We start from the raw sequence: 55,736 nt of genomic DNA, 5'->3' as shown, positions 1-55,736 counted from the left end.
GCAGAAGGTGCACCAGTGGAAAGGTCGACTGCAAATGCTGCTGATAAAAGCGTGAGAAAGTGCGGAGCGTAGGCGTATTCGGTTCGCGAAACTGATCGGCATAGGTAATCAGTACGACATCCTGTTCGTCCCAGTGCGCTTTACGTGGCAATTTTGTGGTATCGCGAGCGTCTGCAATCAGGACGAGCAGGCGTTCACGTAAAGCCTGTGGAAAGGCATCGGCATAAATCGCATCGAGTAAAGCAGTGATTTTTTCCATTTTAAGGGGCTGCCACAGCGGGTGTCGTTATTATCACGGGCGTCTTTTTAGCGTAGCGTCAGGGTGAGGATTTTCAACTTAATCGCACGCGCAGCCAGCGAAAGGGCGCAACGGCTTGCTGGCAGACAAAGCCTGGCGGAGGGCTAAGAACAGCGTAAAGGGGAAGAGAGGGTGAAGCGTCGCCTCCTTCCGCACCGGGAAAGAGGCGACGTAACCGCCGTTAACTAGCGCTTCTTACCGAAGGCCGCAGCCAGGGCATCACCCATGGCGCTGTTACCTGCTGGCTGACTGGCGGGACGCGCCCGGCCTTTGTTCGCTGCGGGACGTCTTTCCTCACGTGCCGTGCTGCTCTTACCACTGCGGGCATGGCCTTCACCCGGCTGCTCGTCAAGACGCATAGTAAGCGCGATACGTTTACGCTGCAGATCCACTTCCATGACTTTGACTTTGACGATGTCGCCCGCCTTCACGACCTGATGCGGATCGTCCACAAACTTATCGGACAGGGAAGAGATATGGACCAGCCCGTCCTGATGAACGCCAATATCCACGAAAGCACCGAAGTTAGTGACGTTAGTGACCGCACCTTCCAGCACCATGCCCGGCATCAGGTCGTTCAGGGTTTCCACGCCTTCCGCGAACTGCGCGGTTTTAAACTCAGGACGGGGATCGCGGCCGGGTTTTTCCAGCTCTTTCATGATGTCAGTCACGGTCGGCAAGCCGAAACGCGCATCGGTAAAGTCCACAGCGTTCAGATTCCGCAGGCTGGCCGGATTGCCCATCAAATCGGTCAGGGCCTGTTCCGTGGCCGCCAGAATGCGCTCGACGACCGGATAGGCTTCGGGGTGAACCGTAGACGCATCCAGCGGGTTATCGCCGTGATTGATACGCAGGAAGCCTGCGCATTGCTCAAAGGCTTTCGGCCCCAGGCGGCTCACCTTGAGTAACTGCTGACGATTCTGAAAACGCCCGTTTTCGTCACGCCAGCCGACGATATTTTGCGCCATCATGCGCGTCAGACCTGCTACGCGCGTCAGCAGCGGTACGGAAGCGGTGTTCAGATCAACGCCGACGGCATTCACGCAGTCTTCCACGACCGCATCCAGCTTTTTCGCCAGCTGACTCTGGCTGACGTCATGCTGATACTGGCCTACACCGATGGATTTCGGGTCGATTTTCACCAGCTCGGCAAGCGGATCCTGTAAGCGGCGGGCAATGGAAACCGCCCCGCGCAGGGAGACATCCAGATCCGGGAACTCCTGCGCCGCTAACTCTGACGCGGAGTAGACCGATGCGCCCGCTTCGCTGACAATCACTTTTTGCGCCGTGACCTGCGGGAACTGCTTTTGCAGATCAAGGAAGAAACGTTCGGTTTCACGTGAGGCGGTACCGTTTCCGATTGCCACCAGTTCGACCTGGTGCTTCACGCACAGCGCCGCCACGGCCGCCGCCGCTTTTGCGGCCTGGCCAGTATGGGGATAAACGGTATCGGTGGCGACCAGCTTGCCGGTGGCGTCAACGACGGCAACTTTCACGCCGGTACGCAGGCCCGGATCCAGGCCCATAGTGGCACGCATGCCCGCAGGTGCCGCCATCAACAGATCGTGCAGGTTGCGTGCAAAGACGTTGATGGCCTCATCTTCGGCCCGCTCGCGAACCGTGCCCATCAGCTCAGTTTCCAGATGCAGCATCACCTTGATGCGCCAGGTCCAGCTGACCACAGCCTTGCGCCAGCTGTCGGCGGGCGCGTTATTCAGTCTCAGGTTCAGGTGTTCGGCAATCAGGGTTTCGCCATGACTTTCGCGCGGTGGCTCATCAAATTGCGGATCGGCATTCAGCGACAGCTGCAGCACGCCTTCGTTACGTCCGCGCAGCATCGCCAGTGCACGGTGAGACGGTACGGTATGCAGCGGCTCATGGTGGTCGAAATAGTCGCGGAATTTCGCGCCCTCTTCCTCTTTACCTTCCACCACTTTCGATACCAGATGGGCATTCTTCCACAAATAGTGGCGTACTTTAGCCAGCAGCGCGGCATCTTCAGCAAAGCGCTCCATCAGGATATAGCGCGCGCCATCAAGGGCTGCGCGCACATCGGCGACACCGTTATCGGCATTCACATAACCTGCAGCCAGCTGCTCCGGATCGTGCGAGGGATCCTGCCACAATGTCTCGGCCAACGGCTCCAGACCGGCTTCGATGGCGATTTGCCCACGGGTGCGGCGTTTGGGTTTGTAGGGCAGGTAAAGATCTTCGAGTTCTGTTTTGCTGAGCGTTGTATTGATGGCCTGAGCCAGGTCGTCGGTGAGTTTTCCTTGTTCCTCAATGGATTTCAGGATGGCCTGCCTGCGTTCAGCGAGTTCACGCAGGTAGCCGAGGCGGGTTTCCAGCTGGCGGAGTTGCGTATCATCCAGACCGCCCGTCACCTCTTTACGATAACGTGCAATGAATGGCACGGTATTCCCTTCATCCAACAGGCGGACGGCGGCGTCAACTTGCTCGGGGCGCGCCTGGAGCTCACTTGCAATTAGCTGGCTAAGAACATTCATCATCGGACTATTATGCTTTCTGGGTTGAGAAATAGCCGATAGTTATACGGATTGATGGGCGAAAATGCCAGAGAATGGGCCTGCTTTCAGCGATATTCTGAATCAGGCTTCAATATAGCTAATTTCATTAACATACCAGGCGGCCGGCCCGGCTGGCGTCTCGACAATGGCCATATCACCGACCGCTTTTTTTAACAGCGCGCGGGCCATCGGCGAGTCAATCGAGATGTAATCCTTACGGCCAAAAATTTCATCGTAGCCCACGATACGAAAGCGTTTCACTTCACCGTCGTCATTCTCGACTTCCACCCAGGCACCAAAAAATACTTTGCCGTCCTGTTGGGGCGAATAATCCACAATACGCAGTTGCTCAAGACTTTTGCTGAGATAGCGGACGCGGCGGTCAATCTCGCGCAAACGCTTCTTATTGTACTGGTAATCGGCATTTTCACTCCGATCGCCCAGGCTGGCAGCCCAGGTCACTTTTTTGGTGACCTCGGGTCGCTCTTCCCGCCACAGATAATCAAGTTCAGCTTTTAAGGTGTTAAAACCTTCACGGGTAATCAGTCGCGTTCTCATGTACTGCAGCCGGTCAAATCAAAAGAGCTTCAGTGTAAAGCAAATCCGGTGTGGCGAAAAAGGGGGCGAGAAAAGGGTTTTTAACAGGCTAAAAACCCTTTTACTGCGCTTCACGCTCAGGGAAGCACAATGAGGCGAGGAGGCTGACTTATTTACCCGCTTTGGTCGACGTCGTGGTTGAGGTGCTGCTGCTGTTACCATCACCGCCGCCACCGCCTGCGGTCGCCAGCGCTACGCCCAACAGCGCGCCAATGGCACCAATACCGATGGCATTGGAGTTGCCCTGAGCGGTTGTGGTGGCCTGTGCACCGGCGGCTTCACCGGCTGCAGGGGCGGCATAACTTTGGCTGATGCTGGACAAGGCCAGTACGCTCAGCAGTAAGATCGTTTTTTTCATGTTTTCCCCGTAAAGCGACAGATTGGCGTTGCTTTAGTCTGGGTGATATCAGGCAGTACGCAAAGTGAGCTTTACTGATTGATTTATTGGACTTTAGCTGCAAGTGGACTCATTAAAAGCGGATCTCATACTAATCCGAGAACGGTCGCGTATTATCCTGTTTTTTTGCGGAAGAATATGCTGTTATCAGAGTCATAAACCGCAGCTTGCCGGAGAAGCGGGCAATAACAGATTCGATTTAAGTCAAATTTTCTGGCAACCCGTTGTTTTTGTTAGCGCGATTATCACTGGTACGGTGTTAAAACCAGTAAATAGCGGAATTTTAGCCAATATTTCAGATTTGCCGTATTCTGTCCCACGGAGGACGAAACGGAACGGCTTCTCCGTCAGCAGAACGTGAATTTAAATATAAGCTGCTGTTTAATATGCTTTGTAACAATTTTGACTAGAATATAAACCATTAAACACTGTCGCTGTGCCACATGTTTTTTTAACAATATTGGCTCAGGCAATCGCGCCTTTGGGAGTTAAAAATGCAAGAAAACTACAAGATCCTGGTCGTCGATGACGATATGCGTTTACGCGCTCTGCTTGAACGCTACCTTACCGAACAAGGTTTTCAGGTGCGCAGTGTCGCCAACGCCGAGCAGATGGATCGTCTGTTAACCCGCGAATCCTTCCATTTGATGGTGCTGGATCTGATGCTGCCTGGCGAAGATGGGCTGTCGATTTGCCGTCGTCTGCGTAGCCAGAGCAACCCCATGCCTATCATCATGGTCACAGCTAAGGGTGAAGAAGTGGACCGTATCGTGGGGCTGGAAATCGGTGCGGACGACTATATTCCCAAGCCATTCAACCCGCGTGAACTGCTGGCGCGCATTCGTGCCGTGCTGCGTCGTCAGGCCAATGAGCTGCCCGGTGCGCCTTCGCAGGAAGAAGCGGTCATCGCGTTTGGTAAGTTCAAGCTCAATCTGGGCACGCGGGAAATGTTCCGTGAAGATGAACCTATGCCGTTAACCAGCGGCGAATTCGCCGTGCTTAAGGCGCTGGTGAGTCACCCACGTGAGCCGCTGTCGCGCGATAAACTGATGAACCTGGCCCGCGGTCGTGAGTACAGCGCTATGGAGCGTTCCATTGACGTTCAGATCTCTCGCCTGCGCCGCATGGTGGAAGAAGATCCGGCTCACCCACGCTACATCCAGACCGTTTGGGGCCTGGGTTACGTCTTTGTACCGGACGGCAGTAAAGCATGAGGCGGTTGCGCTTCTCGCCACGAAGTTCGTTTGCCCGCACCTTGTTGTTGATCGTTACCTTGCTGTTTGTCAGCCTGGTAACGACCTACCTGGTGGTGCTGAACTTCGCCATTCTTCCCAGCCTGCAACAGTTCAATAAGGTTCTGGCGTATGAAGTCCGTATGCTGATGACGGACCGTCTACAACTGGAAGATGGCACGCAGCTGGAAGTGCCACCCGCGTTTCGCCGCGAAATCTATCGTGAACTGGGTATTTCGCTCTATACCAATGCGGCGGCAGAGGAGAGCGGACTGCGCTGGGCACAGCACTATAAGTTCCTCAGCGATCAGATGGGGCAGCAGCTTGGTGGTCCGACCGATGTGCGCGTCGAGGTTAATAAAAACTCCCCGGTTGTCTGGTTAAAGACCTGGCTGTCGCCCGATATCTGGGTGCGCGTGCCGCTGACTGAAATTCACCAGGGTGATTTCTCGCCGCTGTTCCGCTATACCCTGGCGATAATGTTGCTGGCGATCGGCGGAGCCTGGCTATTTATCCGCATACAAAACCGCCCGCTGGTGGACCTGGAACACGCCGCACTGCAGGTCGGCAAAGGCATTATCCCGCCGCCACTGCGTGAGTATGGCGCGTCAGAAGTGCGCTCGGTCACGCGCGCGTTCAACCAGATGGCGGCAGGGGTTAAACAGCTCGCTGACGACAGAACGTTGCTCATGGCGGGCGTCAGCCACGATTTACGTACGCCGTTGACCCGTATTCGCCTCGCCACAGAGATGATGAACGAGCAGGATGGCTATCTGGCCGAATCGATCAATAAAGACATCGAAGAGTGCAATGCCATCATCGAGCAGTTCATTGACTACCTGCGCACCGGTCAGGAAATGCAGACCGAACTGGCCGACCTGAACAGCGTTTTGGGTGAAGTGGTGGCCGCAGAAAGCGGTTACGAGCGTGAAATCGAAAATGCGGTGATGGCGGAAGAGTTGATGCTGGAGATTAATCCCCTTTCCATTAAACGTGCGCTGGCTAACCTGGTGGTGAACGCAGCACGTTATGGAAATGGCTGGATCAAGGTCAGCAGCGGTCGGGAACTGCATCGCGCCTGGTTCCAGGTTGAAGACGATGGCCCGGGTATTAAACCCGATCAACTGGCCCATCTGTTCCAGCCCTTTGTGCGCGGTGACAGTGCGCGTAGCACCAGCGGTACCGGTCTGGGACTGGCTATCGTGCAGCGTATTATCGATGCACATCAGGGTTCGCTGGAAATTGGCGACAGTGAGCGGGGAGGATTACGCATCCGTGCCTGGCTGCCGTTAGCAGAAACCCCGGAAGCGGTTCAAAACAGCGGCAATCTTTCGCTGAGCTAAAACAACGGCGCGGCGGTTCAGGCCGCGCCGTGGCGATTAGCGCTGTGGACCGGCTTTAACCAACGCGGCACCTGCCGCATTATCGGTATACTTCTCAAAGTTAGTGATAAAACGCTGGGCCAAATCATCCGCCGCAGCGTGCCACTTCGCTTCACTTTCCCAGCTACGACGTGGATCCAGGGTGTCTTCATCCAGATCGCCCAGGGTTTTAGGGACCTGAAGGTTGAATACCGGCAGCGTTTCCGTTGGCGCATCATCCAGCTCACCGGCCAGAATCGCGTTGATAATGGCGCGGGTATTTTTCAGCGAAATGCGTTTTCCACTGCCGTTCCAGCCGGTGTTAACCAGATAAGCCTGCGCACCGGCCGCTTCCATGCGTTTCACCAGCACTTCTGCATACTGCGTGGGGTGCAGTGTCAGGAAGGCGGCACCAAAGCAGGCTGAGAATGTTGGCGTGGGGGCGGTCACACCGCGTTCCGTGCCGGCAAGCTTGGCGGTGAATCCCGACAGGAAATGGTACTGCGTCTGCTCTGGCGTTAAACGGGAGACCGGAGGCAGTACGCCAAAGGCATCGGCGGTCAGGAAAATTACCTTCTTCGCATGACCTGCTTTGGAAACCGGCTGCACGATATTATCGATGTGATGAATCGGATAGGAGACGCGGGTGTTTTCGGTTTTGCTGTCATCCGCAAAATCGATACTGCCGTCTTCACGCACCACCACGTTTTCCAGCAGCGCATTGCGGCGAATGGCGCGGTAGATTTCGGGCTCGGCCTGCTCAGAAAGATTAATCGTTTTGGCGTAGCAGCCGCCTTCAAAGTTAAACACGCCGTCATCGTCCCAGCCGTGTTCATCATCGCCAATAAGCTGGCGATCCGGATCGGTAGACAATGTGGTTTTACCCGTGCCGGACAGACCAAAGAACACCGCCACGTCACCGGCTTTACCCACGTTGGCCGAGCAGTGCATTGACGCAATGCCTTTCAGTGGGAGCAGGTAGTTCATGATTGCGAACAGCCCTTTTTTCATCTCCCCGCCATACCAGGTGCCGCCAATCAGCTGCATCCTTTCCGTCAGGTTAAAGGCCACGAAGTTCTCAGAATGCAGTCCCTGCGCCTGCCAGTCCGGATTGGTGCATTTTGCGCCGTTCATGACCACAAAATCCGGCGTGAAGTTATCCAGTTCGGCAGCGCTGGGCTGGATAAACATGTTTTTCACAAAGTGTGCCTGCCAGGCCACTTCGGTAATAAAGCGTACGCTCAGGCGTGAGTCAGGATTGGCACCGCAGAAGGCATCCACAATAAACAGACGCTTACCTGAAAGCTGCTGCGTCACGCATTTTTTCAGCGCTTGCCAGGTTTCCTGCGACAGAGGCTGGTTATCGTTTTTTCCGGTGCCTTGATCGTTCCACCACAGCGTATCGCGCGTGGTGTCATCGCGGACGATGTACTTATCCTTAGGCGAGCGCCCGGTAAACACCCCGGTATCGACTGCGATTGCGCCGCTTTGCGTCAGGGTGCCACGCTCAAAACCTTCGAGCTCCGGGCGCATCTCTTCCTGAAATAACGTGTCGTAATCAGGGTTGTGAACCACCTCAGTGGTATCGGTGATGCCCAGATCGGCAAGGGCTTTCGAGGTCAGGCCGTTAACGCGCATTTTACTGCTCCTTAAATCGGTGTCTGTTCTGTACGGGCAAAAAGAGTTTGGGATCGTGTCGGTCAAAGGCCGCCCGGTCAGGCGAGGAGACAGATCGCGCGCAGTGTACTCTACTGAGTCTGAGGGGGAAGGTATGTTCTTTTAAAAATGCGACTCAGGGCGCGTTAAGGTCGTGTTTCGAACGTTTTTAAGATGTTAAGAAAGTAAAAAAAGATAATTTATCAAGTAAATTAAGGGCATAGCAAAGCAGAGGTGAGGGCGGCAGAACCGCCCTGGTCGGATCAGTGAAGACGGTTGCTGTTTTCCACGGAGTTGCTGCGGATACCGGCAATATCGACAGCATCGAAAACATAATGCGATCCGCAATAGTCGCAATGCATATCGATTTTGCCGTCTTCGGCAATAATCTCATCGACTTCTTCCTGCGGCAGCGTTTTCAGGACCTCGCCGCAACGTTCGCGCGAGCAGGTACATTTGTAGATCACCGGCTGGGGATCGTAAACGGTCACTTCTTCCTGATGGTACAGTCGCCAGAGCACATCAGTTGCCGGCAGGTCGATCAATTCTTCTGTTTTAATCGTCTCTGTCAACGTAGCGAGATGGTCGAAATCCTCTTTATCCGTGTCCTGCGCGGGCAGAACCTGTAACAGAATCCCGGCGGCGCCTGCATCGCTGGTGCGGATAAACAGTCGGGTTGGCAGCTGTTCTGAACGCATGAAGTAATCTTCCAGGCATTCGCTCAGCGTGTCACCTTCCAGACCGACCACGCCCTGATAGCGCTCACCTTTTTCTGGCGTAATCGTAATCACCAGATAGCCATTGCCTACCATGCTCTTAAGCGTGCTGTCGTCAGGGATCTCGCCTTTCATTCGCGCGACACCGCGTAATTCCTGCTGATTATTCCCATTGATCACGGCCAGCGTCAGCGGACCATCGCCCTGCAACTGCACGGTGATCTCACCATCAAATTTCAGCGTCGCGGTAAGCAGGCTGGTTGCCACCAGTAACTCACCCAGCAGGGTTTGCACAGCGGGTGGATAATCGTGGTTTTTAATGGTTTCACGCCAGGTGTTTGAAACGTTGACCAGTTCGCCGCGAACAGCAGCATTTTCAAACAGATAACGGCGCAGTTGATCGTTTACAGACATAATTTTTCTCTCTTTGGGCGGGCGGTGAGCGGCATCAAGGCCTGTCTTACTCATCACCCGATAACTTAAATTTCATCAAATCGCGGCGCTCTTTTTTGTCAGGCCGGCGATCGGGATGGGGCATAGTCAGCGCATTCATTTTGCGCGCCAGCGCCATTTTTTCGCGCTTCTCAATGCTGGCGTCCGTTTCACGATAAAGCTGCTGCGCTTCACTGGCCGGACGCCGTTGTTCGCTGATCCCGGTAATTACGACGGTACGTTCATCATTGCCCTGGCGCAGGGTTAGCTCCGCATCACGTTCAACCAGCTTACTTGGTTTGCTGCGCTGACCATTGTAATGAACCTTACCGCCTTCAATCATCTCGCGCGCAATGGAACGGGTTTTATAGAACCGCGCCGCCCAAAGCCATTTATCAAGACGAACACCGTCTTCAGATTTTTCTTTCATAGCTGCTCCCAGGCCTGGATCACTGTGCGGTAATGGCTTATTGCATAGTGACGCTGAAAGGGTTGTTCGGGACGACCGGAATCAGGATTACGGATGCCTAAACACCAGCCGATTCCCCAGGATTTAGCGACATCAAGAAGGATTTCGTTGTCATCAATGAACAATGTTCGTGATGCATCAAAGCCCGTGTGTTGCGCGACCGCCTGCCACAAACGTTGATCTTCTTTCGGATAGCCAAAGGTATGGGTGGAAAGTAATAAATCAAGGTGTGGTGCTAAACCTATTTGTCGTCGTTTAACGTCCAGATTCCAGGGATGCGCATTGGTCAGCAGAATAGTGCGCTTACCTGTGCGCCGCAGCATCTGCAGAAAAGGCAGCGTATCGGGCCGTAAGCGGACGCGATGACGGTGTGCCCAGAGCATCGCGTGGATATCCAGTTGCAGGGCCTCTGACCAGTAGTCCAGACAATACCAGTTTAGCGTATGGGACACGGCCTGATATTTTTCTTCCATCAACTGCCGCGCGTGTTCGACAGGGATGCCCCGATGCGCGCTCAGCGCATCCGGCACCTGCTCCCGCCAAAAGACGCGGTCAAACGCCAGATCCAGTAACGTGCCGTCCATATCCAACAGCACGGTATCAATATCAGAACCGTTACACATCATGGCGGATTTACCCATTGCCTTTTCGCGCCACAGGGTAGCACAGTTGCAGGCCGGTCAGAATACGGAGCGCACGCCCTGTATAGTGCTGAGGGAAGGGTTAAAGCACGTGTCGTAGTATTGCTGAATCGCGAGCATACGCTGACGATTCAGATGCATACGACGCAGCGCCAGCAGGCCGTTAGTCAGGCCACAGGCCAGGAGCACGATTAACAGCAAGGCGGCACCGAGATAGCGCCATTTTGCCATCGCATCAGGTTCATTATGCAGGGCGATATGGCGCGTGCCGTTGGCATCTGTGTAGATGTTCGTGATGATGCCCGTCGCGCTGAACGGCGTGTGCAACAGCAGTGAGGACAGACGTTGCAGCTCCTGCCATTGTGAGGCCGCATCCAGATCAAACAAGGGAACCGCGGGCTGAGGCTGGTTGACTAACTGGTGCCCTTCGTCGCTGACAATCACAAACCCGCCCGGCGGTGGGCTGTTGAGATTTTCTGTGGCACGACGCGTTTCACGATAAAAGAAGGTCGACGTCGCGGTGTGCACCAGATTTTCCAGCGCTTCCGCGCTGACAGGGCGCAGCAGGACATTCATCCCGTTAAGTTGACCGGAATCGGCGCGGCTGACTAATGTGTCCCAGTCTTTGGCATTGCCCAAATTCACCAACGCGTTTTTAAGCCGAACACAGTCCTGTGCCTGGCTGCACAGCGCCTGCGTTTTCAATACCAGATCGGAAAAGTCATCCAGCAAAATCATGCCTGATTTCTGAATCGCAGACGCTAACTGCGGATTCAGTTTGGGGTCCGTATTGGTTTCGGGATGCAGCTGTTTTGTGGTGGTTTCCAGAAGCGCGGAGGCTTTCTCAATAATATCTGAGTGAGGCAGTGGCAGAGGCGTAGCGTTATTCCAGTAGATCTGCGAGCAGTCGAACGGCATGTAGATATAAGTGCGATTGCTTTGATAATTGCCCGGCACGGCACACATGCCGGTCCCGGTAACCTTCAGGCTATCACCCACTTTCAAATCTTCACGACTCAGTTGATTGACGCTACTGACATCAAGGCTGTCAGTACCTTTTACCCATGCAAGGCTGAGCTTGATGGGCATACTGAGCGGTATCCAGGTGAGTAAGAAGGCCAGAACAATAAAAGCACCGCAGGCCAGAACGACATTTTTCCGCCAGCGCTGAAGCGGAAAGTTTTTTACCTCGTCCTGCAAAGAAAGAAAACGGCCCTGACGCACCACCTGACGGTTAAGATAAATTTCGACGTCTGTAACCTGCCCCAGGTCGTGTGCGACGTAAGGCTGCCAGTGCGCAGGATAAATCAGGTCGATAATCCCCAGCGTGATGTTGCTCTGCTCTTGATTGGACTCGCCAAATAAGCCCCAGCGTTTTGGCGCGCCGCGCAGGCAGTGGATCTCACGCAGACCATTTTCACCGGGAATCCGGTACATTAACCACAGACTTGCGGCGACCATCGCGCTGGCAATTACCACCAGCCAGATCATCAGACTTGTGGGTAATAACAAACCAATAAAAAACATCATCAACGCAAACGAGATGATAACGGCCTCGCGCGTGCCATCCGGGCGGGACAGTCGATACTCTTCCAGGGTTTCTTTGCGCACCCGAACTAACTCAACGTTTTCGCTTTCGGCCTTACGGATAGAGGCATTTGTGGATGCCGGACGTATCAGATTAGGCAGTGACTGCTGATCAATCGCGTAATCCACCAGCGAGTGGCCGTTTAACGAAATGATGAGTGGGATCGATTGCGTACGGATCAACTCAACGTAATTTTCATCGGTGATGTACTGTTCCCACAGCGGCGGCAAATGGACTTCAACTTCATCCAGATAGTAGCGCCACTTATGCGGATCGTCGGTGGAAAGCCCATAGCGGGTAATCGCGCGGGTAACCGGATAAACATTGTTGCTCTGGGCGGTCAGCACCAGCTTTTCGTGCCGACGACGGGATTCACCAGGGCTGAGAATACGGGGTTGTTTTTCCAGGGCGGCAAGATACTGCTCTACGGCTCTGCGCTCTCTTTCAGTCAGTTTACGGCAGGGCGGGCTGATGAATGGCAACGGTTTCGCCAACGGCGGCCTGCGCCGCATAGCGTACCAAAATCCAATACCTGCCAGAATTGAACAGGTTAGCACTAAGGCCAATATAATAATTATTGTGCTCATGCTTTGCTCAATTCAGCCAAAATACTGCCTTCACTTTAGACTTACGTCCCCAGACGCGCCCCTGATTTCAGGCGATTGATGGGAGGTTAAACAACTCTGACAAGTTTAACAACAAACAAAATTGTACTGTAAATCATTTGATTAGGCGTTATTACAGCACACAGTGCCAGAATAGTAACTATCATGCACATAGTATTGTATCGGCATTGTCTGAATTTTGAAGGCAGATATTGACTAACGCAAATTTTTTGTGCCCGAAATAGAGCCGTTATTGCATAGAGAAAACGTGGGCTGCGTAACCGGATGACGTCATTGAGTCGCACAATGCTCCACGGTTAGGTATGCTAATTCGCTACGGAGTGCTGGCGCAGCAAGTTTGAGGCTGATATGAAAAAGTCGTTAAAAAAACCTGACATCCTCAATGTAGAAACCGTAGCACGTTCACGGTTGTTTACTGTCGAAGCGGTCGACCTGGCCTTCAGCAATGGCGCCCGGCGCATTTATGAACGCATGAAACCGTCGGAACGCGAGGCAGTCATGATTGTGCCCATCATTGATGATCATCTGATTCTGATCGAAGAGTATGCCGTGGGCCTGGAAAGCTATGAACTGGGCTTTCCAAAAGGCTTAATCGATCCGGGTGAAACGGTCAATCAGGCGGCCGACCGTGAACTGAAAGAGGAAGCGGGATTCGGGGCTGGCCAGTTGACTTTGCTGGGTAAACTGACGATGGCACCGTCCTATTTTTCCAGCAAGATGAACATCGTGGTTGCAGAAGGGCTTTACCAGGAGAAGCTGGAAGGGGATGAGCCTGAGCCGCTGGTGGTCCACCGTTGGCCGTTAAGCAACATGCTGGCGTTACTGCAGGAGCCTGATTTCCGCGAAGCGCGCAACGTCAGTGCGTTGTTTATGGTGCGTGAGTGGCTGGTGAAGCAGGGCCGTCTGCATTACTGATTGAGCACCAGATTTCCGGGCGGTAAAAAGCGGAGAGGCGGCCAGGCCGCCTCTCACGTTTATCAGAACAGTTCGTGACTTTCGCCATTGTCCATGATGGTCGTGCCTGCATCATGAACCGAATATTCGGTTGGCTGTGTTCCGTTGATAAAGTACTCCTGACGTGTGTTTCCTCCGCCATTGGCCAGCTTGCCCGTACTGCGGTCAATGGTCACGGTAACAATGCCCTCAGGCGGCGTTAACGGCTGAACAGGTACACCTTCAAGGGCCACTTTCATAAAGTCATCCCATGCAGGCTGTGCACTCTTCGCCCCGCCTTCATAGCCCGAAATCTGATCGGGAATGGCACCAGAAAGCGTACTGCGACCCAGATCGCGACGCGCATCATCGAAGCCGATCCACACCGAGGTCACCACGCCCGGGCCGTAACCCGAGAACCAGGCATCTTTGGAGCTGTTAGTCGTCCCTGTTTTCCCGCCGATATCATTACGTTTCAGGTCGCGTCCGGCACGCCAGCCGGTCCCCATCCAGCCTGGCTCACCAAAAATATTACTGTTCAGCGCGCTTTTGATCAGGAAGGACAGCGGTGTGTTAATCACGTGCGGCGCATACTGCTGCTCGCCACCCTGCTGAGGCTGGGCGGGCACTTGCTCCAGCTCAGGCTGCGGCACGGCTTGATTTTGCTGTGGGGCGGACGGGGCAACGTTCTCAACGCTTTCCGCATTCAGCGCCAGCGCTTTTTTGGTTTCACCGTAGATCACCGGTAAGTTGCACTGCGGACAGGCAATTCTGGGTTTCTCTTCGAAAACGGTCTGTCCCTGTTCATTTTCGATCTTACTGATGAAATAAGGATCGATCAGGAAGCCGCCGTTAGCCATGACCGAATAGCCCCGCACGACCTGCAGCGGTGTGAACGACGCGGCACCCAGGGCCAGCGATTCGGTATGCACAATATTCTGTGCCGGGAAGCCAAAACGCTGGAGATACTCTGCGGCGTAATCCACGCCCATTGCACGCATGGCACGAACCATAACAACGTTTTTAGACTGCCCCAGGCCCTGACGCAGACGAATCGGACCATCGTAAGTGGGCGGAGAGTTCTTTGGACGCCAGTCCGCACCGGCACCGGCATCCCAGCGAGAAATCGGTACGTCGTTCAGAATGGAGGCCAGCGTTAACCCGCGATCCATCGCCGCGGTATACAGGAACGGCTTGATGTTTGAACCCACCTGGCGCAGCGCCTGAGTCGCGCGGTTAAACATGCTCTGGTTGAAGTCAAAGCCCCCGACCAGTGCGCGAACCGCACCGTTATTAGGGTCCAGTGAAACCAGGGCCGAGTTCACATCCGGTACCTGGCCCAGCCACCATGTATCGCCGACCTGGCGTACCCAGATCTGCTGGCCCGGCTGAAGCACCTGTGCAATGCTTTTGGGTGTCGGTCCCTGCACTGTGTCCGATTTAAAGGCACGCGCCCAGCGCACGCCCGCCATCGTCAGTGACACATTGCTGCCATCCTTCATCATGACGGTGGCTTCGTCACTCTGGACATGCGTTACGACGGCCGGATGAAGCGGCCCGTACAGAGGCAGATTTTTTAATGCTTTAACAATCTGCGTTTGCCCCCAGGCTGGCTCGCCGACTTTCCACAGCACGCTGGTAGGGCCACGATAGCCGTGACGCATATCGTAGGCGATGACGTTGTTCTGCACGGCTTCCTGCGCGGATTCCTGCAGACGGCGCGTCACGGTGGTGTAAACCTTGTAACCATCGGTATACGCATTATCGCCATAGCGTTTCACCATTTCCTGGCGCACCATCTCGGTCAGATAGGGCGCGGAGAAGACGATTTTCGGGCCATGATAGCTGGCGACCAGCGGCGCATTACGTGCTTCATCATATTGCTGCTGGGTGATGTATTTCTGGTCCAGCATACGAGCCAGCACCACATTGCGCCGGGCGACAGCACGACTGTGGGAATACAGCGGGTTAAAGGTTGACGGGGCTTTCGGCAGCCCGGCGATGGTCGCCATTTCACTCAACGACAGCTCGCCAACGGGTTTGCCAAAATACACCTGCGAGGCTGCGCCAACGCCATAAGCCCGGTAGCCGAGATAGATTTTATTCAGGTAAAGCTCAAGAATTTCGTCTTTATTCAGCAACTGCTCAATGCGAATCGCCAGAAAGGCTTCCTTTACCTTACGCATCAGGGAGCGTTCCGGACTGAGGAAAAAGTTACGCGCCAGTTGCTGTGTGATGGTACTGGCCCCCTGGGACGCATGGCCTGAAACCAGCGCGACGCTGGCGGCACGGAAAATCCCGATGGGATCCACACCGTGATGCTCATAGAAGCGGCTGTCTTCCGTCGCAATAAACGCATGGACCATGTCAGGTGGAACCTGCTGCAGGCTAAGCGGAATACGGCGCATTTCACCATACTGGGCGATAAGATCGCCGTCGGCGCTGTAAACCTGCATAGGGGTTTGCAAACGCACATCTTTCAGTGTGTTAACGTCGGGTAACTGGGGCTCTATATATTTGTACAAACCATAAATCGAGCCAGCTCCCAGCAAGGTGCAACACACTGCAAGGATTAATAAATACTTTACGAACTTCACCTGAGATTTCCCATCTGTTGTCGTTTGGGCAGTTTATAAGCAACCGCGCAGTAGTATAAAGGCAAGCCAGACGCTTTGATATGTCCATTTTTCCGGACGATAAGGAGATCGCGCGCATGGCTTTTCACACCTGGCAAATTGGACTGGATATTCAGAACCGGCAGTGCTGTGCCCTTGCCATCCTGCGTCGTCGCCGGGGTTGGCAATTATGCCACTGGTGGCAGCAACGGCTGCCGCAAGATACGTTAAGAAACGGTGTGCTGCAATCTTCCCCTGCATTGCTGTCTGTATTAAGCCAGTGGCGTAAGGTGTTACCACGGCGCTATACGTTACGGGTCTGTCTTCCCGCGCACCTGGCACTACAGCAACCGCTTTCTCTGCCTGATCCGCCCTTAAAAGAACCCGCACTGGGCCGCTTTGTCCGGGCATCCGCTCAGCGTCTTTTCCCGGTGGACGCCAGTGAACTGGCCCTGGATTACCGTGTCGATACCAACCTGGAACGGCTATGCGTCACGGCTGCACGGCGGGATGTCGTTACGCAGTGGCGGACACCGCTGGAGCAGGCCGGCCTTAAATGCTCTGTGTTTGAACTGGCGACGAACGCACTCAACATCGTCGCAGAACAGGCGCAACTGGCTGCGGGAAGTGTAGTGGTTTTACGCCAGGATGCACGTTACCTGTGGAGCGATGGCGTCAACGCCGCACTTTTTGCCGGAGAGGGCGGTTTTGACGCGCTACGTGAGCAGGCTTTTCCCCACGCGACGTCGCTTTATTATTGTGATGCCGATAACGCATTGCCGCCGGCTGACACGGTGCCGTTCTCTCCCCTGCAAACATTTCGCTATCAGCAGCCACCTTTGCCCGCGCATCCGGGGGCCTTCGTCCTGGCCGCCGGGCTGGCGTTGCGGAAAGAGGATTGCTGATGGTCGCTGTGAACCTTCTTCCCTGGCGGCACTGGCGCTGGCAGCGTCAACGGCGTCAGAGCTTACGTATGCTGGCTGTCACATCAGGACTGGTCGTGCTGCTGGTGGCAGGGCCTTGCTGGCGGGATCATAAGGCGCTCAGACGGGTTCAGCGTCAGCATGTCGGCCTCAGTCATGCCCTTAAGGCCGCTGAACAGCAGGTGGTGCAGCAACAGCGACTGCTGAAACAACTGGATGAGGCGCAGCAGCGCCGCCACTGGCTGCACCAGCAGAGCAGGCAGTTTCACGTCTGGCAGCAACTCTGGCTTGCGTTGCCTGCTTTGCTGCCTGACGGGCTGTGGTTAACGCGACTGGATAAACGGGAAACGTCGTTACAACTGGAGGGCAAAGCGCAGCATATGCAGGAGATTCGCGCCTTTCGTCAGCGCTTAAGCGATGTGGCGCTGTTTTCACAGATCAAACAAGGCAATGTGCAACGCCAGCCCGAAGGGGAGTATCGCTTCGTCTTGCATATTCGCCTTAAGGAGGCGACTAGTGAGTAGCCTTACCGGGCACTGGATGCGGTTAGCTCCACCGCTGCGTTATGGCAGCCTGTTGGCGGGCGCGGTCTGCCTGCTGTGTGTGGCCTGGTGGACCGTGCTACAGCCGCAAAAACGGGTGCTGGCTGATGCCAGGCATCAATGCGTGCAGCAGCAGGCGCACCTGCAACAGCTGCAGCGACAGTTTGCCCGCTATCCCGCCCTTGCTGTTTTACAGGCACAACTTCAGCAGATTCAGATGGAAAAGCCAGCCGCGTCATCGACGCTGGAGGCGATCATCGCAGAACGGGGTGCAGCGCTTGAGCAGTGGCTGCCCGATGAACAGCCTCGAGCCCTCACTTTCCATCTGCAATGGGCCCAGTTTCCGCCGTTGTTTTCTGCGCTTTCAACGTCTGCAACGGCGTTTCCTGATCGCTTTCAGTTAACCGCTCATTCTGACTATCTGGTGGCGCAACTCTGGCTGGACGCTGATGAAACCCATTAGTGTTGTTCTGCTGTTACTCAGCTGTGGCGCTGGCGTTGCGCAGACACGGGATCCGTTTCGTCCTCTTCCTGGCGCGGCCTGCCTGGCGGAGGTTGAACCTCTCAGCGAATGGCGTTTGCAGGGCATCATTGGTCGTGCTCCCCGGTTTCAGGGCTGGCTACTGACGCCACAGGGCAAATCCGTCCACGTCTTGAGCGACCAGCCTTTTCCGTTGTTCCCCTGGCAAACCCTCCGGTTTACTTCCCGTTCGCTTCAGCTATTTATTCCGGGCAGTTGCCCGGCCCAACGTTTCACGTTTCATCTCAAAGGACGCCTGCATGATAAGGATAGCGATTCTGACCCTCCTGCTGTTTTGCCAGATCCCCGCTCACGCCAGCCCTGATGAGGGCCTGAGTCTCGCGTTTGATGATGCGCCGATTGAGCGCATTTTACAGGCGCTGGCTGATCACCAGCAGATCAACCTGATGATCTCCCCTGAGGTTAACGGAACGCTGTCACTGCGGCTGGACAACGTCTCCTGGCAACAGGCACTGTCGCTGGTCGCGCGGATGGCGCAACTGACTGTGCTCGAAGAAGATAACGTTCTGCTGGTTTATCCCGAGCGTTGGCAGCAGCAGCGGCGCGAAGCAGAAAAGGTACAACAGGCGGAAGCGCGTCAGCAGCGTCCTTTAATGCAGCGCAGGATCAACCTGCTCTATGCCAGTGCCAGTGAGGTGCACCGCAGCCTGCAAGGGGAACGCCAGTCGCTTATGACATCGCGCGGGAGCGCCTCTGTGGACACGCGCACCAACAGCCTGTTGCTACGCGACATTGAACCGGCGCTGCAAGACACGGAGCGCTGGATTCAGGCGCTGGATGTGCCGCTGGAACAGGTTGAGCTGGCGGCCCATATCGTGACGATTAGTGAAGAGAATCTGCATGAGCTGGGCGTCAACTGGCGACTGTCTGAGGATAGTGAAAGCCTCAGCCGGGCTTTACATCACCCGCTTCTGGCTATTCCCCTGGGGCTGACCTCGCCCGCTGTTTCGCTGGGCGTCACGTTGTCGCGGACAGGCGGCAGAGTGCTGGATCTGGAGCTCAGTGCGCTGGAGCAGGAAAACCAGGTTGAAATCATCGCCAGCCCGCGGCTTTTTACGTCGCATCAGCAAACCGCGTCGATTAAACAGGGCACCGAAATCCCTTATGAAGTCTCAGCCGGTAACAGCGGCGCAACCAGTATCGAATTCAAAGAAGCGGTGCTGGGCATGGAAGTCACGCCCACCGTTTTAGGCAATGGCCGCATTCAGTTGAAAATACGTATCAGCCAGAACGTGCCGGGGCGCGTGGTTCAGACCAGCGCCTCGCAGGTGCTGTCGATTGATAAGCAGGAAATGGAAACGCAGGTGACGGTTAACGACGGGCAAACACTGGCCCTGGGCGGTATTTTCCATCAGCAGCGCACTCAGGGACAAACGCAGGTGCCGTTACTTGGCCGTCTGCCTGTCGTGGGGGGATTATTCCGCCAGCAGGCTGAAGAACATAAAAAACGCGAGCTGGTGATCTTCATGACGCCGCGATTGGTCAGGGAAGCAGCGCTTACGGCACGATAAAACGGAAAATGTGCCCTTAAAGTTTAACTGCGTTGACGCAGGACAGGAATTAGCTTACAAGGTTTAGCGATTTTTAACACGTTGTAAGCGTCTGAGTTGGAAGAACCCGGCAAGCAGATGAGCGAATTCCTCTGTACGCAGTCATGTCACAACGCTTTACTGACGCCTTACAGTTTCGCGAACAACAGGCCAATTCAGAAATGGATGTGCTGTAAGCAATATAATCGGTTGCCAAACAGCCTTGAGTGTTGAGATAATTTTTCGTCTGACTCTTGCTAACGCTCATGAGGTCTCAGTTCCTGTCCCGCCAGTAAAATGCTGAAAGCGGGGTATCATTAACGAATTCTTAGTAATACCGACAAAATGGCAGAGAAACGCAATATCTTTCTGGTTGGGCCGATGGGTGCCGGCAAAAGCACTATTGGCCGTCAGTTGGCTCAGCAACTCAATATGGAGTTCTTCGATTCCGATCAGGAAATTGAGCGACGCACCGGAGCGGATGTGGGCTGGGTTTTTGACGTTGAAGGCGAAGCTGGCTTCCGCGATCGTGAAGAAAAAATCATCAATGAACTGACCGAGAAGCAGGGCATCGTCCTGGCGACCGGCGGTGGCTCCGTAAAATCCCGGGAAACACGTAATCGTCTCTCCGCCCGCGGCGTCGTGGTTTATCTTGAAACCACTATTGAGAAACAACTGGCACGTACGCAGCGTGACAAAAAACGCCCCTTACTGCAGGTCGAGTCGCCACCGCGTGAAGTACTTGAAGCGCTGGCCGCTGAACGCAACCCGCTGTATGAAGAGATCGCCGATGTTACCATCCGCACTGACGATCAAAGTGCAAAAGTGGTGGCGAATCAGATTATCCACATGTTGGAAAAAAGTTGATCCAACGTTTGAAAGCTCTTTGACAGGTATCGAGCATCATGGAGAAGATCACCGTTTCATTGGGGGAACGCAGTTACCCCATCACTATCGCCGCCGGACTGTTTAATGATCCGGCTTCTTTTTGGCCGTTAAAAGCGGGTGATAATGCCATGCTGGTCACGAACGAGACGCTGGCACCGCTTTACCTGGATAAGGTCACGGCGCGGCTAAAGGCGGCGGGAGTGAAGACGGATCAGGTGATTTTGCCCGACGGTGAGCAGCACAAAACGCTGGCGGTGATGGATCAGGTTTTTACCGCCCTCCTGCAAAAGCCCCACGGGCGCGATACCACGCTGGTGGCGCTGGGTGGGGGCGTGATTGGCGATCTTACCGGTTTTGCTGCGGCAAGCTATCAACGTGGTGTGCGGTTCATTCAGGTGCCGACCACGCTGCTGTCTCAGGTTGACTCGTCGGTTGGCGGAAAAACGGCGGTTAACCATCCTCTTGGCAAAAACATGATAGGTGCGTTTTACCAGCCCGCTTCGGTCGTGATTGATACGGAATGTCTCCGGTCACTGCCTCCGCGTGAGCTGGCGTCCGGTCTGGCTGAAGTGATTAAATACGGCATCATTCTGGACGGTGAATTCTTTCACTGGCTTGAGCAAAATCTTGACCGCCTTCTGGCGCTGGATGAAGCCGCGCTGGCCTGGTGCATCCGTCGTTGCTGTGAGCTGAAAGCCGAGGTTGTCGCCGCGGATGAGCGTGAAAACGGTCAGCGCGCATTACTGAATCTGGGTCATACTTTTGGCCATGCCATTGAAGCGCATATGGGCTATGGCAACTGGTTGCATGGTGAAGCGATTGCCGCTGGTATGGTAATGGCGGCGCGAACCGCGCAACGTCTTGGTCAGTTCAGCGAGCAGGATTGCGAACGCGTTATCGCGTTACTGCAGCGCGCCGGTTTGCCGGTACACGGCCCGGTTGAGATGCAGGCCGAAGACTATTTGCCCCATATGATGCGCGATAAAAAAGTGCTGGCGGGCGAATTACGTCTGATACTGCCTTTGGCGATAGGCCGCGCTGAAGTGCGTGGTGGCGTGGCTCATGATATGGTGATGGCGGCAATTAATGACTGCCAGAAATCTTGATATTCAGCAGGTAAGTGGTGACGCGACGCGCGGGTGCGCAGTGCGAACGGCCGCTTTACGGAGGAGGCAAAATGGATGAGTTCAAACCGGATGATGAGTTAAAACCTGACGCCAGTGACCGTCGTCCCTCGCGCCCACGTAAATCGTCCTCTGCGACGAAAGCTCCGGTCTCGCGCCAGCACGTCATGATGGGCGTCGGTATCCTTGTGTTGCTGCTGCTCGTGCTGGGCATTGGCTCAGCGCTCAACGGCGCTGACGACAGCAAATCCGCGTCGTCCTCTACTGACAAAGGCACCGCCACCAGCGGGGCCGCAGGATCGGGCAACGGAAAAAATATTGATCTCAGCGGCTCCACCGCCATGAGCGGCGGTCAGAACGCCACGGGAACAGCACAGCCTTCCACCGGCACTCCGAATGCAGCAGGAGCGGAACCGGCAGCGGGGGCGACAAATGCGCCACGTGATATTTCCATGCCACCGGTTGCATCCACACCCACGCAGGCAGCCCCGGTTGAAACCCCGGCTAATCAGCAACGCATTACATTACCCGGCGACCTGAACAGCGCATTGACCAACCAGCAACAGCAGGTGGATGGCGCCGCACAGGGTGCAGAAGGCAGCAGTTCTCTGCCGACCGCACCCGCTACGGTGAGTGGGAAAGCAGGTGCAGCGGCGAGTCTTCCCGCTACAGGTCGTCAAAACGCCGCGCAGGCACCCGTCACGCCGCGTCATACGCGTGAGCCTGCCAGAACGGCGTCTAAACCCGCAGCCAGCGAGCATAAAACCCACACAACGCCAGCGCACTCCTCCGTGAATAACGCGCCGGCAAAAGCGGCGGGCAGTAGCGCTACGGCCAGCAAATCAGTACCGGGCGGCAACTACACGTTGCAGTTGAGCGGCGCATCTAAAGCGGAAAGCCTGAATGCCTGGGCGAAGAAGCAAAACCTGAGTGCGTACCATGTGTATAAAACCACGCGCAATGGTCAACCCTGGTATGTGCTGGTCAGTGGTTCTTACGCCACGCCGGCCGACGCAAAGCGTGCCGTTGCGACATTGCCTGCAGAGGTACGTGCACAGAATCCCTGGGTGAAACCGGTCAGTCAGGTCAGGAAAGAAGCCAGTCAATAAGTGATGTGGGGCCTGCCCATGCGGGCCCTGTTTTAAGCGCAGATCTGCTGTCGGTTCAACCACAGCCTCACAATAAGATGTAATTACCACGACAGCATGAAAAAAAATCGCGCTTTTTTGAAATGGGCGGGGGGAAAATTTCCCTTAGTCGAAGAGATCCACCGTCATTTGCCGCAAGGTGATTGCCTGATCGAACCCTTCGTTGGCGCGGGCTCCGTGTTTCTTAACACCGATTTTGATCGCTATCATCTGGCCGACATCAACAACGATCTCATCAATCTCTACAATATTGTCAAAACGCGCACGGCGGATTTTATTCGCGATGCGCGTTTACTGTTTACCAGCGAAACAAACAGCGAAATCCGTTATTACCAACTGCGCACGGAGTTTAACCTCAGTCATGACGCTTATCAGCGTGCGCTGCTGTTCCTCTATCTGAATCGCCACTGCTACAACGGCCTGTGCCGCTACAATCTGCGTGGTGAGTTCAATGTGCCGTTTGGGCGCTATCGTAAACCTTACTTCCCGGAAGCCGAGCTGCTCTGGTTTGCCGAACGGGCGCAAAAGGCGACGTTTGTCTGTGAATCCTACGATGTTACCCTGAACAATGCCCAAAAAGGCTCTGTGGTATATTGTGATCCGCCGTACGCGCCGCTGTCCGCAACGGCTAACTTCACGGCTTACCACACCAACAGTTTTAGCCTGCATGAGCAGCAGCATCTGGCGCAACTGGCCGCAAAGCTGGCGTCTGAGAGTCAAATTCCGGTCCTGATTTCTAACCATGATACGGAACTGACGCGTTGCTGGTATCAGGATGCCGTGTTACATGTGGTCAAAGTCCGGCGTTCTATTAGCCGAAGCATAACCGGTCGCACCAAGGTCGACGAACTGCTGGCACTCTATAGCTAGTCTGTTTCGTCCGCGACCAGGGTACTACGCCAGCCATCATGCTGGCGCACAACAGTGGAGAATCGGATGAAACAATATTTGCTGGCCCCTTCCATCCTTTCGGCAGACTTTGCTCGCCTGGGTGAAGACACCGCGAAGGCACTGGCGGCCGGAGGCGACGTGGTTCACTTCGACGTAATGGACAACCACTACGTGCCGAATCTGACAATGGGACCGATGGTGTTGAAAGCGCTGCGTGACTATGGCATCACAGCCCCGATCGATGTGCATCTCATGGTGAAGCCAGTGGACGCGTTAATCCCCGAGTTTGCCAAGGCTGGCGCGACCTACATCACGTTCCACCCCGAAGCGAGCGAGCACGTTGACCGCACGCTGCAGTTAATCAAAGAGCACGGTTGCAAAGCAGGCCTGGTCTTTAATCCTGCCACTCCGCTCAGCTACCTCGACTATGTGATGGATAAACTGGACATCATTTTGCTGATGTCGGTGAACCCCGGCTTTGGTGGTCAGTCATTTATCCCCGGCACGCTCGACAAGCTTCGTGAAGCGCGTAAGCGGATTGATCAGAGCGGCTACAGCATTCGCCTTGAAGTCGACGGTGGTGTGAAGATTGATAACATTGCGCAAATCGCGGCAGCGGGTGCAGATATGTTCGTTGCCGGTTCGGCCATCTTTGGCCATCCGGATTACAAGAAAGTGATCGACGACATGCGGAACGAGCTGGAGAAAGCGAATGGCTCATTTCACTGATATTCGTGGGCTGGCCTTTGACCTGGATGGTACGCTGGTCGACAGCGCGCCGGGGCTGGCGGATGCGATCGATTTGACGCTGGCAGACCTGGCGTTGCCTGCTGCTGGCGTGGCGCGCGTATCAACGTGGATTGGGAATGGTGCCGACGTTATGATGTGCCGTGCGCTGACCTGGGCGCTCGGGCGCGAGCCACACCCGGACGAGCAGCGTGATGCGCGTGTGCTGTTTGACAAACATTATGCCAGCACGGTGGAGGCGGGCAGTACCCTGTTTCCTCAGGTCAAAGAGACGCTGACACGGTTACAGGCCACAGGCATGCCGATGGCGATTGTGACCAATAAGCCGACGCCGTTTGTCGCGCCGCTGCTGCAATCGCTGGGAATCGACCAGGCGTTTTCGTTGATCATTGGTGGCGATGATGTGGTGGTTAAAAAACCGCATCCTGCCGCGATTTTTCTGGTGTTGGGTAAATGGGGGCTGCTGCCCTCACAACTGCTGTTTGTCGGGGATTCACGCAATGATATTCTGGCCGCGCAGTCTGCCGGCGTACCCAATGTCGGCATGACGTTTGGCTATAACTATGGTGAACCCATTGCCAGCAGCCAGCCCGATCTGACCCTTGACTCTTTTGACGAACTTTTGCCCGCTATCGGGCTGTAATTTATCAGGACATAAGCATGAGCAAACCCATCGTTTTCAGCGGCGCACAGCCGTCCGGCGAACTGACCATTGGCAACTATATGGGTGCGCTGCGTCAGTGGGTGCAGATGCAGGACGATTTCCACTGCATTTACTGTATCGTCGATCTGCACGCCATCACCGTGCGTCAGGATCCGGTTGCACTGCGTAAAGCCACCTTAGATACGCTGGCGCTCTATCTGGCCTGCGGCATCGATCCCGAGAAGAGCACCATCTTTGTTCAGTCGCATGTGCCGGAGCACACGCAACTCAGCTGGATTCTGAACTGCTACACCTATTTCGGTGAGCTGAGCCGCATGACCCAGTTCAAAGACAAATCCTCACGCTATGAAGAAAACATCAACGCGGGTTTGTTCAGTTATCCGGTGCTGATGGCTGCCGACATTCTGCTTTACCAGACCGCGCAGGTACCGGTGGGTGAAGATCAGAAACAGCATCTTGAGCTGAGCCGTGATATTGCGAGCCGGTTCAATGCGTTGTATGGCGATATCTTCAAGGTGCCGGAGCCATTCATTCCAAAATCAGGCGCACGCGTGATGTCGCTGCTGGAACCGACGAAAAAGATGTCTAAGTCGGATGATAACCGCAACAATGTGATCGGCCTGCTTGAAGATCCCAAATCGGTGGTTAAAAAGATTAAGCGTGCGATGACCGACTCTGAAGAGCCGCCGGTTATCCGTTATGACATTAAAGAGAAAGCGGGCGTCTCGAATCTGCTGGACATCCTGTCAGGCGTAACCGGTACGCCGGTGACCGCGCTGGAGCAGGCGTTCGAAGGCAAAATGTACGGGCACCTGAAAGGCGCGGTCGCAGAAGCCGTATCGGGCATGCTGACAGACCTGCAGGAACGTTATCATCGCTTCCGCAACGACGAGGCGTTGCTGGAAAAGGTGATGCGTGACGGTGCACAGAAAGCCCGTGCCCAGGCGCAGGAAACCCTGAAAAAAGTCTATGAAGCGGTCGGATTTGTTTCTCAACCCTGATCGGTAACGTTGTAAGTCAAACGGCGAGCGAAGGCTCGCCGTTTTGATTTTCCCCCCGGCGTAATGGGCGGCGCAGGCTGACCACGCTGCCGACAAAGGAAAATGACGGCCAGGTACCACGCGCAAACGGAGCGGAACGTGTGCCAACCCTTCTTGCGTTTCGCTTTCGGTAATCATGTCATCTTATTCGTCCCCGACCTTTTGCTCCCGCGCCTGACCTGTCCGCAGAGGCAGGGCGCCGGTTCGGCCTCGTACGCGCTAAGTGATTTAAATAACGAATAAAGTCATCTGGAGCAGGGCAGAGAGATCGTGTTAGCTTTACTTCGCAGCGCTTAACGCATGAGGAGCCCGGAATGACAACAGCACCACTTCGCTGGATAAACAATCTGCGTTTGCCCACCCGGGAAGGGCTGTGGCAGATAGAGATCGTGGAAGGAAAAATCGCCCGCATCACGGCGCAGCCTCAGCAGCTGTCAGCCGAGGGCGCAGCACTCGATGCGGAAGGCGGCCTGGCGTACGCGCCTTTTATTGAGCCTCATATTCACCTGGATACCACCCAAACGGCGGGTGAACCGGCCTGGAATCAGTCCGGCACGCTGTTTGAAGGTATTGAGCGCTGGGCAGAGCGGAAAGCCTTATTAAGTCATGAGGATGTAAAACGGCGCGCGATGCAAACGCTGAAATGGCAGATCGCGAATGGCATACAGTTTGTGCGCACGCATGTGGATGTGTCCGATCCGACGTTAACCGCCCTCAAGGCTATGCTGGAACTGAAAGCGGAGATGGCACCCTGGATCACGATTCAAATCGTGGCGTTCCCGCAGGAAGGCATTCTGTCTTACCCTAATGGCGAAGCGCTACTTGAAGAAGCGCTGCGACTCGGCGCGGATGTCGTCGGCGCGATTCCCCATTTTGAGTTCACGCGGGAGTACGGCGTGGAATCCCTGCATAAAGCGTTCGCGCTGGCCAACCGTTACGACAGGCTAGTGGACGTGCACTGTGACGAAATTGACGATGAGCAGTCACGCTTCGTCGAAACCGTTGCCGCGCTGGCACACCGTGACGGGATGGGTGCGCGCGTCACGGCAAGCCATACCACAGCGATGCACTCGTATAACGGGGCTTATACTTCTCGTCTGTTTCGCTTACTGAAGCTCTCCGGCATCAACTTTGTTGCCAATCCCCTGGTGAATATTCACCTACAGGGTCGCTTTGACAGCTATCCCAAACGCCGCGGCATTACCCGGGTGAAAGAGCTGCTGGAGGCGGAGATTAACGTCTGTTTTGGCCATGACGACGTGTTCGATCCCTGGTATCCGCTGGGTACAGGCAATATGCTTCAGGTGCTGCATATGGGATTACATGTGTGTCAGCTGATGGGGTACGAGCAAATTAATGCCGGGCTCGATCTGATTACACGCAACAGTGCCAACACGCTGAATTTAGCAGAGTACGGTATTCAGCGCGGCCATGAAGCCAGTTTTATCATTCTGCCCGCAGAAAACGGTTTTGATGCGGTCAGGCGGCAGGTGCCGGTGCGTTATTCGCTTCGGCGTGGAAAGGTCATCGCGGCGACGCAGCCCGCAGAGAGCAAAATCTGTCTGGAAACGTGGGAAGCGGTGACCTTCAGGCGTTGAAGCAAAGGGCGGCGCGTTGCCGCCGCCCTGAGAGGATTAATGCGTGATATGACCGTGCGAGCGGTGTTTGGTCACCAGGCCCAGCAACGCACACATGATAAACACCACGGCGTACAGGCCATTTGCCGTTAGCAGCGCGCTGTGCACGCCGCTGTTTTTCACAATGGGTGACGTAACGACGAAGGTCAGCATGGTACCCACGGTGCCACAGGTCAGAATAAAGTTAACCAGCTTGGGAGACGCGACTTTGGTTTGTAGAGAGCCGAGCGTAATGATGGTGGTATAGATCGCGCTTGAGCTGAAGCCCAGCGTCAGAATAATCCACCGCAACATGCTTGTATCCTGGCTGCTTACGAACCAGTACATCAGCACCGTGGCCAGTCCTGCCAGTACCATCAGAATACGTTGCAGATCGAAGAAGCGCAGCAGGAAGCTGAATACCCACATGCCGACCATATAAGCGGTCCAGAAGCTTCCTACCAGTTGACCGGCATCATCAATATTCATGCCCATCACTTTGGTGGCATATTCAGGCACCCAGGAAATAAAGCCGAGCTGGCCAAGAATGTAGCATAAGGCGGCAATCGCCAGTAACAGTACGCCCAGTCCCCATTTTTCTTTTTCAACCGTTGGGCTGTTCTCTGGCTTACGCAGAACCGGAAACTCCACGAATAACGTCATGATAAAAATACCGACGTAAATGACGCCAATGCAGACGTAAACCCAGTACCACGGCAGATGACGTGCCAGTAAAATGCCGGCCAGAATCGGGAAAATGGTGCCAGCCATACTAAAGAAGGAGTCCGTGAACAGCAGGCGTGAACCCCGTTGGCGGCCTTCGTACATGTGGGTAATCAGGAACGTCCCAATCGACATGGTGATACCACTGACGACGCCCAGTACGAACATGCACAGCGAAAATACCGACAGATCCCGGCTGGTCATCAGTCCGATAACGGCTAATACCATCAGCACAAAGCCAAAAATCAACTGGCGCTTGAGCGGCACAATGACCATCAACCAGGCATTAAGGAAAACGGCAGCCAGGATGCCACTGTTCAGGAAAGTGAAGGTGTTACCCATACTGTCGATGGGAATCTGGAAATCTTTCGCGATATCACCCATTACCATACCGGTGACAATCACCAGGGCACCGGTGAGCGCATAGGAAAGAAAGCTAATCCAGGTAAGGCCGATACGATTACGATTTGTCATGTTCTGAACCTGTTGGGAAGCGGGAGCGTTGAAGCGGCAGAAATTGTAAACGGAACCGTGATCTTAATAAACTAAGAGTGAAAACTGTTGTCATTCATTTCATCAATACTGTGATTTTAGTCACGAAGCGGAAGCAATCTTTTTCAGGCGTTTTTGGGTGCGTTTAGCGTAAATATAGGTAAAACGCTGGCTCTTGTATTACATGCTCTTTACAATCAATATCGTTTTTGAGCTAGCTCTCCAAAGTAAGGAATTACTCATGTTTAAACGTACTTTGACAGCGGCAGTTGCCCTGTTAGCGCTCTCTTCTGTTTCTGCCTCAGCTTTAGCGGCCAAAGGTGATACGCATGTCCTGCTGACCACTTCTGCCGGTAACATCGAACTCGAACTGAATAATCAAAAAGCACCGATCTCCGTTAAAAACTTCGTTGATTACGTTAACAGTGGTTTTTACAACAACACGATTTTTCACCGCGTTATCCCGGGTTTTATGATTCAGGGCGGTGGCTTTACCAATGAAATGCAGCAAAAACAAACCAATGCGCCGATCAAAAATGAAGCGGATAATGGTCTGCGCAACCTGCGCGGCACCATCTCCATGGCGCGCACCTCCGACAAAGACAGCGCCACCAGCCAGTTCTTTCTGAACGTCGCTGACAACGCCTTTCTGGATCATGGTCAGCGCGATTTTGGCTACGCCGTCTTTGGTAAGATCGTGAAGGGCCAGGACGTCGTGGACAAAATCTCTCAGGTGCCAACCAAAGATGTCGGGCCTTACCAGAATGTTCCCGTCAAGCCGGTGGTCATTTTGTCGGCAAAAGTCCTGCCCTGATTGTCTTGATTGCCATCCCGTTTCCGGCAAAGGGAAAATTTGCTCTTATACTTAGGGCAAACCTGAGCAGGAGGCGGTATGGCAAATACACTCACAGACAAACAGAAGGCAGCGCTCTGGCGACAGCGGCGGAATGCCAGCTATCGGGCAAGCTGTCGGCTTGAAGGCTTTACCCTGACGGAACCGGAGGTTAAGGGTGAAGAGGCGGAAGCCCGTCTGGCCTCATTAAGGAGGCAATATGGCTGCTAATACTGCCGTCACGCAGGATCCCTACCTGTGGCAAAACGACACGGTCCTCAAAAATCGTCTCGATATTCATGATGAGGCACAGTTACGTAAAGCGGAACTGAGCTTTAGCGCCGCCCGGCTTGCCACGCTTGAACTGGGCCCACCCAAAATCGGCCTGCCTTACCTGTGTCACATTCACCGTACGCTGTTTCAGGATGTCTACAGTTGGGCCGGCGAACTCCGCACGCTGGACATCTGGCGCGACGAAACCCCTTTTTGTCACTTCGAATATATCGAAAAAGAGGGTAATGCACTCATGGCCGCGCTAGAAGAAGAGAACGGCCTGGCCGATCTGCCTTTAGCTGAGTTTGCGAAACGCGTCGCCTGGTATTATTGCGAAATCAATATGCTTCATCCTTTTCGCGAAGGTAATGGCCGGGCGCAGCGTATTTTCTTTGAGCAACTGGCCCTGCATGCAGGTTACCTGCTGGAATGGGAAAAACTGAATCCGGAAGAGTGGGTCAGCGCCAGTCAGGCCGGTGCGGCAGGGGATTTACAACCGCTGGAAGACGTCTTTGCCAGCATCGTCAGCGAAGCGCATCCTGTCTGAACCCCGTTCCCGCCAGGGAGGCGAGCGCGTCTCCCTGCGCCTGGTAGTCTGTTTTCCTCACATCACACTCACGTCACACCGCATGATAAGATACGGCTCTGGTCCTCATTCCGGATGCCGGGCCTTGTACGTATCCTTCTGATCTGCCTGAAATCATAACCATGCTGCTGCTTATTGATAATTACGATTCTTTCACCTGGAACCTGTACCAGTATTTTTGCCAACTGGGCGCGAACGTTCAGGTGGTAAGAAATGATGCCATCACTCTGGATGAAATGACGGCGTTGCCGTTAACCCACCTGGTGATTTCACCCGGCCCCTGTACGCCCGATCAGAGCGGGATCTCATTACAGGCCATTCGCCACTTCGCCGGTCGCCTGCCGGTGCTGGGCGTTTGTCTGGGGCATCAGGCCATCGCCCAGGTGTTCGGTGCGCAGGTTGTGCGTGCGCGCGAAGTCATGCACGGTAAGACGTCTGCTGTTCAGCATAACGGCTGTGGTGTATTTCGCGGTCTGAATCAACCGCTGACCGTAACGCGTTATCACTCGCTGATTGTGAAAGCCGATACGCTGCCTGATGAATTTGACGTCACCGCATGGAGTTTACGTGACGGTCAGCCCGACGAAATTATGGGCATCCGCCATAAAACGCTGGCACTGGAAGGCGTGCAGTTTCATCCTGAAAGTATCCTCAGCGAACAGGGACATCAACTGCTCGCTAATTTCCTGCAACAGTAAAGTTGTGTTTGCCTTTAAGTGATTTTTTATGCATATTTCATGATTATTATTTCATCATGAATCAACTCATCAGTTTGCGAGGTTGTCAATGGCAGCGGAAAACATTGCGGTAACACGGGAAACGTTCGATCAGGTTATTTTGCCTGTTTATGCACCTGCGCAGTTTGTACCGGTAAAAGGCAAAGGAAGCCGGGTGTGGGATCAGCAGGGTAAAGAGTATATCGACTTCTCGGGTGGGATTGCCGTCACCGCGCTGGGCCATTGTCACCCGGCGCTGATTGAAACTCTGAAGAAACAGGGCGAAACCCTGTGGCACACCAGCAATGTGTTCACCAATGAACCGGCTTTGCGCCTGGCCAGCAAACTGATTAACGCCACCTTCGCGGACAGAGTGTTTTTTGCCAACTCCGGCGCAGAAGCCAACGAGGCCGCGTTTAAGCTGGCGCGTTATTATGCCTGTAAACGTCATAGCCCGTTTAAAAGCAAAATTATTGCCTTCCATAATGCCTTTCATGGCCGGACGCTGTTTACGGTCACGGTAGGCGGCCAGCCAAAATATTCCGACGGTTTTGGCCCAAAACCCGCTGACATTGTGCATGTGCCATTCAACGATTTGGCGGCAGTGAAAGCCGTTATCGACGACCACACCTGTGCGATTGTCGTTGAGCCCATTCAGGGTGAAGGTGGCGTCATGCCGGCCACGCCAGAATTTATGCAGGGGCTGCGTGAGCTCTGCGATAAACATCAGGCGTTGCTGGTGCTGGATGAAGTTCAGAGCGGTATGGGGCGCAGCGGTAAGCTGTTTGCTTATGAGCACTACGGCGTCACGCCAGACATTCTGACTTCGGCGAAAGCGCTGGGCGGTGGTTTTCCTGTCAGCGCGATGCTGACCACTGAGGAGGTGGCGTCAACGATGGCTCCTGGCGTGCATGGCACCACCTATGGTGGCAATCCGCTGGCCTGTGCGATTGCTGAAACCGCGCTGGATCTGATCAATACGCCAGACGTGCTGAACGGCGTGGAATCCCGTCGCCAGCAGTTTGTCGAGGCACTCAAGGCGATTGATGCCCGTTACGATCTGTTTAGCGATATTCGCGGCAAAGGCTTACTGATCGGCGCGGCTCTGAAGCCGCAACATGCCGGAAAATCACGCGATATCCTCAATGCCGCCGCGGCTGAAGGCGTTATGGTGCTGGTGGCTGGTACGGATGTGATGCGTTTTGCCCCTTCACTGATTATTGAACCCGCCGATATTGAAGAAGGCATGGCGCGCTTTGCCAAAGCGGTCGGGAAAGTCCTGGCTGCCTGAGTTATTTTCGACCCAGACTGCGAATCAGCCAGCGACCATGATGCGGTCGCTGGTTCCACGCCAGCGATGAGATCGTGTGCATCACCTTAAGATGATCCAGAATGCGCCTGATGTGCTGCTCCAGTACTGTGACCGGTCCCTCGTTGATGTCTTCAATCCCCTGTAACAGATCGGTTTGCGAACTTTCGCCGTCATATTCAAGCCGCTGCTGGCAACGCTGCAGCGCAATTTCACACCATTGCAGATAGTGCTCCGCCAGCGTAGGCGGCAGCATGGTATGTTCGCGTGCCAGAATCGTCATGGCGTTGATGTGCTCAACGATAAACTGGCTGTGCGTGACCCATAAACGCATATCCTGTAAATAGCGTGCGTTAAACCCCGGCTCCTGCATCGCCTGATTTAGTGAGTTAAAGACTGCATTGTGGGCCTGATTAACGTTAACGCGCTGATAGGCGAGTACCTCGGGAGACTGTTCCGGACCAAGCAACATGCGTAACGCGTCCTGGAAAGCCTCAAGCACATCATGTGCGTTCTGTCGTAGCAGGGCACTTTGCCATTGCGGCCAAAGCCATAACGTTCCGCCAAACGCAATCAGGCAGCCCATCAGGGTATCCAGCAGGCGCGGCAGTAAGAATTGTGCGCCGTTAAGTGACAGAAGTTGCAGGGTATATACCGCGGTGACCGTGAACCCCACCATCGACCAGCCGTAAAACTGGCGGGTAAAGCGATAGCTGATAAAGGTAATCACCAGCATGATGCTCAACACCAGCGGTTCAGGGACATCCAGCCGCAGCGAGGCTGCCGCAATCACCAGCCCGGCAAAGGTGCCCAGCGCACGGTGCTGAATACGCACCCGTGTGGCGCTGTAGTTACTCTGGCTGACAAACATAATGGTCATCAGAATCCAGTAGGGTTTGGGAATCGAAAAGAACAGCGCCAGCCCGCTACCCAGCATCAGCATCACAGAAAAACGTCCGGCCGTGCGCAGGGCAGATGAGCGCAGCGAGAGATAGCTTCTGAGTGCGGGCAGAAGCGGTAAACGGCGCTGGCGATCCGCCATCAAATCACGCTGATAAAGGGGCTTTTGTGTACGCAGTACCCGTGCGATGCGGCTGAAGTGATAAAGGCAAAAATTTCCTACCGGATTGTCCGGGTGCTGACGGGCGATTTTTTCCAGTGCCCCCAGCTGCTTGTCCATATCAAAGCGACTGGACAGTTGGTGGTACAGGATGTTGTCTGCCAGCTCACGTAAACGGGCGGAAATGGTTTTCGCATTCCAGCGAATCACGGCCTCAGCATGGCTTTGTTCTACCAGTTTTTGCACTTCTTCTGGCTGATGCAGGCTGACAGAAATGTGTTCCTGTAAATCCAGTGCGACCTGAAAAGCGCGGGTCAGTCGCTTATGACTGTGATCGCGGCTGGCGGACAGCATATGCATCTGCTGATAACAGGTGTTGATGAGGTCGATTGCTTTTTGCTGCCGCGCCAGCAACGGTGGTAGCGCCTTCTCCGGATCGGTAAGTTGCGTCAACAAGGTGTACTTGGCGTCACAATAGTTCGCCAGTTCGCGGTAAATCAGACTCAGGCTTTCACGCATTGGCTGCTCTTTCCACAGCCAAAACCAGAACCAGTTAAACAGGCCATACCACAGCGTACCGCCGATGTAGAGCAGGGGCGGTACGTAAATGGGCATGCGGCCAATCAGGCTGGTGGTAAATATCGCTGCGATCAGTGTGGCAGGGAGTAACCGTGCGTGCAGTGGGCTGATTTCACCTGTCACGCCCAGCAGCAAAGGCAGGGCGAAAAGAATAAGCGGTAAGGGCACGTCTTTAAACAGAAGCCACTGCATCAGTAAGCTACCCAGGGCAAACAGGCTGCCGCCGACAATCAGGCGTTTAAAGAAGCGTTTGTGGGGTGTATCCAGACCGGCAATATTGCAGCAGGCAGGCACCAATGAGAACAGCAATCCTTTTTGCAGATCGCCAAACAGCCAGCCGAGCGCGACGGGGAGACACAACACCAGTGTCTGGCGCAGGGCATAGTTAACTTCAGGGTGATAAATTATTCTTCGCCACATCGGCTCAACGCAAATAATTCACGGCATAACGTTGCCATTATGCCGTGAAGAATAAAGCTTAGCGCGTGCCGTAAACAACAATTGTTTTGCCGTGTGCGGAGATCAGATTCTGGTCTTCCAGCATCTTCAAAATACGTCCCACGGTTTCACGTGAACATCCCACGATTTGGCCAATTTCCTGACGCGTAATTTTAATTTGCATGCCGTCAGGATGCGTCATGGCGTCCGGCTGTTTCGCCAGGTTGAGCAACGTCTGCGCAATGCGACCGGTGACATCAAGGAACGCGAGGTTGCCCACTTTTTCCGATGTGACCTGCAGACGGCGCGCCATTTGCGAGGAGAGGCGCATGAGGATGTCCGGATTCACCTGAATCAGCTGACGGAATTTTTTGTAGGAAATCTCTGCCACTTCGCACGCGGTTTTCGCACGTACCCAGGCGCTGCGCTCCTGACCTTCTTCGAACAGGCCAAGCTCACCAATAAAGTCGCCCTGATTCAGATAGGACAGAATCATCTCCTTGCCTTCTTCATCCTTAATCAGTACCGCAACGGAACCTTTAACGATGTAGTAAAGCGTTTCCGCCTTTTCACCTTGATGAATGAGCGTACTTTTGGATGGATACTTGTGAATATGGCAATGGGACAGGAACCATTCAAGTGTAGGGTCTGTTTGCGGTTTGCCGAGAACCATTCGCTATTATCCTCTGTTGTAATCGTGCCCAAAATACAGGGCTCTGTTTCCCTGCCAGGCGATGTAAGCGTTAAGCGTCTTTCCATTCAGGAAATTATTCGGGCTGCATTCGGCGCAGTGCGCATCATTCTTCCCGGCTTCGTCTTCGGATGACGAAAAATATTTTCAGCTCTGTTTGTAGCACAGCTTACGTCGACTGTCTTGTGTTGTCTCGCTTCAGCAAGATGGCGTTTTCTCTGGATTGCTGTTTCCCAGGCAAAAGCGTACGCTGAGCCAAAACAGGGTATTCTGAGGTCAAAATTATGCAGGCACGCGTCAAATGGGTTGAAGGGTTAACATTCCTGGGGGAATCATCGTCCGGCCATCAGGTACTGATGGATGGCAATTCTGGCGACAAAGCGCCGAGCCCCATGGAGATGGTGCTGATGGCGGCAGGGGGATGCAGCGCCATTGACGTTGTGTCAATTTTGCAAAAAGGCCGCAACGATGTGGTTGATTGCGAAGTGAAACTATCGTCTGAACGTCGGGAAGAAGCCCCCCGCATCTTTACCCATATCAATCTGCATTTTATCGTCAGCGGCAACGCACTTTCGGATAAAGCCGTGGCACGCGCTGTCGATCTGTCAGCGGAAAAATATTGCTCTGTCGCCATCATGTTAGGCAAAGGCGTCAACATTACCCACAGCTACGAAGTGATCGCGCTGTAATCTCACAGAGGCCAGGCTGGCCTCTGTGGTTATTCAATCCGTTTCCCTTCCATGAGCCGTTTTACTAACGGCGCCATAATTAACTCCATCGCCAGTCCCATTTTGCCGCCGGGTACCACCAACGTGTTGATATTGGAAATAAACGATCCCTGCAGCATGGCCAGCAGATAGGGAAAATCAATGTCTTCCAGCCCCTGAAAGTGGATAACCACAAAGCTTTCATCCAGCGAAGGGATGGTGCGCGCGGCAAAGGGATTAGAGGTATCCACCGTGGGGACGCGCTGAAAGTTAATATGGGTTCGTGAAAACTGCGGCGTAATGAAATTGATGTAATCTTCCATGGAACGCACTACCGAATCCATCACCGCTTCGCGTGAATGGCCACGCTCGCTGGTATCGCGCACCAGTTTCTGAATCCACTCCAGGTTGACGATGGGCACGACGCCGACCAGCAAATCGACTTTTTCCGCCACATTGTGTTGTGCAGTCACCACGCCGCCGTGCAAGCCTTCATAAAACAGCACATCCGTATCCGGTGGTAACGGTTGCCAGGGCGTGAAGGTGCCGGGAACCTGATTCCAGGGAACGGCTTCATCATAGGTGTGCAGATACTTACGCGACTGGCCCTTACCGTGTTCGCCGTATTCGATGAACGTTTGCTCCAGCAGGCCAAAATCATTCGCCTCCGGGCCAAAGTAGCTGATATGTCGCCCCAGATCGCGCGCTTTTCGGATAGCCATGTCCATTTCGGGTCGGGTAAAGCGGTGAAAACTGTCCCCTTCCAGTTCGGCAGCGTGCAAACCGAGTTGCTGAAAAATTTTACGGAACGCCAGGCTGGTGGTGGTGGTTCCCGCACCGCTGGAGCCCGTTACCGCGATAATCGGATGGCGTGCAGACATAGTTGAAGTCTCTGTGACGTCGGGCGATGAGCATTGTTAGCACGATTTTCCGTTCGTTGCATCAGCCACGAAACTCGCTTTTGCGCATGATGTTGACCGACTCGTGCAGTTCCGACCATACCAGAACGACCTCGCCGTGCTCCAGCTGACGACGCACATCGGCGACTTTTTCCGTCAGGCTGAGCTCCTGCTCGCCGTAATCCGTGCCTTCACGCAAAACAAACGCTTCGATAAGATTTTCAAGGGTTTCGGGGGAAACCTGTTCCCAGGGAATAATCACAGAATCAGTTATCCAGATAAGAGGAAATCCACTGTGGCACGCGCTGCTCCAGCCACAACCGAGGCTGACGCAGGGTGCCACTGACGAAACCAACATGCCCACCCTGCTGTGTCAGCTGATAGGTAATAGTGGCAGATAATTGCGCAGGCTGCGGGATCACCTCATCGCTCATGAAAGGGTCATCTTTTGCATGGATGATGAGCAGCGGTTTTGTCACGAACTTAAGTCGCGGCATAGCGCTGGCGCGACGGTAATAATCCGTGGCGTCGGCAAAACCATGCGCCCGGGCCGTGATCGCGTCGTCAAAGTCCCGCAGACGGCGCAGGGCGTTAAGCTGAATGAGGTTCACCGGCAACGTGTCGGGCCAGGCCCGCAGTTTACGCTGGGCATTCTTTTTTAACTGGCTTAACAGGTAACGCTGATAAACCTGTGAAAAGCCGCGCTCAAGTCGGGCGCTGCAGGGTTCCAGCATCAGGGGCGCAGACACAATCACGCCCGCGTCAATCAGGGCTTCATCACCTTGCTGGCCTAACAGGCAACCGAGCATATTCCCGCCCAGCGAGAAGCCGACAGCAGTTGTGGGCACCCGGCCCCAGCGCGTCGTCAGCCAGTGCAGGAAAAAACGCGCATCCTCGGTTTCACCGGAGTGGTATATCCGGTTCAGACGGTTCGGCTCACCGCTGCAGCCGCGAAAATGCATTACTACCGCCAGCCAGCCACGCTGTTTGCACTGCAGCATCAGGCCATGAATATAGGGACTGTGGAAACTTCCCTCCAGGCCATGAAACAGCACCACGCGCGGTTTATGCCGGGCAAACTGAGGATCTTCACTCCAGGCCAAATCAACAAAGTCACCGTCAGGTAAATCCAGCCGCTGCCAGTGTGGCGTTAACCTTTTCGTCCGCCGTATCAACCGCGGCAGAATGGTTTGCAGGTGCGGGTTGCCCAGACCGGGCAGGGGAATGAACGCCGCGTCGTCAGGGCCCGAAAATTTCATGTTGTAAAGGCTTGTCTGTTCCATATCACACTGTTAGCTTCGATAAGTTTTCACTAAGGGAGGAGAACCCGGGTTAATGGAACTCAGTCTGTTTTTATCATTATTAGGCTTTCTTTGGGTCGCGGCGATTACACCCGGACCTAATAATATGTTACTCACCGCCTCGGGGGCCAATTTTGGTTTTTTGCGCACCCTCCCGTTGATGATCGGCATTATGATCGGCATGCAGCTAATGCTGCTGCTGGTAGCGTTTGGCGTGGGTGGATTGATACTGCTTTATCCCTCCCTGCATCTCATCCTGAAAATTGCCGGTAGCCTTTACCTGCTGTGGCTGGCCTGGAAGATTGCCACCGCAGCCTATGAGAAGCTGGAAACCGATGCGGCGCCTGTCGCACCTATGCCGTTCTGGCAGGGAGGCTTATTACAACTGATTAACCCCAAAGCCTGGCTCATGGCGCTGGGTGCCGTCGCCAGTTTTAGTCTGGCCGGTGCGGGCTATCGCCATTCTGTCCTGTTAATCAGTCTTGGCATGGTTATGGTCAATCTGGTTGCAGGCGTTATCTGGATGGGCTTTGGTGCGATGATCGGCCGTATTTTACGTAGTCCCCGCGCCTGGAAACGCTTTAACCTGAGCATGGGGCTGTTAACGGCGGCCTGCGTATTGCTGATCTGGCACTGAGCTTAGCTGGATGCGCGCTCCAGGCGCGTCCAGGGCAACACTTCGCGAACAACCGGCGCGTGCGGCTGGCGAATTTTTTTCAGCAACAGCTGCACGCTGCGCGCGCCCAGTTGATACATGGGCTGTTCGATGGTGGTTAACGGTGGATTCAGGCTGCTGGTAAAGGGAATGCCGTCAAACCCCACGACGGCAAGGTCTTCCGGGACACGCAGGCCCGCCTCCAGCGCTGCATGCACCACGCCAACCGCCAGCACATCAGACACGGCAAATACCGCATCCGGCGGCTCCGCTAAACGCAACAATTCCTGCAATGCCCGACTGCCTTCTTCGCAGGTAATGCCTTCGGTATAGACGACATTCGTCCAGTCTGACCCCGATTGCGCAACGCCCTCTCGATAGCCTTGTTCGCGATATTGAGAATAGAGATAACGCATATCGCCATTCACCAGTGCAATGCGCTTACGGCCCCGGCCGGCCAGATAATGAACGGTATCACGTGCGGCGTCCAGATGATCGATAGAGACGGACGAGGCCGCAATCTCGGGATCAAACTCACAACACTGAATCCAGGGCGCATCACCGATAATATCGATCAGGCTTTGCAGCCCGGCGGCGGCATCCATCGTAATCACGCCGTCCACCACCTTGCCGGTCAGTAAGGTCAGGTAGGCCGACTCACGTTTAAACTGTGAGGCCGAATTGCACAGCAGAATATGGTAGCCGTGCATTTCTGCTTCAGCTTCGATGCCCTGAACAACTCGGGAGCAAAAAGGGTTCGTGATATCGGAGATCAGGACCAGCAGCATATGACTCTGCGAGGTTCGCAACTGACGCGCCAGCAGGTTTGGCTGATAGCCGCTTGTGGCAATGGCATCCAGCACTTTCTGTCGCGTATCTGCTTTTACCCCAGGATGCGCGTTAAGCACGCGGGATACCGTGGCTTTAGACACGCCAGCTAACAGGGCAACTTTGTCGATCGACATCGAACTCGCAAGCCTCACCGGGGAGCAAATAATAGCGCATATCAATAGCACAACCAGGATGTGAGCGCCTGACAAATTTATGGCTTTTTGTCTGAAATTTAATTTGCGTATAACGGCAATCTATTGCAGATGATGATCTAAGAATTTCTTTCTATTAGGGATAACTTTTAATTCCTTTATGAAATTACTTCTGCCAGCAACACTGCCCACATCATAAAAATGATGGGGAAAAATCATGCCAAAAGGGCGACTCACGATTCTGGCGGCGGTCCTGTCAGTGCTGGCGTTTCAGGCCAACGCGGTCAACGTAACGGTGGCTTATCAGACCTCCGCTGAACCCGCTAAGGTGGCGCAGGCGGATAATACGTTTGCCAAAGAGAGCGGTGCGACGGTCGAATGGCGCAAATTCGATAGCGGGTCAGGCGTGCTTCGTGCGCTGGCATCAGGCGATGTCCAGATTGGCAATATTGGTTCCAGCCCACTGGCCGTTGCGGCAACGCAGCAGCTTCCCATCGAAGCCTTTTTACTGGCTTCTCAGTTAGGCAATTCTGAAGCGCTGGTCGTGAAGAAAACAATCACCCGTCCCCAGGACCTGATCGGCAAGCGGATCGCCGTGCCCTTTATTTCGACCACCCATTACAGCTTGTTAGCGGCATTAAAACACTGGGGGATTAAGCCGTCTCAGGTTCAACTGGTCAATCTGCAACCGCCTGCGATTGTGGCGGCCTGGCAACGCGGGGACATTGACGGTGCTTACGTTTGGGCACCTGCGGTGAATGAACTGGAGAAAGATGGCACCGTTTTAACGGATTCGTCGCAGGTCGGGCGCTGGGGCGCACCGACACTTGATGTCTGGGTGGTACGCAAAGACTTCGCGCAGCAGCATCCGGATATCGTGACCGCCTTTGCCCGTAGCGCTATTGAGGCGCAGAAAGCCTACCTAAACCATCCCGAACAGTGGCTTAAACAGCCTGATAACCTCAGTAAACTTTCGCGCTTAAGCGGCGTGCCCGAGCAACAAATTCCTGGACTGGTTAAGGGCAACACCTATCTGACCGCCGCCCAGCAGGTGGCGCAACTGCAGCAGCCGGTGAACAAAGCCATCGTGGACACGGCGCAATTCCTGAAAGAACAGGGCAAGGTGCCGCAGGCCGGTAATGATTACAGCGCCTTTGTCACGAGTCGTTTTGTTGCGCCCCTGGTCAAGCCCTGAGGACATCGTCATGTTGCGAATAGCCCATCTGAACGCGAGCTATGGCGGACAGCCGGTATTACAGGACATCTCACTGCGCGTGGAGGATAACGCGCTGGTCGTTGTGCTGGGACCGTCAGGCTGTGGCAAAACCACGTTGCTGAATCTGATCGCCGGGTTTTTACCGGTCGAGTCCGGCAGTATTTCTCTGGACGGCAAGGCAATTCAGGGGCCAGGCGCCGATCGCGGCGTGGTGTTTCAGCATGAAGGCCTGCTGCCCTGGCGGAATGTGCTGGATAACGTCGCTTTCGGATTACAGATTGCCGGTATGGCGCGCCAGCCGCGTGAAGCCCTTGCACGGCAGATGATAAAAAATGTCGGGCTGGAAGGCGCTGAAAAGCGGCATATCTGGCAGTTATCTGGCGGACAGCGTCAACGCGTTGGCATCGCCCGCGCGCTGGCTGCCGATCCCCGCCTGTTACTGCTCGATGAACCGTTTGGCGCACTTGATGCGTTTACCCGTGAACAAATGCAGACCTTGCTGTTAAGGCTGTGGCAGGACAGCGGTAAACAGATCCTGCTGATTACGCACGACATTGAAGAAGCCATTTTTCTGGCGAGCGAGCTGGTGCTGCTCTCTCCGGGGCCCGGTCGGGTACAGGAAACGCTGACGCTGAATTTTGGCCAGCGTTTCGTGGACGGCGAACCCTGCCGCAGCATCAAGTCTGATCCCGATTTCATCGCCCAACGGGAATATGTGCTGAACCGGGTATTTGCACAACGGGAGGCATTTGCATGAGTGCGATCATTAACGATGTGCCGACCCGCGCCCGGCGTCGTCGCCTGCGCTGGCCTTTCTCCCTGACGGCCACGCTGAGCACAGTGAGCCTGCTTGTGCTGTTGTTCATCTGGTGGAGCGTGACCACACTGGGGCTCATTGCGCCGCTGTTTCTGCCGTCGCCGCAGCAGGTGCTGAGTAAGTTACTGAGCGTTGCCGGTCCGCAGGGGTTTATGGACGCGACGTTGTGGCAGCACCTGTCAGCCAGCCTGACGCGCATGCTGATTGCGCTCAGCGCGGCGGCATTAACAGGCATTCCGGTGGGCATTGCGATGGGCGTCAGCCCGGTTTTACGTGCCCTGATCGATCCCCTGATTGAGCTCTATCGGCCCGTGCCACCGCTGGCGTATTTACCGTTGATGGTCATTTGGTTCGGTATTGGTGAAACATCGAAAATACTGCTGATCACGCTGGCGATTTTTGCCCCGATAGTGCTGTCGACTGTGGCCGGTGTTCGCAACGCACAGCAGGTTCGTCTGCGCGCCGCGGCATCGTTGGGGGCGAATCGCTGGCAACGGCTGCGCTGGGTCATCCTGCCGGGTGCCTTGCCAGAGATACTGACCGGCTTACGCATTGGATTAGGTGTGGGCTGGTCAACGCTGGTGGCCGCCGAGCTCATTGCTGCCACGCGTGGGCTGGGCTTTATGGTGCAGTCGGCAGGGGAATTTCTGGCAACGGATGTGGTGCTGGCAGGGATCGCGGTGATTGCCATTGTGGCATGTAGTTTAGAACTGGGTCTGCGTGCGCTACAGCGCCGTCTGACGCCCTGGAACGGAGAGCAAAAATGAACGAAAAGTTAGCGATTACGCCTCTGGGCCCCTTTATCGGCGCGCAGGTCGGCAACCTTGATGTCTCGCGTCCACTCAGTGACGCGCAGTTTGAGCAGCTCTATCACGCCTTGCTGCGTCATCAGGTACTGTTTTTACGTGATCAGGTGATCACGCCCGAGCAGCATCGTGCGCTGGCCATTCGCTTCGGCGATCTTCATATCCATCCGGTTTATCCGCATGCGCCGGGCGTGGAAGAGATCATTGTCCTGGATACGCATCAGGATAATCCTCCGGATAATGATAACTGGCACACCGATGTGACGTTCATTCAGACGCCTCCGGCTGTGGCGCTGCTGGCGTCCAAAGTCTTGCCGGAGGCGGGTGGGGATACGTTATGGTCCAGCGGTATTGCGGCGTATGAGGCGCTGTCTGCTCCCTTCAAAACCTTGCTGTCTGAACTCTATGCGGAGCACGATTTTACAAAGTCGTTTCCGGAATATAAACACCGTAAGACAGAAGAGGAACACCAGCGCTGGCGGCAGGCTGCGGCGAAAAACCCACCTGTGCAGCATCCTGTTATCCGGACGCATCCGGTTAGTGGGAAAAAAGCGCTGTTCGTCAATGAGGGTTTTACAACCCGAATTCTGACGCTGAGTCAGAAAGAGAGCGATGCATTACTGGGCTTTTTGTTTGCGCATAGCACGAAACCGGAGTTTCAGGTGCGCTGGCGCTGGCAGCCTAATGACCTGGCGATTTGGGACAATCGCGTCACTCAGCACTACGCCAATGCCGATTACTATCCGGCCCGAAGAGTGATGCAGCGCGCCACGGTATTAGGCGATAAGCCTTACTGAACCGTACCGCGAGTACACCGGTACGGTTGTGACGAAAGGTGATGCCGCCTCTGTCAGGAGGCGAGCATCGCTTCCAGTTTTTCCTGCGCGTCCAGCCAGGCCATTTCCACCTCTTCCAGCGACGATTTACTCTCAGCCTGTTTTTGCAGGGCAGCCGTTAAATCAGCCTTGCGGCTGTGTTCGTACAGCGCGCTGTCTGCCAGCAGGTGTTCGGCGTCGGCCAGTTGGGCTTGCCACTTCGCCATCTGTTTTTCTAACTTCTCGATTTCTTTGCGCAAGGGCTGGGTCTGCGTTCGCAGCTCGGCTTCACGACGCTTTTGATCCTTGCGGGCCTGAGCACTGTTACCATTGTCCTGTTTAGGCGCGGCCTCATTTTGCGTTTGCTGTTTTTGCAGGTCGCTCAGCCACTGCTGATAATCTTCCAGATCGCCCGGGAACACATCAACGCTGCCATCATGCACCAGATAGAGGTCATCGGTGGTGGCACGTAACAGATGGCGATCGTGCGATACGACAACCAGTGCGCCTTCGAAATCAATCAACGCCTCAGTTAATGCCTGACGCATGTCCAAATCGAGGTGGTTGGTGGGTTCGTCCAGTAAAAGCAGGTTGGGGCGCTGCCAGACAATCAGCGCCAGTACCAGCCGCGCTTTTTCGCCGCCTGAGAAGCGTTCGGTTACCTCTGTGACTTTATCGCCCTGGAAGCCAAAGCCGCCCAGATAATCCCGTAACTGCTGCTCGAGCACTTTCGGCGCAAGCCGTGAAAGATGTTGTAAAGGCGACTCATCGGCGCGCAGGTATTCCAGCTGATGCTGAGCGAAGTAACCCAGCTTGATCCCTTTCGCCAAGCCAATTTCGCCCGCTTTGGCGGCGAGTTCGCCCGCCAGCAGCTTAATCAGCGTTGACTTGCCGGCACCGTTGCGACCCAGCAGGCCAATGCGCGATCCCGGCACCAGGTTAAGTTTAATGGCGTTCAGAATAATGCGATCGCCATAGCCCGCGGTGACTTTATCCATTTTCAGCAGCGGATTCGGCAGGCTTTCGGGCGCGCGGAAGCTGAAGCTAAACGGGTTATCCACATGGGCTGGCGCAATCAGCTCCATCCGTTCCAGCATCTTAATACGGCTTTGCGCCTGTTTGGCTTTGGTGGCCTGTGCACGGAAACGATCAATATATTTTTGCAGGTGCGCCACTTTTTCCTGCTGACTCTGGTATAACGCCTGCTGCTGGGCCAGTTTCGCGCCGCGCTGGCGTTCGAAGGAACTGTAGTTGCCGGTATACTCGGTCATCGTCTGCTGTTCGATGTGGATAATTTTGTCCACCACCGGATCGAGAAAATCGCGATCGTGCGAGATCAGAATCAGCGTGCCCTCATAGCTTTTTAGCCAGCGTTCCAGCCAGATCACGGCGTCCAGATCGAGGTGGTTCGTCGGTTCATCGAGTAACAACAGGTCCGATCGACACAGCAGTGCCTGGGCCAGGTTAAGACGCATGCGCCAGCCCCCCGAAAAATCACTGACCGGGCGCTGAAGCTGTTCCTGACTGAATCCGAGCCCGTGCAGCAGGCTTGAGGCGCGCGACTGAATCGTCCAGGCCTGAATGGTATCGAGCTTACCGTGAATGAGGGCGATGGCATTTCCGTCATTTCTGATGTTGGCCTCTGCCAGTTCTGCTTCAAGATGGCGGTATTCACGGTCGCCATCGATGACATAGTCAAGGGCGGCCTGGCTGAGGGCAGGCGTTTCCTGATTCACCCAGGCAAGCGACCAGTTACCGGGAAAGGTAAACGATCCCGCATCGCTGGTGATCTCACCTTTCAGCAACGACAGCAGGGTGGATTTTCCACAGCCGTTTTTACCCACCAGCCCAACTTTTTGGCCGGGATTGATGGTGGCGGTAGCGTTGTCGAGCAGGACGCGAACACCGCGGCGAATTTGTAGGGCAGAAAAGACAATCATAAGCGCCGTATCGTCAGAATATGTTAATTTACGTGCAACATAATTGGGTTTTTGTTGCGTTGTGCATGGTAGCGGAAATCCGCACCAATGACGACGCTTTGGAGGGAAAGGATGTCGCAGCCACCTAAGATTTTGCTGCTTTTTGCTCATCCGGAAGCGCAGGATTCCATCGCAAATCGTATTTTGCTGGACGCGGCCAGGCCCCTTGAGCATGTTACTGTTCATGACCTCTATGCCGCCTATCCGGATTTTTTTATCGATATCCACCATGAGCAACAGCTACTGCGTGAGCATGATGTGATTATTTTTCAACATCCTCTCTATACCTACAGCTGCCCGGCGTTACTTAAAGAGTGGTTAGATCGCGTGTTGTCCCGGGGTTTTGCCAACGGCATAGACGGAAACGCATTAGAAGGAAAGTACTGGCGCAGTATCGTCACAACCGGCGAACCTGAAACGGCCTTTCAGCAGCACGGACTGAACCGCTATTCCATGAATGACATTTTGCGACCTTTTGAGCTGACCGCACAGATGTGCCGTATGCACTGGATGTCGCCGATGATTATTTACTGGGCGCGCCGTCAGCAACCTGATTTACTCAAAAAATATGCCCGTGCCTATAGCGACTGGCTGGCAGCACCGCTGCCGAATGGAGGGTTATAAATGGAAGGACAAACGCTGCTGACCGCAGGAGTCATCTATCTCTTTGCGGCGGTGCTGATTGTACCGGTAGCGGCTCGCCTGGGGATTGGCGCAGTATTGGGGTACTTACTGGCCGGTATTGCCATTGGTCCGTGGGGACTGGGATTTATTAGTGACGTCGACGAGATTCTGCACTTTTCTGAACTGGGCGTTGTCTTTCTGATGTTTATCATCGGGTTGGAACTGAACCCGGCAAAGTTGTGGGCGCTGCGCCGTTCTATCTTTGGTATCGGTGCCGCGCAGGTCATTTTCTCCGCCGCCATTCTTGGCGCATTGCTGTGGCTGGCAAACTTTGACTGGCGCGCGGCGGTAATCGGCGGGATCGGTCTGGCCATGTCATCAACGGCGATGGCCTTGCAGCTGATGCGGGACAAGGGCATGAACCGCAGCGAAGCGGGCCAGCTAGGGTTTTCGGTGCTGCTGTTTCAGGATCTGGCTGTTATTCCGGCGTTGGCACTGATTCCGCTTCTGGCCGGGAATGACAGCGGCAGCGTCGACTGGATGAAAGTGGGCATGAAGGTCCTGGCGTTTGCCGGCATGCTCGTCGGGGGCCGCTATTTACTGCGCCCCATTTTTCGCTACATCGCGGCCTCAGGCGTGCGTGAAGTATTTACCGCCGCCTCGCTGCTGCTGGTATTGGGCTCCGCGTTGTTTATGGATGCGCTGGGGTTATCCATGGCGTTAGGCACCTTTATCGCCGGGATTCTGCTGGCGGAAAGTGAATACCGTCATGAGCTGGAAGTGGCGATCGAGCCGTTCAAAGGCTTACTGCTGGGGCTGTTTTTTATCTCGGTGGGCATGGCGCTGAACCTCGGGGTGCTTTATACCCACATTATCGCCATTTTACTGGGCGTACTGACGCTGGTGTCGGTCAAGTTACTGGTGCTGTATGTGCTGGCTCGAATCTATGGCTTACGCAGCTCTGAACGTCAGCAGTTTGCCGGCGTGTTGAGTCAGGGCGGCGAGTTTGCTTTTGTACTGTTCTCGGCGGCCTCGTCAGCCAGACTGTTCTCGGGCGACCAACTGCCGCTGCTGCTGGTTACCGTGACGCTGTCCATGATGACCACGCCGCTGCTTATGCAGGCAATTGATCGGCTGTTGGCGCGTCGCTTTAATGAAAGCGATGAAGACACTGAAAAACCCTTCGTTGAGGACGATCAGCCGCAGGTCATTGTGGTGGGCTTCGGACGTTTTGGTCAGGTAGTGGGCCGTTTGCTGATGGCAAACAATAAGCGCATCACCGTACTGGAGCGTGATATTAGTGCGGTCAACCTGATGCGCAAGTACGGCTACAAGGTTTACTATGGTGATGCAACGGAGCTGGAACTGCTGCGAGCGGCGGGTGCGGCTGATGCGCAGTCAATCGTCATTACCTGCAGCAATCCGGAAGATGCGATGACGATTGTGCATCTCTGCCAGCAACATTTTCCGCATTTGCAGATTATGGCGCGTGCCCGTGGTCGTGTGGAAGCCCACGAACTGCTGCAGGCGGGCGTGACGCAGTTCTCACGCGAAACTTTTTCCAGTGCGCTGGAACTGGGGCGTAAAACGCTTATGTCGCTGGGAATGCATCCTCATCAGGCTCATCGGGCACAGCAACACTTCCGCCGGCTGGATATGCGCATGTTGCGGGAGCTGATGCCTGTCCACTCTGATATGGCGCAGATTTCCCGTGTCCGCGAGGCGCGACGTGAACTGGAAGACATTTTTCAGCGTGAAATGCAGCATGAACGACGTCAGTTCCATGACTGGGATGACGATCAGTAATCAAAAGACACAGGTAGAACAGCATGCGTAAACGCTTTATTGCTGGTGCGGTATGTCCGCATTGTCAGGAAAAAGACACGCTGGCCATGTGGCGTGAAAACAATGTCGATGTCGTCGAGTGTGTGAAGTGCGGCCATCAAATGCGGGAAGCCGATAAACAGGCACGCGATCAGGTTCGCAGTAACGAGCAAGTGATCGGAATTTTCCATCCCGAGTAGCGAAATGGCCCAGCTTTTTTTAAGCTTAAGCACACAGCGGGATTGAATTCCGTTACAATTGACGCCATTAACGCTGAAGTCGCAAGAGAAAAAGAGTGCCTCTTGTACTCAGCCCCGAACCTTTCTGGTTGGTGTTATTGCACGCAAGAATAGACCAATGAGACGGGATCTTAGTTCTCAACGGTTAGGAGATATCATGAAAGTAGCAAAAGACCTGGTGGTAAGCCTGGCCTATCAGGTACGTACAGAAGACGGTGTGTTGGTTGACGAGTCACCGGTGAGTGCACCGTTAGACTATCTGCACGGTCATGGTTCCCTGATTTCTGGTCTGGAAAATGCGCTGGAAAACCACGTCGCGGGCGATAAGTTTGACGTGCATATCCCGGCAAATGACGCGTACGGTCAGTACGATGACAACCTGGTACAGCGCGTACCAAAAGACGTCTTTATGGGCGTTGACGAATTACAGGTTGGCATGCGTTTCCTGGCGGAAACCGATCAGGGTCCGGTGCCGGTTGAAATCACCGAAGTGGAAGACGACCATGTTGTGGTTGACGGTAACCACATGCTGGCGGGTCAGAACCTGAACTTTAACGTTGAGGTGGTTGCGATTCGTGAAGCCACACCGGAAGAGCTGGCACACGGCCATGTTCACGGTGCAGATGGTCATCACCACGATCACGACCATGACCATGACCATGACCACGGTAAAGGTGGTTGCGGAACGGGCGGTTGTGGCTGCAGCCACTAAGTCCGACGCGGTAGTGCAGGGCCACCTTCGGGTGGCCTTACTTTTTGCGGCATTTTATTGTCAGCAGGCCTCGGCAGAACGGGCCTGCCGACAGTCAGCCTGGCCTGTCACGGATGGATCAGTAATGCGGCGGCGGGGTTTCTTCTGAAGCATCGGCAATCATCGACGGCGCGCTGGCTTTAAACTTCTCAAGTAACAGGCGCATATGTTCGCGCATCTTACTCATTTCAAGTTCATGCTGAACGACGGTATTGTTCAGTTGATCGATAGTGATCTCCTGAAAGGCCAGCTTACTTTCAAGCGCTTCAATACGTTGTTCCCACTCTGACTGTTGCATGATCTTTTCTCCTGTTAAGGGGTTACTCAGCGCATGATTCTAAAGGCTGGCGTTGCAGAATTGCCCTATTTATTCGCTTTTATTTGGTGTTTAGCTTGAAAAAGGGTCAGATGACATCATCTCTGATGAAACTTCCTGATGCAAAAAAGGTCGGAAGTAGACCAGATAATTACGTTGTGGGAGTGTTCGTCATTGCCACGTAAAGTTATAGTGTGGGCCCTCAGTCCGCAATGATTCCCGAGGTGAGAGGCTTCGGTTTTGGAGAAAGGATGAAATCACTGTTTAAAGTCACATTGTTAGCTACCACCATGGCCGTCGCGCTGAATGCTCCGCTGGCAATGGCTGCAGAAACAGCAGCAGCTCCGGCCGCTGCCGATGCTCCACAGTCTGCTCCTCAGGCTCCAAAAAATGCCGCCTTCAAAAATGAAGATCAGCAATCTGCATACGCTTTGGGTGCGTCACTGGGCCGTTATATGGACAACTCCCTGAAAGAACAGGAGAAGTTGGGCATCAAGCTGGACAAGCAGCAACTGATTGCCGGTGTTCAGGACGCGTTTGGCGGCAAGAGCAAGCTGTCTGACGAAGAAATCGAGCAAACCCTGCAGGCGTTCGAAGCCCGCGTGAAAGGCGCGGCGTCAGCCAAGATGGAAAAAGACGCAAAAGAAAATGCCGAGAAGGGTGAAGCTTACAGCGCTAAGTTTGCTAAAGAGAGCGGCGTGAAGAAGACCGAAAGTGGTCTGCTGTATAAGGTTGAGAAAGAAGGGACCGGTGAGGCACCAAAAGACAGCGATACAGTCGTTGTAAACTACAAAGGTACGCTGATCGACGGCACCGAGTTTGATAACTCTTACACGCGCGGTGAGCCCCTGTCTTTCCGTCTTGACGGCGTGATTCCAGGCTGGACTGAAGGCCTGAAGCACGTTAAGAAAGGCGGTAAGATCAAGCTGGTTATCCCACCAAACCTGGCGTACGGTAAAAATGGTGTTCCGGGCATCCCGGCTAACTCCACGCTGGTGTTTGACGTTGAGCTGCTTGATATCAAACCGGCACCAAAAGCGGATGAAAAAACGCAGGCACCTGCTGCTGACGCGAAGAAATCCCAGTAATCTGTCTGCCGCCACCTTCGGGTGGCGGTTTCTCTTTATGACAAACCTCTGGCATAACCCCGCGACATTTGCCAGACTATCGCCTGCATAACTATCCCAATATTGAGTCTGCCCGTAGCCGCTGTGACAGGCTCCAGCCATGTAGGGTGATGTCTTCAATGTCTAATCCATTCAATCCCGGTGAACTGAGCGACTTCGATCTTCTGGAGCAGCATCCGTTCGAGCAAACTGATTACGATATTTTAAAATCGTATGAGGCCGTTGTAGATGGTCTTGCCATGTTGATCGGCTCGCATTGTGAAATCGTCCTTCACTCACTGGAAGATTTAAACTGTTCGGCCGTGCGTATTGCTAACGGCGAGCATACAGGGCGTAAAGTGGGCTCGCCCATCACGGATTTAGCCTTGCGCATGCTGCATGATATGCAGGGTGCAGACAGCAACGTCTCCCGCGCTTATTTTACCCGCGCGAAAAGTGGTGTGCTGATGAAGTCCGTCACGATTGCGATTCGTAATCGCCAGCAGCGGGTGATTGGCTTGCTGTGTATCAACATGAACCTCGACGTTCCGTTTTCACAGATCATGTCGACGTTTCTGCCGCCAGAGATGCAGCAGGTCGATTCCAATGTGAACTTTGCCAGTTCGGTCGATGACCTGGTCATGCAGACGCTGGAATTTACGATTGAAGAAGTGAGCGCCGACCGTAACGTCTCGAATAATGCCAAGAACCGTCAGATCGTATTGAATCTGTATGAAAAAGGGATTTTCGATATCAAAGACGCCATCAATCAGGTCGCCGAGCGCTTAAATATTTCCAAACATACCGTGTACCTGTACATCCGCCAGTTTAAAAACGGTGACTTTCAGGGGCAGGATCGTTAATGCGCTATGCGCTTCTTGTCACCGGTCCGGCCTATGGTACGCAGCAGGCGACCAGCGCGCTGCTGTTTGCCAACGCGCTGCTGGCAGCGGGACACCAGCTGGAAAGCGTCTTTTTTTATCGGGAAGGGGTGCTGAACGCCAATCAGCTTAGCGCGCCCGCCAGTGACGAATTCGATCTTGTTCGTGCCTGGCAGTCGCTTCATCAGGCGCATGGGGTGGCGCTGAACATTTGCGTGGCGGCCGCACTCCGGCGCGGCGTAACGGATGCGCAGGAAGCCTCACGGCTTGCGCTGCCGGGCGCGAATCTTCAGCCCGGTTTTACCCTGGCCGGCTTAGGCGCGCTGGCGGAAGCGGCGCTGCGTTGCGAGCGGATGGTGCAGTTCTGATGAAGCGTGTCGCGTTTGTATTCACCCGAGCCCCACATGGCAGCAGTGCGGGACGTGAAGGGTTAGATGCGGTGCTGGCCACCGGCGCGTTGAGTGACGATATCGGCCTGTTTTTTATTGGAGATGGCGTTCTGCAGCTTAACAGTGAGCAACAGCCGGAAAATATTCACAGCCGGCATTATGCCGCTACCTTCGGCGTGCTGGCGCTGTATGATATCGACCAGTGTTATCTGTGCAGGGCGTCGCTGCAGTCGCGCGGTTTAGCGGAAAATGCGCCACGCATTCTGGATGCCGAAATTTTAGATGCGTCGGCCCTGCGGCAAAAACTCGCAGGCTATGACCGTATTTTGACTTTTTAAGAGCACCTAATGCTGCATACGTTATTTCACTCACCGACTTACAGCGACATCGAAAGCCTGACCCGACTGCTTATGCCGGAGGATGACCTGCTCTTGCTGCAGGATGGCGTACTGGCGGCGATTGAGGGCAGCAGGGCGCTGGAACAGCTTCGCGCCTCAGGGGCGAAGCTCTGGGCACTGGAAGATGACCTGAATGCCCGGGGGCTGAGCACGCAAATTTCCCCTGTTGTGCAGTCTGTGGACTATACTTTTTTCGTTGCGCTAACGGTAAAACATCAACAACAAATGGCCTGGTAATGCGTTGGCCCCCTGGTTATTTCTTGACACCTTTTTGACACAGCCCTAAAATTCTGCCTCCTCGTAATTCTACGAGGTGATTTATTACGTGTTTACGAAGCAAAAAGCTAAATCCCAGGAGCTATTTAATGGCAACAGTTAACCAGCTGGTTCGCAAACCACGCGTCCGCAAAGTTGCAAAGAGCAACGTGCCGGCGCTGGAAGCTTGCCCGCAGAAACGTGGCGTTTGTACCCGTGTGTACACCACCACTCCTAAAAAACCAAACTCAGCACTGCGTAAAGTTTGCCGTGTGCGTTTGACTAACGGTTTTGAAGTCACCTCCTACATCGGTGGTGAAGGTCACAACCTGCAGGAACACTCCGTGATCCTGATCCGTGGCGGTCGTGTTAAAGACCTGCCAGGTGTGCGTTACCACACCGTTCGTGGCGCGCTGGACTGCTCAGGTGTTAAAGACCGTAAGCAGTCACGCTCCAAGTACGGCGTGAAGAAGCCAAAGGCTTAATGGTTCTCCGTTAAGTAAGGCCAAACGTTTTAACTTAAATGTCAAACTAAACTCGTAGAGTTTTGGACAATCCTGAATTAACAACGGAGTATTTCCATGCCACGTCGTCGCGTCATTGGTCAGCGTAAAATTCTGCCGGATCCTAAGTTCGGATCAGAGCTGCTGGCTAAATTTGTAAATATCCTGATGGTAGATGGTAAAAAATCTACTGCTGAATCTATCGTCTATACCGCACTTGAGACCCTGGCTCAACGTGCTGGTAAAGATGGCCTGGAAGCTTTTGAGGTTGCTCTCGAAAACGTGCGTCCGACTGTCGAAGTTAAGTCACGTCGCGTTGGTGGTTCAACCTATCAGGTTCCAGTTGAAGTCCGTCCGGTTCGTCGTAATGCCCTGGCAATGCGTTGGATCGTAGAAGCTGCTCGTAAACGCGGTGATAAATCTATGGCTTTACGCCTGGCGAACGAACTTTCTGACGCTGCAGAAAACAAAGGTACTGCAGTTAAGAAACGTGAAGACGTTCACCGTATGGCTGAAGCCAACAAGGCGTTCGCTCACTACCGCTGGTAACAGCTGCGTAGTTGTTGTTAAACCAGCGGGCGCTCAAACAGCCAACCCGCTGGGGTCGACTAACTTTGAACGTCCTAAAAACCGAGGAATAAAATGGCTCGTACAACACCCATTGCGCGCTACCGTAATATCGGTATCAGCGCACACATCGACGCCGGTAAAACCACTACTACCGAGCGTATCCTGTTCTACACCGGTGTTAACCACAAAATCGGTGAAGTGCATGATGGCGCAGCGACCATGGACTGGATGGCACAGGAGCAGGAACGTGGTATTACCATCACGTCTGCTGCAACGACCGCGTTCTGGTCAGGTATGGCTAAGCAGTTTGAGCCACACCGCATCAACATCATCGACACCCCGGGACACGTTGACTTCACCATCGAAGTAGAACGTTCCATGCGTGTGCTCGATGGCGCAGTAATGGTTTACTGTGCTGTAGGTGGTGTTCAGCCACAGTCTGAGACCGTATGGCGTCAGGCTAACAAATATAAAGTTCCACGCATTGCGTTCGTTAACAAAATGGACCGCATGGGTGCAAACTTTCTGAAAGTAGTTGGTCAGATCGAATCTCGTCTGGGCGCGACTCCGGTTCCGCTGCAGATCGCTATCGGCGCTGAAGAAAACTTCACCGGCGTTGTTGATCTGATCAAAATGAAAGCCATCAACTGGAACGACCAGGATGCGGGCGTGACCTTCGATTACGAAGAGATCCCAGCTAACCTGCAAGAACTGGCTGAAGAATGGCGCGGCAAGCTGATCGAAGCTGCAGCAGAAGCCTCTGAAGAGCTGATGGAGAAATTCTTCAGCGGTGAAGAGCTGACTGAAGAAGAGATCAAAAAAGCGCTGCGTCAGCGCGTGCTGAAAAACGAAATCATCCTGGTGACCTGTGGTTCTGCATTTAAGAACAAAGGTGTTCAGGCAATGCTGGATGCGGTTGTTGAGTATCTGCCAGCCCCGACCGACGTACCGGCAATCAACGGTATGCTGGACGATGGTAAAGATACCCCAGCTGAGCGTCACGCAAGTGATGAAGAGCCGTTCTCTGCTCTGGCGTTTAAGATCGCAACTGACCCATTCGTGGGTAACCTGACGTTCTTCCGCGTTTACTCTGGTGTGGTTAACTCAGGCGATACCGTTCTGAACTCCGTGAAATCAGCACGTGAGCGTTTCGGTCGTATCGTTCAGATGCACGCTAACAAACGTGAAGAAATCAGCGAAGTTCGCGCAGGTGACATCGCCGCTGCGATCGGCCTGAAAGACGTTATCACTGGTGATACCCTGTGTGATCCAAACGCGCCAATCATTCTGGAGCGTATGGAATTCCCTGAGCCGGTAATTTCTATCGCCGTTGAGCCGAAAACCAAAGCTGACCAGGAAAAAATGGGTCTGGCTCTGGGTCGTCTGGCGAAAGAAGACCCGTCATTCCGCGTATGGACTGACGAAGAGTCTAACCAGACTATCATCGCTGGTATGGGTGAACTTCACCTCGATATCATCGTTGACCGTATGAAGCGTGAATTCAACGTTGAAGCGAACGTGGGTAAACCACAGGTTGCTTACCGTGAAGCTATCCGCTCTAAAGTTACCGGTATCGAAGGTAAACACGCCAAGCAGTCTGGTGGTCGTGGTCAGTACGGTCATGTTGTTATCGACATGTACCCGCTGGAGCCAGGTTCGAACCCGAAAGGTTACGAATTTGTCAACGATATCAAAGGTGGTGTAATTCCTGGCGAATTCATCCCAGCCGTTGATAAAGGTATCCAGGAGCAGTTGAAATCAGGCCCACTGGCAGGTTATCCGGTTGTGGATCTGGGTGTTCGTCTGCACTTCGGTTCTTACCATGACGTTGACTCCTCTGAACTGGCGTTTAAACTGGCCGCGTCTATTGCCTTTAAAGATGGCTTTAAGAAAGCGCAGCCTGTTCTGCTTGAGCCTATCATGAAGGTTGAAGTTGAAACCCCAGAAGAGAACACCGGTGACGTAATCGGTGACCTTAGCCGTCGTCGTGGTATGCTCAAAGGGCAGGAATCTAACGCTACTGGCGTTCAGATCCACGCTGAAGTTCCACTGTCTGAAATGTTCGGATATGCAACTCAGCTGCGCTCTCTGACCAAAGGTCGTGCTTCGTACTCCATGGAGTTTCTGAAGTATGACGACGCACCGAACAACGTTGCGCAGGCCGTTATTGAAGCTCGTAGCAAATAAGCTACGGTTTAAATTTGAACTGATGCCTTCATCCCGGGTGATGAAGGCATAACGTAAGGAATATCGCCATGGCG

58 protein-coding genes (1 of these 58 running past the window's edge) are annotated in these 55,736 nt (G+C 54.3%); 39 read left to right on the top strand and 19 right to left on the bottom strand.

What is annotated here, in order from left to right:
* From RAC90_RS15625 to yjbE, 4 genes are all read right to left on the bottom strand, one after another.
* Positions 1 to 259 carry the 5' end (the start) of a sugar phosphorylase gene (locus RAC90_RS15625; RefSeq protein ID WP_375124529.1) on the bottom strand. 1,427 nt of this gene lie to the left of the window's left edge, so 259 of the gene's 1,686 nt are visible here — the first part of the coding sequence; the start codon lies at positions 257 to 259; its stop codon lies beyond the left edge, outside the window.
* Between the two features lie 224 nt (positions 260 to 483).
* Positions 484 to 2,808 (bottom strand): Tex family protein, encoded by a 2,325-nt coding sequence (locus tag RAC90_RS15620; protein ID WP_033741596.1) that lies wholly within the window; start codon positions 2,806 to 2,808, stop codon positions 484 to 486.
* A gap of 99 nt (positions 2,809 to 2,907) precedes the next feature.
* Entirely contained in the window at positions 2,908 to 3,384 is a 477-nt protein-coding gene (greB, locus tag RAC90_RS15615; RefSeq protein WP_033741594.1) for a transcription elongation factor GreB, read from the bottom strand.
* A gap of 148 nt (positions 3,385 to 3,532) precedes the next feature.
* The gene (gene yjbE / locus RAC90_RS15610; protein WP_006121012.1) at positions 3,533 to 3,781 is read right to left on the bottom strand and encodes an exopolysaccharide production protein YjbE; all 249 of its coding nucleotides are present in this window, start codon (positions 3,779 to 3,781) and stop codon (positions 3,533 to 3,535) included.
* A gap of 533 nt (positions 3,782 to 4,314) precedes the next feature.
* Here yjbE and ompR point away from each other — a divergent pair.
* Both ompR and envZ read left to right on the top strand, forming a co-directional pair.
* Positions 4,315 to 5,034, top strand: a complete 720-nt coding sequence (gene ompR, locus RAC90_RS15605; RefSeq protein ID WP_001157751.1) for a two-component system response regulator OmpR — start codon at positions 4,315 to 4,317, stop codon at positions 5,032 to 5,034.
* Complete coding sequence (gene envZ, locus RAC90_RS15600; protein WP_006121011.1) at positions 5,031 to 6,395, top strand: two-component system sensor histidine kinase EnvZ; 1,365 nt, start codon at positions 5,031 to 5,033, stop codon at positions 6,393 to 6,395. Before ompR ends, envZ begins: the two co-directional genes overlap by 4 nt.
* Positions 6,396 to 6,431: 36 nt before the next feature.
* Here the strand turns inward: envZ and pckA are convergent, their stop codons facing one another.
* The 5 genes from pckA to RAC90_RS15575 form a co-directional block, all read right to left on the bottom strand.
* A complete protein-coding gene (pckA, locus tag RAC90_RS15595) occupies positions 6,432 to 8,051 on the bottom strand; it encodes a phosphoenolpyruvate carboxykinase (ATP) (protein ID WP_054686900.1) in 1,620 nt (539 codons plus the stop codon).
* Between the two features lie 281 nt (positions 8,052 to 8,332).
* The gene (gene hslO, locus RAC90_RS15590) at positions 8,333 to 9,199 is read right to left on the bottom strand and encodes an Hsp33 family molecular chaperone HslO (protein WP_006121009.1); all 867 of its coding nucleotides are present in this window, start codon (positions 9,197 to 9,199) and stop codon (positions 8,333 to 8,335) included.
* A gap of 46 nt (positions 9,200 to 9,245) precedes the next feature.
* The gene (hslR, locus tag RAC90_RS15585) at positions 9,246 to 9,647 is read right to left on the bottom strand and encodes a ribosome-associated heat shock protein Hsp15 (protein ID WP_006121008.1); all 402 of its coding nucleotides are present in this window, start codon (positions 9,645 to 9,647) and stop codon (positions 9,246 to 9,248) included.
* On the bottom strand, positions 9,644 to 10,309 hold the full coding sequence (yrfG, locus tag RAC90_RS15580) for a GMP/IMP nucleotidase (protein WP_375124554.1): 666 nt from the start codon (positions 10,307 to 10,309) through the stop codon (positions 9,644 to 9,646). The genes hslR and yrfG overlap by 4 nt, the downstream gene beginning before the upstream one ends.
* A gap of 57 nt (positions 10,310 to 10,366) precedes the next feature.
* Entirely contained in the window at positions 10,367 to 12,502 is a 2,136-nt protein-coding gene (locus RAC90_RS15575; protein ID WP_039342672.1) for an intracellular growth attenuator family protein, read from the bottom strand.
* Between the two features lie 387 nt (positions 12,503 to 12,889).
* Between RAC90_RS15575 and nudE the strand changes: the two genes are divergently transcribed.
* Positions 12,890 to 13,456 (top strand): ADP compounds hydrolase NudE, encoded by a 567-nt coding sequence (nudE, locus tag RAC90_RS15570; protein ID WP_006121006.1) that lies wholly within the window; start codon positions 12,890 to 12,892, stop codon positions 13,454 to 13,456.
* A 62-nt stretch (positions 13,457 to 13,518) separates the two neighbouring features.
* On the opposite strand, the gene mrcA is transcribed toward nudE, so the two are convergent.
* Positions 13,519 to 16,071 carry a peptidoglycan glycosyltransferase/peptidoglycan DD-transpeptidase MrcA gene (mrcA, locus tag RAC90_RS15565; protein WP_375124527.1) on the bottom strand — a complete coding sequence of 851 codons (2,553 nt, stop codon included), beginning with the start codon at positions 16,069 to 16,071 and terminating at the stop codon, positions 13,519 to 13,521.
* 116 nt (positions 16,072 to 16,187) lie between these two features.
* Between mrcA and pilM the strand changes: the two genes are divergently transcribed.
* The 13 genes from pilM to RAC90_RS15500 all read left to right on the top strand — a co-directional run bounded on the left by pilM (position 16,188) and on the right by RAC90_RS15500 (position 27,724).
* A complete protein-coding gene (pilM, locus tag RAC90_RS15560) occupies positions 16,188 to 16,994 on the top strand; it encodes a pilus assembly protein PilM (protein WP_375124526.1) in 807 nt (268 codons plus the stop codon).
* Entirely contained in the window at positions 16,994 to 17,536 is a 543-nt protein-coding gene (locus RAC90_RS15555) for a PilN domain-containing protein (protein ID WP_375124525.1), read from the top strand. Before pilM ends, RAC90_RS15555 begins: the two co-directional genes overlap by 1 nt.
* On the top strand, positions 17,529 to 18,017 hold the full coding sequence (gene gspM / locus RAC90_RS15550) for a type II secretion system protein GspM (protein ID WP_172913555.1): 489 nt from the start codon (positions 17,529 to 17,531) through the stop codon (positions 18,015 to 18,017). The genes RAC90_RS15555 and gspM overlap by 8 nt, the downstream gene beginning before the upstream one ends.
* Positions 18,004 to 18,399, top strand: a complete 396-nt coding sequence (locus RAC90_RS15545; protein ID WP_375124524.1) for a HofP DNA utilization family protein — start codon at positions 18,004 to 18,006, stop codon at positions 18,397 to 18,399. The genes gspM and RAC90_RS15545 overlap by 14 nt, the downstream gene beginning before the upstream one ends.
* Positions 18,335 to 19,606 (top strand): DNA uptake porin HofQ, encoded by a 1,272-nt coding sequence (gene hofQ / locus RAC90_RS15540; RefSeq protein ID WP_375124523.1) that lies wholly within the window; start codon positions 18,335 to 18,337, stop codon positions 19,604 to 19,606. Before RAC90_RS15545 ends, hofQ begins: the two co-directional genes overlap by 65 nt.
* Positions 19,607 to 19,969: 363 nt before the next feature.
* On the top strand, positions 19,970 to 20,491 hold the full coding sequence (gene aroK, locus RAC90_RS15535) for a shikimate kinase AroK (protein ID WP_033741572.1): 522 nt from the start codon (positions 19,970 to 19,972) through the stop codon (positions 20,489 to 20,491).
* Between the two features lie 38 nt (positions 20,492 to 20,529).
* Positions 20,530 to 21,618: a 3-dehydroquinate synthase gene (gene aroB / locus RAC90_RS15530; RefSeq protein WP_054632975.1), complete on the top strand. Its 1,089-nt coding sequence runs from the start codon at positions 20,530 to 20,532 to the stop codon at positions 21,616 to 21,618.
* Positions 21,619 to 21,689: 71 nt separating this feature from the next.
* A complete protein-coding gene (locus RAC90_RS15525) occupies positions 21,690 to 22,745 on the top strand; it encodes an SPOR domain-containing protein (protein ID WP_033741569.1) in 1,056 nt (351 codons plus the stop codon).
* 96 nt (positions 22,746 to 22,841) lie between these two features.
* Positions 22,842 to 23,654, top strand: a complete 813-nt coding sequence (gene dam / locus RAC90_RS15520; protein ID WP_006120998.1) for an adenine-specific DNA-methyltransferase — start codon at positions 22,842 to 22,844, stop codon at positions 23,652 to 23,654.
* A 66-nt stretch (positions 23,655 to 23,720) separates the two neighbouring features.
* On the top strand, positions 23,721 to 24,404 hold the full coding sequence (gene rpe, locus RAC90_RS15515) for a ribulose-phosphate 3-epimerase (RefSeq protein ID WP_006120997.1): 684 nt from the start codon (positions 23,721 to 23,723) through the stop codon (positions 24,402 to 24,404).
* Entirely contained in the window at positions 24,388 to 25,065 is a 678-nt protein-coding gene (locus tag RAC90_RS15510) for a phosphoglycolate phosphatase (protein WP_006120996.1), read from the top strand. Before rpe ends, RAC90_RS15510 begins: the two co-directional genes overlap by 17 nt.
* A 17-nt stretch (positions 25,066 to 25,082) precedes the next feature.
* A complete protein-coding gene (gene trpS / locus RAC90_RS15505) occupies positions 25,083 to 26,087 on the top strand; it encodes a tryptophan--tRNA ligase (protein ID WP_033741566.1) in 1,005 nt (334 codons plus the stop codon).
* 353 nt (positions 26,088 to 26,440) lie between these two features.
* Entirely contained in the window at positions 26,441 to 27,724 is a 1,284-nt protein-coding gene (locus RAC90_RS15500) for a cytosine deaminase (RefSeq protein ID WP_205950827.1), read from the top strand.
* Positions 27,725 to 27,760: 36 nt separating this feature from the next.
* On the opposite strand, the gene tsgA is transcribed toward RAC90_RS15500, so the two are convergent.
* Positions 27,761 to 28,939, bottom strand: coding sequence for an MFS transporter (gene tsgA / locus RAC90_RS15495; RefSeq protein ID WP_375124522.1), 1,179 nt, complete (start codon positions 28,937 to 28,939; stop codon positions 27,761 to 27,763).
* Positions 28,940 to 29,198: 259 nt separating this feature from the next.
* Between tsgA and ppiA the strand changes: the two genes are divergently transcribed.
* The 5 genes from ppiA to RAC90_RS15470 all read left to right on the top strand — a co-directional run bounded on the left by ppiA (position 29,199) and on the right by RAC90_RS15470 (position 32,655).
* The gene (ppiA, locus tag RAC90_RS15490) at positions 29,199 to 29,771 is read left to right on the top strand and encodes a peptidylprolyl isomerase A (RefSeq protein WP_033741562.1); all 573 of its coding nucleotides are present in this window, start codon (positions 29,199 to 29,201) and stop codon (positions 29,769 to 29,771) included.
* A gap of 78 nt (positions 29,772 to 29,849) precedes the next feature.
* On the top strand, positions 29,850 to 30,020 hold the full coding sequence (locus RAC90_RS15485; RefSeq protein WP_006120991.1) for a YhfG family protein: 171 nt from the start codon (positions 29,850 to 29,852) through the stop codon (positions 30,018 to 30,020).
* Complete coding sequence (locus RAC90_RS15480) at positions 30,010 to 30,609, top strand: putative adenosine monophosphate-protein transferase Fic (RefSeq protein ID WP_006120990.1); 600 nt, start codon at positions 30,010 to 30,012, stop codon at positions 30,607 to 30,609. The genes RAC90_RS15485 and RAC90_RS15480 overlap by 11 nt, the downstream gene beginning before the upstream one ends.
* A gap of 161 nt (positions 30,610 to 30,770) precedes the next feature.
* On the top strand, positions 30,771 to 31,346 hold the full coding sequence (locus tag RAC90_RS15475) for an aminodeoxychorismate synthase component II (protein ID WP_006122311.1): 576 nt from the start codon (positions 30,771 to 30,773) through the stop codon (positions 31,344 to 31,346).
* A gap of 88 nt (positions 31,347 to 31,434) precedes the next feature.
* On the top strand, positions 31,435 to 32,655 hold the full coding sequence (locus RAC90_RS15470) for an aspartate aminotransferase family protein (RefSeq protein ID WP_054632978.1): 1,221 nt from the start codon (positions 31,435 to 31,437) through the stop codon (positions 32,653 to 32,655).
* Between the two features lies 1 nt (position 32,656).
* Here the strand turns inward: RAC90_RS15470 and RAC90_RS15465 are convergent, their stop codons facing one another.
* Positions 32,657 to 34,732: a YccS/YhfK family putative transporter gene (locus RAC90_RS15465; RefSeq protein WP_033741557.1), complete on the bottom strand. Its 2,076-nt coding sequence runs from the start codon at positions 34,730 to 34,732 to the stop codon at positions 32,657 to 32,659.
* 58 nt (positions 34,733 to 34,790) lie between these two features.
* Positions 34,791 to 35,423, bottom strand: coding sequence for a cAMP-activated global transcriptional regulator CRP (gene crp / locus RAC90_RS15460; RefSeq protein WP_000242758.1), 633 nt, complete (start codon positions 35,421 to 35,423; stop codon positions 34,791 to 34,793).
* A 302-nt stretch (positions 35,424 to 35,725) separates the two neighbouring features.
* On the opposite strand from crp, the gene RAC90_RS15455 reads away from it, so the two are divergent.
* A complete protein-coding gene (locus tag RAC90_RS15455; RefSeq protein WP_033741554.1) occupies positions 35,726 to 36,130 on the top strand; it encodes an OsmC family protein in 405 nt (134 codons plus the stop codon).
* Between the two features lie 29 nt (positions 36,131 to 36,159).
* On the opposite strand, the gene RAC90_RS15450 is transcribed toward RAC90_RS15455, so the two are convergent.
* From RAC90_RS15450 to RAC90_RS15440, 3 genes are all read right to left on the bottom strand, one after another.
* Positions 36,160 to 37,029, bottom strand: a complete 870-nt coding sequence (locus tag RAC90_RS15450; protein ID WP_033741552.1) for a phosphoribulokinase — start codon at positions 37,027 to 37,029, stop codon at positions 36,160 to 36,162.
* 61 nt (positions 37,030 to 37,090) lie between these two features.
* Positions 37,091 to 37,309, bottom strand: coding sequence for a YheU family protein (locus tag RAC90_RS15445; protein ID WP_006120556.1), 219 nt, complete (start codon positions 37,307 to 37,309; stop codon positions 37,091 to 37,093).
* 4 nt (positions 37,310 to 37,313) lie between these two features.
* The gene (locus RAC90_RS15440) at positions 37,314 to 38,330 is read right to left on the bottom strand and encodes a hydrolase (RefSeq protein WP_006120557.1); all 1,017 of its coding nucleotides are present in this window, start codon (positions 38,328 to 38,330) and stop codon (positions 37,314 to 37,316) included.
* A 52-nt stretch (positions 38,331 to 38,382) separates the two neighbouring features.
* On the opposite strand from RAC90_RS15440, the gene RAC90_RS15435 reads away from it, so the two are divergent.
* Positions 38,383 to 38,985, top strand: a complete 603-nt coding sequence (locus RAC90_RS15435) for a LysE family translocator (protein WP_033741549.1) — start codon at positions 38,383 to 38,385, stop codon at positions 38,983 to 38,985.
* Between the two features lie 2 nt (positions 38,986 to 38,987).
* On the opposite strand, the gene RAC90_RS15430 is transcribed toward RAC90_RS15435, so the two are convergent.
* Positions 38,988 to 39,968, bottom strand: a complete 981-nt coding sequence (locus RAC90_RS15430; protein WP_006120559.1) for a LacI family DNA-binding transcriptional regulator — start codon at positions 39,966 to 39,968, stop codon at positions 38,988 to 38,990.
* 235 nt (positions 39,969 to 40,203) lie between these two features.
* Here RAC90_RS15430 and tauA point away from each other — a divergent pair, with 235 nt between their 5' ends.
* The 4 genes from tauA to tauD are packed head-to-tail and all read left to right on the top strand — an operon-like array spanning position 40,204 to position 43,622.
* Entirely contained in the window at positions 40,204 to 41,181 is a 978-nt protein-coding gene (tauA, locus tag RAC90_RS15425; protein ID WP_375124521.1) for a taurine ABC transporter substrate-binding protein, read from the top strand.
* A gap of 10 nt (positions 41,182 to 41,191) precedes the next feature.
* The gene (gene tauB, locus RAC90_RS15420) at positions 41,192 to 41,959 is read left to right on the top strand and encodes a taurine ABC transporter ATP-binding subunit (protein ID WP_033741545.1); all 768 of its coding nucleotides are present in this window, start codon (positions 41,192 to 41,194) and stop codon (positions 41,957 to 41,959) included.
* A complete protein-coding gene (tauC, locus tag RAC90_RS15415) occupies positions 41,956 to 42,786 on the top strand; it encodes a taurine ABC transporter permease TauC (RefSeq protein WP_006120562.1) in 831 nt (276 codons plus the stop codon). The genes tauB and tauC overlap by 4 nt, the downstream gene beginning before the upstream one ends.
* Entirely contained in the window at positions 42,783 to 43,622 is an 840-nt protein-coding gene (gene tauD / locus RAC90_RS15410) for a taurine dioxygenase (RefSeq protein ID WP_375124520.1), read from the top strand. The genes tauC and tauD overlap by 4 nt, the downstream gene beginning before the upstream one ends.
* Before the next feature lie 53 nt (positions 43,623 to 43,675).
* On the opposite strand, the gene RAC90_RS15405 is transcribed toward tauD, so the two are convergent.
* The gene (locus RAC90_RS15405; RefSeq protein ID WP_039342646.1) at positions 43,676 to 45,580 is read right to left on the bottom strand and encodes an ABC transporter ATP-binding protein; all 1,905 of its coding nucleotides are present in this window, start codon (positions 45,578 to 45,580) and stop codon (positions 43,676 to 43,678) included.
* Between the two features lie 111 nt (positions 45,581 to 45,691).
* On the opposite strand from RAC90_RS15405, the gene kefG reads away from it, so the two are divergent.
* The 4 genes from kefG (at position 45,692) to slyD (ending at position 49,018) form a co-directional block, all read left to right on the top strand.
* Positions 45,692 to 46,243: a glutathione-regulated potassium-efflux system ancillary protein KefG gene (gene kefG / locus RAC90_RS15400; protein ID WP_006120565.1), complete on the top strand. Its 552-nt coding sequence runs from the start codon at positions 45,692 to 45,694 to the stop codon at positions 46,241 to 46,243.
* Positions 46,244 to 48,049 (top strand): glutathione-regulated potassium-efflux system protein KefB, encoded by a 1,806-nt coding sequence (kefB, locus tag RAC90_RS15395; protein WP_375124519.1) that lies wholly within the window; start codon positions 46,244 to 46,246, stop codon positions 48,047 to 48,049.
* 23 nt (positions 48,050 to 48,072) lie between these two features.
* The gene (locus RAC90_RS15390; protein ID WP_006120567.1) at positions 48,073 to 48,267 is read left to right on the top strand and encodes a YheV family putative zinc ribbon protein; all 195 of its coding nucleotides are present in this window, start codon (positions 48,073 to 48,075) and stop codon (positions 48,265 to 48,267) included.
* Between the two features lie 196 nt (positions 48,268 to 48,463).
* On the top strand, positions 48,464 to 49,018 hold the full coding sequence (slyD, locus tag RAC90_RS15385) for a peptidylprolyl isomerase (protein WP_054632984.1): 555 nt from the start codon (positions 48,464 to 48,466) through the stop codon (positions 49,016 to 49,018).
* Positions 49,019 to 49,136: 118 nt separating this feature from the next.
* Here the strand turns inward: slyD and RAC90_RS15380 are convergent, their stop codons facing one another.
* Positions 49,137 to 49,355 (bottom strand): protein SlyX, encoded by a 219-nt coding sequence (locus RAC90_RS15380; protein ID WP_006120569.1) that lies wholly within the window; start codon positions 49,353 to 49,355, stop codon positions 49,137 to 49,139.
* A gap of 269 nt (positions 49,356 to 49,624) precedes the next feature.
* Here RAC90_RS15380 and fkpA point away from each other — a divergent pair, with 269 nt between their 5' ends.
* The 8 genes from fkpA (at position 49,625) to fusA (ending at position 55,662) form a co-directional block, all read left to right on the top strand.
* Entirely contained in the window at positions 49,625 to 50,461 is an 837-nt protein-coding gene (gene fkpA / locus RAC90_RS15375) for an FKBP-type peptidyl-prolyl cis-trans isomerase (protein WP_006120570.1), read from the top strand.
* 158 nt (positions 50,462 to 50,619) lie between these two features.
* Positions 50,620 to 51,342 carry a transcriptional regulator gene (locus RAC90_RS15370; protein WP_054632986.1) on the top strand — a complete coding sequence of 241 codons (723 nt, stop codon included), beginning with the start codon at positions 50,620 to 50,622 and terminating at the stop codon, positions 51,340 to 51,342.
* Positions 51,342 to 51,728, top strand: a complete 387-nt coding sequence (gene tusD, locus RAC90_RS15365) for a sulfurtransferase complex subunit TusD (protein ID WP_006120572.1) — start codon at positions 51,342 to 51,344, stop codon at positions 51,726 to 51,728. Before RAC90_RS15370 ends, tusD begins: the two co-directional genes overlap by 1 nt.
* A complete protein-coding gene (gene tusC, locus RAC90_RS15360; protein ID WP_033741534.1) occupies positions 51,728 to 52,087 on the top strand; it encodes a sulfurtransferase complex subunit TusC in 360 nt (119 codons plus the stop codon). The genes tusD and tusC overlap by 1 nt, the downstream gene beginning before the upstream one ends.
* 9 nt (positions 52,088 to 52,096) lie before the next feature.
* Positions 52,097 to 52,384 (top strand): sulfurtransferase complex subunit TusB, encoded by a 288-nt coding sequence (tusB, locus tag RAC90_RS15355; protein ID WP_033741532.1) that lies wholly within the window; start codon positions 52,097 to 52,099, stop codon positions 52,382 to 52,384.
* 128 nt (positions 52,385 to 52,512) lie between these two features.
* Positions 52,513 to 52,887, top strand: a complete 375-nt coding sequence (gene rpsL, locus RAC90_RS15350) for a 30S ribosomal protein S12 (protein ID WP_006120575.1) — start codon at positions 52,513 to 52,515, stop codon at positions 52,885 to 52,887.
* A 96-nt stretch (positions 52,888 to 52,983) separates the two neighbouring features.
* Complete coding sequence (gene rpsG, locus RAC90_RS15345) at positions 52,984 to 53,454, top strand: 30S ribosomal protein S7 (RefSeq protein WP_006120576.1); 471 nt, start codon at positions 52,984 to 52,986, stop codon at positions 53,452 to 53,454.
* 93 nt (positions 53,455 to 53,547) lie between these two features.
* Complete coding sequence (fusA, locus tag RAC90_RS15340) at positions 53,548 to 55,662, top strand: elongation factor G (RefSeq protein ID WP_006120577.1); 2,115 nt, start codon at positions 53,548 to 53,550, stop codon at positions 55,660 to 55,662.
* Positions 55,663 to 55,736: the final 74 nt, after the last annotated feature.

Source organism: Pantoea sp. CS_6 (genome assembly GCF_041954745.1).
In the GTDB taxonomy this organism is placed as follows: Bacteria; Pseudomonadota; Gammaproteobacteria; order Enterobacterales; family Enterobacteriaceae; genus Pantoea; species Pantoea stewartii.
Note: the sequence above shows the minus strand (reverse complement) of the source record. Positions and strands in the feature narration are given on the sequence as shown.

Excerpts from the sequence above, each read along its gene's own strand:
- envZ (WP_006121011.1), top strand. The coding sequence starts at position 5,031 with ATGAGGCGGTTGCGCTTCTCGCCACGAAGTTCGTTTGCCCGCACCTTG.
- RAC90_RS15380 (WP_006120569.1), bottom strand. The coding sequence starts at position 49,355 with ATGCAACAGTCAGAGTGGGAACAACGTATTGAAGCGCTTGAAAGTAAG.
- yrfG (WP_375124554.1), bottom strand. The coding sequence starts at position 10,309 with ATGTGTAACGGTTCTGATATTGATACCGTGCTGTTGGATATGGACGGC.
- hslO (WP_006121009.1), bottom strand. The coding sequence starts at position 9,199 with ATGTCTGTAAACGATCAACTGCGCCGTTATCTGTTTGAAAATGCTGCT.
- pckA (WP_054686900.1), bottom strand. The coding sequence starts at position 8,051 with ATGCGCGTTAACGGCCTGACCTCGAAAGCCCTTGCCGATCTGGGCATC.
- trpS (WP_033741566.1), top strand. The coding sequence starts at position 25,083 with ATGAGCAAACCCATCGTTTTCAGCGGCGCACAGCCGTCCGGCGAACTG.
- rpsL (WP_006120575.1), top strand. The coding sequence starts at position 52,513 with ATGGCAACAGTTAACCAGCTGGTTCGCAAACCACGCGTCCGCAAAGTT.
- RAC90_RS15450 (WP_033741552.1), bottom strand. The coding sequence starts at position 37,029 with ATGTCTGCACGCCATCCGATTATCGCGGTAACGGGCTCCAGCGGTGCG.
- hofQ (WP_375124523.1), top strand. The coding sequence starts at position 18,335 with ATGATAAGGATAGCGATTCTGACCCTCCTGCTGTTTTGCCAGATCCCC.
- RAC90_RS15465 (WP_033741557.1), bottom strand. The coding sequence starts at position 34,732 with ATGTGGCGAAGAATAATTTATCACCCTGAAGTTAACTATGCCCTGCGC.
- hslR (WP_006121008.1), bottom strand. The coding sequence starts at position 9,647 with ATGAAAGAAAAATCTGAAGACGGTGTTCGTCTTGATAAATGGCTTTGG.
- RAC90_RS15500 (WP_205950827.1), top strand. The coding sequence starts at position 26,441 with ATGACAACAGCACCACTTCGCTGGATAAACAATCTGCGTTTGCCCACC.
- tauA (WP_375124521.1), top strand. The coding sequence starts at position 40,204 with ATGCCAAAAGGGCGACTCACGATTCTGGCGGCGGTCCTGTCAGTGCTG.
- tusB (WP_033741532.1), top strand. The coding sequence starts at position 52,097 with ATGCTGCATACGTTATTTCACTCACCGACTTACAGCGACATCGAAAGC.
- slyD (WP_054632984.1), top strand. The coding sequence starts at position 48,464 with ATGAAAGTAGCAAAAGACCTGGTGGTAAGCCTGGCCTATCAGGTACGT.
- ompR (WP_001157751.1), top strand. The coding sequence starts at position 4,315 with ATGCAAGAAAACTACAAGATCCTGGTCGTCGATGACGATATGCGTTTA.
- rpsG (WP_006120576.1), top strand. The coding sequence starts at position 52,984 with ATGCCACGTCGTCGCGTCATTGGTCAGCGTAAAATTCTGCCGGATCCT.
- tusC (WP_033741534.1), top strand. The coding sequence starts at position 51,728 with ATGAAGCGTGTCGCGTTTGTATTCACCCGAGCCCCACATGGCAGCAGT.
- RAC90_RS15430 (WP_006120559.1), bottom strand. The coding sequence starts at position 39,968 with ATGTCGATCGACAAAGTTGCCCTGTTAGCTGGCGTGTCTAAAGCCACG.
- RAC90_RS15475 (WP_006122311.1), top strand. The coding sequence starts at position 30,771 with ATGCTGCTGCTTATTGATAATTACGATTCTTTCACCTGGAACCTGTAC.
- RAC90_RS15405 (WP_039342646.1), bottom strand. The coding sequence starts at position 45,580 with ATGATTGTCTTTTCTGCCCTACAAATTCGCCGCGGTGTTCGCGTCCTG.
- fkpA (WP_006120570.1), top strand. The coding sequence starts at position 49,625 with ATGAAATCACTGTTTAAAGTCACATTGTTAGCTACCACCATGGCCGTC.
- RAC90_RS15455 (WP_033741554.1), top strand. The coding sequence starts at position 35,726 with ATGCAGGCACGCGTCAAATGGGTTGAAGGGTTAACATTCCTGGGGGAA.
- RAC90_RS15545 (WP_375124524.1), top strand. The coding sequence starts at position 18,004 with ATGAAACCCATTAGTGTTGTTCTGCTGTTACTCAGCTGTGGCGCTGGC.
- RAC90_RS15485 (WP_006120991.1), top strand. The coding sequence starts at position 29,850 with ATGGCAAATACACTCACAGACAAACAGAAGGCAGCGCTCTGGCGACAG.
- pilM (WP_375124526.1), top strand. The coding sequence starts at position 16,188 with ATGGCTTTTCACACCTGGCAAATTGGACTGGATATTCAGAACCGGCAG.
- tsgA (WP_375124522.1), bottom strand. The coding sequence starts at position 28,939 with ATGACAAATCGTAATCGTATCGGCCTTACCTGGATTAGCTTTCTTTCC.
- greB (WP_033741594.1), bottom strand. The coding sequence starts at position 3,384 with ATGAGAACGCGACTGATTACCCGTGAAGGTTTTAACACCTTAAAAGCT.
- kefB (WP_375124519.1), top strand. The coding sequence starts at position 46,244 with ATGGAAGGACAAACGCTGCTGACCGCAGGAGTCATCTATCTCTTTGCG.
- nudE (WP_006121006.1), top strand. The coding sequence starts at position 12,890 with ATGAAAAAGTCGTTAAAAAAACCTGACATCCTCAATGTAGAAACCGTA.
- RAC90_RS15525 (WP_033741569.1), top strand. The coding sequence starts at position 21,690 with ATGGATGAGTTCAAACCGGATGATGAGTTAAAACCTGACGCCAGTGAC.
- RAC90_RS15440 (WP_006120557.1), bottom strand. The coding sequence starts at position 38,330 with ATGGAACAGACAAGCCTTTACAACATGAAATTTTCGGGCCCTGACGAC.
- RAC90_RS15470 (WP_054632978.1), top strand. The coding sequence starts at position 31,435 with ATGGCAGCGGAAAACATTGCGGTAACACGGGAAACGTTCGATCAGGTT.
- tauC (WP_006120562.1), top strand. The coding sequence starts at position 41,956 with ATGAGTGCGATCATTAACGATGTGCCGACCCGCGCCCGGCGTCGTCGC.
- RAC90_RS15435 (WP_033741549.1), top strand. The coding sequence starts at position 38,383 with ATGGAACTCAGTCTGTTTTTATCATTATTAGGCTTTCTTTGGGTCGCG.
- RAC90_RS15510 (WP_006120996.1), top strand. The coding sequence starts at position 24,388 with ATGGCTCATTTCACTGATATTCGTGGGCTGGCCTTTGACCTGGATGGT.
- tauB (WP_033741545.1), top strand. The coding sequence starts at position 41,192 with ATGTTGCGAATAGCCCATCTGAACGCGAGCTATGGCGGACAGCCGGTA.
- kefG (WP_006120565.1), top strand. The coding sequence starts at position 45,692 with ATGTCGCAGCCACCTAAGATTTTGCTGCTTTTTGCTCATCCGGAAGCG.
- ppiA (WP_033741562.1), top strand. The coding sequence starts at position 29,199 with ATGTTTAAACGTACTTTGACAGCGGCAGTTGCCCTGTTAGCGCTCTCT.
- aroK (WP_033741572.1), top strand. The coding sequence starts at position 19,970 with ATGGCAGAGAAACGCAATATCTTTCTGGTTGGGCCGATGGGTGCCGGC.
- RAC90_RS15620 (WP_033741596.1), bottom strand. The coding sequence starts at position 2,808 with ATGATGAATGTTCTTAGCCAGCTAATTGCAAGTGAGCTCCAGGCGCGC.
- crp (WP_000242758.1), bottom strand. The coding sequence starts at position 35,423 with ATGGTTCTCGGCAAACCGCAAACAGACCCTACACTTGAATGGTTCCTG.
- aroB (WP_054632975.1), top strand. The coding sequence starts at position 20,530 with ATGGAGAAGATCACCGTTTCATTGGGGGAACGCAGTTACCCCATCACT.
- fusA (WP_006120577.1), top strand. The coding sequence starts at position 53,548 with ATGGCTCGTACAACACCCATTGCGCGCTACCGTAATATCGGTATCAGC.
- RAC90_RS15370 (WP_054632986.1), top strand. The coding sequence starts at position 50,620 with ATGTCTAATCCATTCAATCCCGGTGAACTGAGCGACTTCGATCTTCTG.
- rpe (WP_006120997.1), top strand. The coding sequence starts at position 23,721 with ATGAAACAATATTTGCTGGCCCCTTCCATCCTTTCGGCAGACTTTGCT.
- tusD (WP_006120572.1), top strand. The coding sequence starts at position 51,342 with ATGCGCTATGCGCTTCTTGTCACCGGTCCGGCCTATGGTACGCAGCAG.
- RAC90_RS15390 (WP_006120567.1), top strand. The coding sequence starts at position 48,073 with ATGCGTAAACGCTTTATTGCTGGTGCGGTATGTCCGCATTGTCAGGAA.
- RAC90_RS15480 (WP_006120990.1), top strand. The coding sequence starts at position 30,010 with ATGGCTGCTAATACTGCCGTCACGCAGGATCCCTACCTGTGGCAAAAC.
- dam (WP_006120998.1), top strand. The coding sequence starts at position 22,842 with ATGAAAAAAAATCGCGCTTTTTTGAAATGGGCGGGGGGAAAATTTCCC.
- RAC90_RS15555 (WP_375124525.1), top strand. The coding sequence starts at position 16,994 with ATGGTCGCTGTGAACCTTCTTCCCTGGCGGCACTGGCGCTGGCAGCGT.
- tauD (WP_375124520.1), top strand. The coding sequence starts at position 42,783 with ATGAACGAAAAGTTAGCGATTACGCCTCTGGGCCCCTTTATCGGCGCG.
- yjbE (WP_006121012.1), bottom strand. The coding sequence starts at position 3,781 with ATGAAAAAAACGATCTTACTGCTGAGCGTACTGGCCTTGTCCAGCATC.
- RAC90_RS15575 (WP_039342672.1), bottom strand. The coding sequence starts at position 12,502 with ATGAGCACAATAATTATTATATTGGCCTTAGTGCTAACCTGTTCAATT.